This window comes from Blautia glucerasea (assembly GCF_020537505.1).
Lineage (GTDB): Bacteria > Bacillota > Clostridia > Lachnospirales > Lachnospiraceae > Blautia_A.
On record NZ_JAJBMO010000005.1, the window covers coordinates 1 to 57,671 of the forward strand.

56 protein-coding genes, 1 tRNA gene, 1 other RNA gene and 1 pseudogene (1 of these 59 running past the window's edge) are annotated in these 57,671 nt (G+C 43.2%); 11 read left to right on the forward strand and 48 right to left on the reverse strand.

Annotated features, from left to right (window positions below; translation table 11 throughout):
• Positions 1-410 precede the first annotated feature (410 nt).
• From LIQ05_RS05525 to LIQ05_RS05535, 3 genes are read right to left on the reverse strand one after another with little or no spacing between them, the layout of a single operon-like run.
• The gene (locus LIQ05_RS05525) at positions 411-1,124 is read right to left on the reverse strand and encodes a CvpA family protein (protein WP_226819273.1); all 714 of its coding nucleotides are present in this window, start codon (positions 1,122-1,124) and stop codon (positions 411-413) included.
• Between the two features lie 10 nt (positions 1,125-1,134).
• Positions 1,135-2,379 (reverse strand): DUF5711 family protein, encoded by a 1,245-nt coding sequence (locus tag LIQ05_RS05530; RefSeq protein ID WP_226819274.1) that lies wholly within the window; start codon positions 2,377-2,379, stop codon positions 1,135-1,137.
• A 60-nt stretch (positions 2,380-2,439) separates the two neighbouring features.
• A complete protein-coding gene (locus LIQ05_RS05535; protein WP_226819276.1) occupies positions 2,440-3,840 on the reverse strand; it encodes a LysM peptidoglycan-binding domain-containing protein in 1,401 nt (466 codons plus the stop codon).
• Between the two features lie 281 nt (positions 3,841-4,121).
• On the opposite strand from LIQ05_RS05535, the gene yyaC reads away from it, so the two are divergent.
• A complete protein-coding gene (gene yyaC / locus LIQ05_RS05540) occupies positions 4,122-4,655 on the forward strand; it encodes a spore protease YyaC (RefSeq protein ID WP_226819278.1) in 534 nt (177 codons plus the stop codon).
• A 238-nt stretch (positions 4,656-4,893) separates the two neighbouring features.
• Here yyaC and LIQ05_RS05545 read toward each other — a convergent pair whose 3' ends face one another.
• The 8 genes from LIQ05_RS05545 to LIQ05_RS05580 all read right to left on the reverse strand — a co-directional run bounded on the left by LIQ05_RS05545 (position 4,894) and on the right by LIQ05_RS05580 (position 12,710).
• Positions 4,894-5,832 (reverse strand): transketolase family protein, encoded by a 939-nt coding sequence (locus LIQ05_RS05545; protein ID WP_226819280.1) that lies wholly within the window; start codon positions 5,830-5,832, stop codon positions 4,894-4,896.
• Positions 5,820-6,659, reverse strand: a complete 840-nt coding sequence (locus tag LIQ05_RS05550; protein WP_226819282.1) for a transketolase — start codon at positions 6,657-6,659, stop codon at positions 5,820-5,822. Before LIQ05_RS05550 ends, LIQ05_RS05545 begins: the two co-directional genes overlap by 13 nt.
• Before the next feature lie 37 nt (positions 6,660-6,696).
• Complete coding sequence (gene fsa, locus LIQ05_RS05555; protein ID WP_226819283.1) at positions 6,697-7,350, reverse strand: fructose-6-phosphate aldolase; 654 nt, start codon at positions 7,348-7,350, stop codon at positions 6,697-6,699.
• 341 nt (positions 7,351-7,691) lie between these two features.
• On the reverse strand, positions 7,692-8,792 hold the full coding sequence (locus tag LIQ05_RS05560) for a LacI family DNA-binding transcriptional regulator (RefSeq protein ID WP_226819285.1): 1,101 nt from the start codon (positions 8,790-8,792) through the stop codon (positions 7,692-7,694).
• A 35-nt stretch (positions 8,793-8,827) separates the two neighbouring features.
• Complete coding sequence (gene recR, locus LIQ05_RS05565) at positions 8,828-9,424, reverse strand: recombination mediator RecR (RefSeq protein WP_226819287.1); 597 nt, start codon at positions 9,422-9,424, stop codon at positions 8,828-8,830.
• Positions 9,424-9,780: a YbaB/EbfC family nucleoid-associated protein gene (locus LIQ05_RS05570; RefSeq protein ID WP_021924790.1), complete on the reverse strand. Its 357-nt coding sequence runs from the start codon at positions 9,778-9,780 to the stop codon at positions 9,424-9,426. The genes recR and LIQ05_RS05570 overlap by 1 nt, the downstream gene beginning before the upstream one ends.
• Positions 9,781-9,968: 188 nt before the next feature.
• Positions 9,969-11,597 (reverse strand): DNA polymerase III subunit gamma/tau, encoded by a 1,629-nt coding sequence (dnaX, locus tag LIQ05_RS05575; protein WP_226819289.1) that lies wholly within the window; start codon positions 11,595-11,597, stop codon positions 9,969-9,971.
• 30 nt (positions 11,598-11,627) lie between these two features.
• Positions 11,628-12,710 carry a 6-phosphofructokinase gene (locus tag LIQ05_RS05580; RefSeq protein ID WP_226819290.1) on the reverse strand — a complete coding sequence of 361 codons (1,083 nt, stop codon included), beginning with the start codon at positions 12,708-12,710 and terminating at the stop codon, positions 11,628-11,630.
• Between the two features lie 319 nt (positions 12,711-13,029).
• On the opposite strand from LIQ05_RS05580, the gene ffs reads away from it, so the two are divergent.
• Positions 13,030-13,291: signal recognition particle sRNA large type (ffs, locus tag LIQ05_RS05585), an RNA gene on the forward strand.
• Positions 13,292-13,465: 174 nt separating this feature from the next.
• Here the strand turns inward: ffs and LIQ05_RS05590 are convergent.
• From LIQ05_RS05590 to LIQ05_RS05605, 4 genes and pseudogenes are all read right to left on the reverse strand, one after another.
• On the reverse strand, positions 13,466-13,903 hold the full coding sequence (locus LIQ05_RS05590; RefSeq protein ID WP_226819292.1) for a GatB/YqeY domain-containing protein: 438 nt from the start codon (positions 13,901-13,903) through the stop codon (positions 13,466-13,468).
• Between the two features lie 101 nt (positions 13,904-14,004).
• Positions 14,005-14,514, reverse strand: coding sequence for a tRNA adenosine(34) deaminase TadA (gene tadA, locus LIQ05_RS05595; protein WP_226819294.1), 510 nt, complete (start codon positions 14,512-14,514; stop codon positions 14,005-14,007).
• Positions 14,515-14,598: 84 nt separating this feature from the next.
• Positions 14,599-15,135: pseudogene (locus LIQ05_RS05600) on the reverse strand (MATE family efflux transporter); the annotation flags it as partial.
• A gap of 148 nt (positions 15,136-15,283) precedes the next feature.
• The gene (locus LIQ05_RS05605) at positions 15,284-16,540 is read right to left on the reverse strand and encodes a DUF6128 domain-containing protein (RefSeq protein WP_226819295.1); all 1,257 of its coding nucleotides are present in this window, start codon (positions 16,538-16,540) and stop codon (positions 15,284-15,286) included.
• A gap of 192 nt (positions 16,541-16,732) precedes the next feature.
• Between LIQ05_RS05605 and LIQ05_RS05610 the strand changes: the two genes are divergently transcribed.
• Positions 16,733-16,806 (forward strand) — tRNA-Pro (locus LIQ05_RS05610).
• A 93-nt stretch (positions 16,807-16,899) separates the two neighbouring features.
• On the opposite strand, the gene LIQ05_RS05615 is transcribed toward LIQ05_RS05610, so the two are convergent.
• Complete coding sequence (locus LIQ05_RS05615; RefSeq protein WP_226819296.1) at positions 16,900-17,316, reverse strand: DUF1284 domain-containing protein; 417 nt, start codon at positions 17,314-17,316, stop codon at positions 16,900-16,902.
• Positions 17,300-17,857: a biotin transporter BioY gene (locus LIQ05_RS05620; RefSeq protein ID WP_226819298.1), complete on the reverse strand. Its 558-nt coding sequence runs from the start codon at positions 17,855-17,857 to the stop codon at positions 17,300-17,302. The genes LIQ05_RS05615 and LIQ05_RS05620 overlap by 17 nt, the downstream gene beginning before the upstream one ends.
• Positions 17,858-18,240: 383 nt before the next feature.
• Here LIQ05_RS05620 and pduB point away from each other — a divergent pair, with 383 nt between their 5' ends.
• Positions 18,241-18,954 (forward strand): microcompartment protein PduB, encoded by a 714-nt coding sequence (pduB, locus tag LIQ05_RS05625; protein WP_226819300.1) that lies wholly within the window; start codon positions 18,241-18,243, stop codon positions 18,952-18,954.
• A gap of 96 nt (positions 18,955-19,050) precedes the next feature.
• Here pduB and LIQ05_RS05630 read toward each other — a convergent pair whose 3' ends face one another.
• From LIQ05_RS05630 to LIQ05_RS05645, 4 genes are all read right to left on the reverse strand, one after another.
• Positions 19,051-20,277, reverse strand: coding sequence for a hypothetical protein (locus LIQ05_RS05630; RefSeq protein ID WP_226819302.1), 1,227 nt, complete (start codon positions 20,275-20,277; stop codon positions 19,051-19,053).
• Positions 20,278-20,578: 301 nt separating this feature from the next.
• Positions 20,579-20,854 (reverse strand): septation regulator SpoVG, encoded by a 276-nt coding sequence (gene spoVG, locus LIQ05_RS05635; protein ID WP_226819305.1) that lies wholly within the window; start codon positions 20,852-20,854, stop codon positions 20,579-20,581.
• A 121-nt stretch (positions 20,855-20,975) separates the two neighbouring features.
• Positions 20,976-22,094 carry a glucose-1-phosphate adenylyltransferase subunit GlgD gene (gene glgD, locus LIQ05_RS05640; RefSeq protein ID WP_226819307.1) on the reverse strand — a complete coding sequence of 373 codons (1,119 nt, stop codon included), beginning with the start codon at positions 22,092-22,094 and terminating at the stop codon, positions 20,976-20,978.
• Positions 22,091-23,368 carry a glucose-1-phosphate adenylyltransferase gene (locus LIQ05_RS05645; protein ID WP_226819309.1) on the reverse strand — a complete coding sequence of 426 codons (1,278 nt, stop codon included), beginning with the start codon at positions 23,366-23,368 and terminating at the stop codon, positions 22,091-22,093. Before LIQ05_RS05645 ends, glgD begins: the two co-directional genes overlap by 4 nt.
• Positions 23,369-23,666: 298 nt before the next feature.
• Here LIQ05_RS05645 and murC point away from each other — a divergent pair, with 298 nt between their 5' ends.
• From murC to LIQ05_RS05665, 4 genes are all read left to right on the forward strand, one after another.
• Positions 23,667-25,046, forward strand: a complete 1,380-nt coding sequence (gene murC, locus LIQ05_RS05650) for a UDP-N-acetylmuramate--L-alanine ligase (protein ID WP_226819311.1) — start codon at positions 23,667-23,669, stop codon at positions 25,044-25,046.
• Between the two features lie 509 nt (positions 25,047-25,555).
• The gene (locus LIQ05_RS05655) at positions 25,556-26,743 is read left to right on the forward strand and encodes a DnaD domain protein (RefSeq protein ID WP_264292724.1); all 1,188 of its coding nucleotides are present in this window, start codon (positions 25,556-25,558) and stop codon (positions 26,741-26,743) included.
• 35 nt (positions 26,744-26,778) lie between these two features.
• Positions 26,779-27,765, forward strand: coding sequence for an ATP-binding protein (locus LIQ05_RS05660; RefSeq protein WP_226819313.1), 987 nt, complete (start codon positions 26,779-26,781; stop codon positions 27,763-27,765).
• 3 nt (positions 27,766-27,768) lie between these two features.
• Positions 27,769-28,947, forward strand: coding sequence for a ribose-phosphate pyrophosphokinase (locus LIQ05_RS05665; protein ID WP_226819315.1), 1,179 nt, complete (start codon positions 27,769-27,771; stop codon positions 28,945-28,947).
• A 159-nt stretch (positions 28,948-29,106) separates the two neighbouring features.
• Here the strand turns inward: LIQ05_RS05665 and LIQ05_RS05670 are convergent, their stop codons facing one another.
• The 9 genes from LIQ05_RS05670 to LIQ05_RS05710 form a co-directional block, all read right to left on the reverse strand.
• On the reverse strand, positions 29,107-30,627 hold the full coding sequence (locus LIQ05_RS05670; RefSeq protein ID WP_226819317.1) for an AAA family ATPase: 1,521 nt from the start codon (positions 30,625-30,627) through the stop codon (positions 29,107-29,109).
• A gap of 77 nt (positions 30,628-30,704) precedes the next feature.
• Positions 30,705-31,763, reverse strand: a complete 1,059-nt coding sequence (locus LIQ05_RS05675; protein ID WP_226819319.1) for a metallophosphoesterase family protein — start codon at positions 31,761-31,763, stop codon at positions 30,705-30,707.
• A 14-nt stretch (positions 31,764-31,777) separates the two neighbouring features.
• On the reverse strand, positions 31,778-33,169 hold the full coding sequence (asnS, locus tag LIQ05_RS05680; protein ID WP_226819321.1) for an asparagine--tRNA ligase: 1,392 nt from the start codon (positions 33,167-33,169) through the stop codon (positions 31,778-31,780).
• Between the two features lie 220 nt (positions 33,170-33,389).
• Positions 33,390-34,889, reverse strand: a complete 1,500-nt coding sequence (locus tag LIQ05_RS05685; protein ID WP_226819323.1) for an InlB B-repeat-containing protein — start codon at positions 34,887-34,889, stop codon at positions 33,390-33,392.
• Between the two features lie 184 nt (positions 34,890-35,073).
• Positions 35,074-36,564 (reverse strand): UDP-glucose--hexose-1-phosphate uridylyltransferase, encoded by a 1,491-nt coding sequence (gene galT / locus LIQ05_RS05690; protein ID WP_226819325.1) that lies wholly within the window; start codon positions 36,562-36,564, stop codon positions 35,074-35,076.
• Positions 36,565-36,589: 25 nt separating this feature from the next.
• Entirely contained in the window at positions 36,590-39,040 is a 2,451-nt protein-coding gene (locus LIQ05_RS05695; protein ID WP_226819327.1) for a C39 family peptidase, read from the reverse strand.
• Positions 39,041-39,051: 11 nt separating this feature from the next.
• A complete protein-coding gene (locus LIQ05_RS05700) occupies positions 39,052-40,263 on the reverse strand; it encodes a methyltransferase (protein ID WP_226819329.1) in 1,212 nt (403 codons plus the stop codon).
• A gap of 55 nt (positions 40,264-40,318) precedes the next feature.
• On the reverse strand, positions 40,319-40,693 hold the full coding sequence (locus tag LIQ05_RS05705) for a hypothetical protein (RefSeq protein ID WP_226819331.1): 375 nt from the start codon (positions 40,691-40,693) through the stop codon (positions 40,319-40,321).
• Positions 40,694-40,757: 64 nt separating this feature from the next.
• A complete protein-coding gene (locus tag LIQ05_RS05710) occupies positions 40,758-41,459 on the reverse strand; it encodes a 5'-methylthioadenosine/adenosylhomocysteine nucleosidase (protein ID WP_226819333.1) in 702 nt (233 codons plus the stop codon).
• A 188-nt stretch (positions 41,460-41,647) separates the two neighbouring features.
• On the opposite strand from LIQ05_RS05710, the gene LIQ05_RS05715 reads away from it, so the two are divergent.
• A complete protein-coding gene (locus LIQ05_RS05715) occupies positions 41,648-41,890 on the forward strand; it encodes a TIGR03905 family TSCPD domain-containing protein (protein WP_021925966.1) in 243 nt (80 codons plus the stop codon).
• Positions 41,891-41,984: 94 nt separating this feature from the next.
• Here LIQ05_RS05715 and LIQ05_RS05720 read toward each other — a convergent pair whose 3' ends face one another.
• The gene (locus LIQ05_RS05720) at positions 41,985-43,601 is read right to left on the reverse strand and encodes an MBL fold metallo-hydrolase RNA specificity domain-containing protein (RefSeq protein ID WP_226819335.1); all 1,617 of its coding nucleotides are present in this window, start codon (positions 43,599-43,601) and stop codon (positions 41,985-41,987) included.
• Between the two features lie 59 nt (positions 43,602-43,660).
• Positions 43,661-44,215, reverse strand: a complete 555-nt coding sequence (locus tag LIQ05_RS05725) for a hypothetical protein (protein ID WP_226819337.1) — start codon at positions 44,213-44,215, stop codon at positions 43,661-43,663.
• Between the two features lie 119 nt (positions 44,216-44,334).
• Between LIQ05_RS05725 and LIQ05_RS05730 the strand changes: the two genes are divergently transcribed.
• Positions 44,335-45,399: an undecaprenyldiphospho-muramoylpentapeptide beta-N-acetylglucosaminyltransferase gene (locus tag LIQ05_RS05730; RefSeq protein WP_226819339.1), complete on the forward strand. Its 1,065-nt coding sequence runs from the start codon at positions 44,335-44,337 to the stop codon at positions 45,397-45,399.
• A 96-nt stretch (positions 45,400-45,495) separates the two neighbouring features.
• Here LIQ05_RS05730 and LIQ05_RS05735 read toward each other — a convergent pair whose 3' ends face one another.
• Positions 45,496-46,023: an RNA polymerase sigma factor gene (locus tag LIQ05_RS05735; RefSeq protein WP_226819341.1), complete on the reverse strand. Its 528-nt coding sequence runs from the start codon at positions 46,021-46,023 to the stop codon at positions 45,496-45,498.
• Between the two features lie 20 nt (positions 46,024-46,043).
• Positions 46,044-46,448 (reverse strand): HIT family protein, encoded by a 405-nt coding sequence (locus tag LIQ05_RS05740; protein WP_226819342.1) that lies wholly within the window; start codon positions 46,446-46,448, stop codon positions 46,044-46,046.
• A 195-nt stretch (positions 46,449-46,643) separates the two neighbouring features.
• Here LIQ05_RS05740 and LIQ05_RS05745 point away from each other — a divergent pair, with 195 nt between their 5' ends.
• Positions 46,644-47,333 (forward strand): sensor histidine kinase, encoded by a 690-nt coding sequence (locus LIQ05_RS05745; protein ID WP_226819344.1) that lies wholly within the window; start codon positions 46,644-46,646, stop codon positions 47,331-47,333.
• Here the strand turns inward: LIQ05_RS05745 and LIQ05_RS05750 are convergent.
• The 14 genes from LIQ05_RS05750 to LIQ05_RS05815 all read right to left on the reverse strand — a co-directional run.
• Positions 47,264-47,893 carry a rhomboid family intramembrane serine protease gene (locus LIQ05_RS05750; protein ID WP_416385979.1) on the reverse strand — a complete coding sequence of 210 codons (630 nt, stop codon included), beginning with the start codon at positions 47,891-47,893 and terminating at the stop codon, positions 47,264-47,266. The two genes, LIQ05_RS05745 and LIQ05_RS05750, sit on opposite strands and share 70 nt — an antisense overlap.
• Positions 47,894-48,008: 115 nt before the next feature.
• Entirely contained in the window at positions 48,009-49,454 is a 1,446-nt protein-coding gene (locus tag LIQ05_RS05755) for a DUF6382 domain-containing protein (protein WP_226819346.1), read from the reverse strand.
• Positions 49,455-49,464: 10 nt separating this feature from the next.
• Positions 49,465-49,890, reverse strand: coding sequence for a TadE family protein (locus LIQ05_RS05760; protein ID WP_226819347.1), 426 nt, complete (start codon positions 49,888-49,890; stop codon positions 49,465-49,467).
• On the reverse strand, positions 49,887-50,297 hold the full coding sequence (locus LIQ05_RS05765) for a prepilin peptidase (protein ID WP_226819349.1): 411 nt from the start codon (positions 50,295-50,297) through the stop codon (positions 49,887-49,889). Before LIQ05_RS05765 ends, LIQ05_RS05760 begins: the two co-directional genes overlap by 4 nt.
• Before the next feature lie 73 nt (positions 50,298-50,370).
• On the reverse strand, positions 50,371-51,246 hold the full coding sequence (locus LIQ05_RS05770) for a TadE/TadG family type IV pilus assembly protein (RefSeq protein WP_226819351.1): 876 nt from the start codon (positions 51,244-51,246) through the stop codon (positions 50,371-50,373).
• A gap of 7 nt (positions 51,247-51,253) precedes the next feature.
• Positions 51,254-52,753 (reverse strand): DUF5702 domain-containing protein, encoded by a 1,500-nt coding sequence (locus LIQ05_RS05775; protein ID WP_226819353.1) that lies wholly within the window; start codon positions 52,751-52,753, stop codon positions 51,254-51,256.
• 44 nt (positions 52,754-52,797) lie between these two features.
• On the reverse strand, positions 52,798-52,977 hold the full coding sequence (locus LIQ05_RS05780) for a Flp1 family type IVb pilin (RefSeq protein ID WP_226819355.1): 180 nt from the start codon (positions 52,975-52,977) through the stop codon (positions 52,798-52,800).
• Between the two features lie 84 nt (positions 52,978-53,061).
• Complete coding sequence (locus LIQ05_RS05785; protein WP_226819357.1) at positions 53,062-54,078, reverse strand: type II secretion system F family protein; 1,017 nt, start codon at positions 54,076-54,078, stop codon at positions 53,062-53,064.
• 3 nt (positions 54,079-54,081) lie between these two features.
• Positions 54,082-54,834 (reverse strand): type II secretion system F family protein, encoded by a 753-nt coding sequence (locus tag LIQ05_RS05790; RefSeq protein WP_226819359.1) that lies wholly within the window; start codon positions 54,832-54,834, stop codon positions 54,082-54,084.
• Positions 54,831-55,175, reverse strand: a complete 345-nt coding sequence (locus LIQ05_RS05795; protein ID WP_318289500.1) for an ATPase, T2SS/T4P/T4SS family — start codon at positions 55,173-55,175, stop codon at positions 54,831-54,833. The genes LIQ05_RS05790 and LIQ05_RS05795 overlap by 4 nt, the downstream gene beginning before the upstream one ends.
• 139 nt (positions 55,176-55,314) lie before the next feature.
• Positions 55,315-55,611: a hypothetical protein gene (locus tag LIQ05_RS05800; protein ID WP_055151996.1), complete on the reverse strand. Its 297-nt coding sequence runs from the start codon at positions 55,609-55,611 to the stop codon at positions 55,315-55,317.
• Between the two features lie 131 nt (positions 55,612-55,742).
• Positions 55,743-56,123, reverse strand: coding sequence for a TnpV protein (locus LIQ05_RS05805; RefSeq protein ID WP_055151993.1), 381 nt, complete (start codon positions 56,121-56,123; stop codon positions 55,743-55,745).
• 20 nt (positions 56,124-56,143) lie between these two features.
• Entirely contained in the window at positions 56,144-56,551 is a 408-nt protein-coding gene (locus LIQ05_RS05810; RefSeq protein WP_008374214.1) for a DUF6262 family protein, read from the reverse strand.
• Positions 56,535-57,671, reverse strand: the 3' portion of a protein-coding gene (locus LIQ05_RS05815) for a tyrosine-type recombinase/integrase (protein ID WP_226819361.1). Its footprint extends 372 nt past the window's final position; 1,137 of the gene's 1,509 nt are visible here — the last part of the coding sequence; its start codon lies beyond the right edge, outside the window; it ends in the stop codon at positions 56,535-56,537. The genes LIQ05_RS05810 and LIQ05_RS05815 overlap by 17 nt, the downstream gene beginning before the upstream one ends.

Here is a 57,671-nt window from a genome sequence, read left to right on the forward strand (position 1 = left end):
TAAGCACGCCGCCAGCGTTCATCCTGAGCCAGGATCAAACTCTCTGATAAAATGTTTGATTCACTCAAGACAACCAACTAGCTTAGTTATCTCTCGTCATTACTGTTATAAAAAGTTCATTCTTTTGAATGATGATTCGTTAAGAATTTTCGAGAATCGTATGTGTTTCACTGTTTAGTTATCAAGGTTGTTTATCTGCCGTTGTCTGTCCGACAGCTTGTTTATATTACCACAAGCGTTTTCGTTTGTCAACAACTTTTTTTATTTTCTTTCAAAAAACTTTTGAAGCTTTTCAAAAAGAAATCCCGCTTCCTCAGAAGCGAGATTCAGTATAACATCGGTGTTGCTATTCGTCAACCCCTTTTTTCAATTTTTTTGATTTTTTTACACGATTTAACAAATTTCCTTTTTTATTTTCCATAGAATACACTCATAAACACCTTTACAAATACGTTCTGGCTATACAGAAAATTCATGAATGTATCCTTCTGTACCAGTTCCATTCCCTGTTTTCCCACCGAAGTGTCGCATAGTAAAGTCAGCACCAGAAGAGCAATCCAGATAAAGATCACGCACTTTATCCCTCCCACTGCTCCTCCAGCCAGCTTGTTGATTCCATTGATGACTGGCAGTTTTGTCAGAACATTCAGTATATATCCCAGCAGCTTAATCACAACTGCAGAAATGATATAAGAAAGAAGGAACGAAATACCATTCACTGCCATTACTGCAAGGGAATCTGAAATATATTCAGAAAAAGTGCTTACAGCAAGATAGCGGTAGGTCTCTACGGTATTATTTTCCACCAGCGTATTCTTCAAAAGGTCTGGGAGCTCCATGCTTTCTACCACCTGTGCCTGTTCTTCCTTGTCCAGGACCTTCCTATTATCCGTCTGTTCCATTACCATGTCCTGGCATTTTTCCTGAATCACGGTATATACAGGGGTATACTCCTTTACAAATGTATTTACATATGGATTGATCACCCAGACAAGAAGAAAGGAAATGATCATAAAAAAGGCGGATACAACTTCTTTTACAAATCCTTTTCGGAATCCCAGAATACAGGCTGAAAGGATCAGAACAATTCCAACAATTCCAAACCATGTCCAGCTTATGTCCATTTTTTTCTCCTTAGCTGAGTTTTATCACATTTACACCTGTATCAAGAACAAGCAGATATTTGTTCCATCCAAGTTTAAAGAAATCCTTTACTGTCCCATCAATGCTTCCAAAATATTTTTCTTTGCCATTCTCATTCATGACGCACAGCTGGGAACTATTATACATGATAATATAACCGTCACTCATTCTGATGGTAGAGTATGGAATATTAAAATCCTTGCTGAATTTCATTTTTCCATCAGCAGAATATACCTGCATGGTGTATTGTTTGTCTTTGCTGTCATTTTTAAATACCAGGCCGATATTGTTCTCGTCATAGAATGTGCTGACGATCTCGCTTTCCACCTGGACGGTCTTAAGTTCCTTGGGGATCTGACGTCCAGAATATAAAGTAAATCCGTCATCACGCAGAGCTACTGCATTGCTTCCAAGATACTGAATTTGGGGAACCACCACGCCGTCATAGGTATAGCCGCTTACAATACGGTCATCTTCATTCTGTCCAACTTCTCCGAAATTATAAAAAGCTATATAGCTTGTGGTCTGACTGCTATCTACATACTGATAGGCCACCATCATTACCACGCCATTATCTGCCAGTGTTACATCCATAGGATATCCAGGATCCTGAATGTTCGTCTGATTCTCTGCGATCAGACTTCCGTCCAGATTATAGAAGTTGATCCATGTATGATCGTCTCCGTCCAGAATCGCTGCAGCCATTCCGGTCTTGGAGACTTTTGCTTTCACAATACTGTATGAAGTGGTTACGGTACCGGTAATTCCATTTTTGTTCAGGAAAACCATGGAGGTGCCATCTTTGTCTGCGATAACCGCACAGTCTCCCCACACATCCGCCACAGGATTCTGCATATCGTACGTCTGAGACCATACCGTTTCCAGCTTATCATTTACAAGAGACACCTCATTCGAGCTGTAGCGCAGGATCTTTCCTGCCAGGTTCATGTACTGTGTGGATACTGTGTCTTCCTGCTCGCTGGAAGCCTGTACTTTATAGCTTCGGTAGGTCCGCATCTCCAGGAAAAGGAAGCCTGCTAAAGCCACGATTACCACAGCTAATATAACAGCAATAGGCTTCAGCACAGCTTTCCTTTTACGCATGGCTGCTTTGAACTTTTTCCTTGCAGCTTCGCCTCCCTGTGCCCCTGCCTGGACTTTTTCCAGACGGCGTTTCTCAGCAAGCAGACGCTTCCGCCGCAATTTCTTTTTGATATTCTTAAATGTGTTTGCCATAATTTACCCTTGCCTTATGTTTTCTGTTTAACATCATTTGTTCGATTATACCACATTCCATCATGGTAATACAATCATTTGGCCAGGATAAATCACCTGGTTTTCCGTGAGATTGTTCAGCCGGCAGATTTCTGCAATGGCATCTGTACTTCCATAATGGGAAATGCTGATCTGATACAAGGTGTCACCAGGCTTGATCATATAGTTTTCATAAACCCTGCCGGAAGAAGCAGCCGACTCCTGTTTTTTTATTTTTCTTTCATCTGCTTCCTGGGAAAACTGCTGTTCTTCCAGCGCCTGGGCATTATCTGCCGTCTGGGTGTTCTCCGCTTCCGCAGTTCCGGCAGAATATTCCGCATTTGAATTTTCCTTCTGCCCGGAATTCTCTGTGTCGTGGTTTGCAGCACCAGCAGCTTCTACGTCTGTTGAAACCGTTTTTTCTTCCCGGGGTGCTTCTGTTATATCATTTATTCCTTCATTTTCAGCTTCTGATATTTGCGGCGTTGACGTTGGCTGGCTTTCTGCTGTTTCATCCTGGATCTGGTTTTCCTCTTTCCAGGTGATCGGCGGAGTCACTTTCTCCTCTTCCTGCTCAATTTCATCTGAAGTCACCGTTACCGTGGCTTCTCTTCGTGAAAAATCAGTAAGTCCCATATAGTTCCTGTAAAAGCCCGCCCCTACTGCCAGTACTGCAAGCACCAGACAGGCCGTGGCTGCATATGAAAAAACAGAGGTATGCTCCAATTCCTCCTGGGGCTTTTCCTCTGTCTTTTCTTCCTTCTTTGTTTTCTTGTTTTTAATGATCTTCCGGAATGACACCACTGCCTCATCCGGCACCGTTTCCGTGATTTCCGGTGCAAATTCTTTATTTTTTTCAATCATGTACTCCTGCATGAGAGGATTTTTCTCATAATAGATGTAATATCCCCTCTGCCGGATCATCAGACCATTTTCATAAAAGAAAAAGGCTTCTTCCTTTTCTGCAGGTTCCATGAGCATCAGCACTTTTTCGCCTCCAAAATACCGAAGATGGATCCTTGTCAGCAATTCGTCTGTTTCCATATACATCTGAGGACGCGAAAAAAACCAGCCTGTTATTTCCTGTCCCGGAAAATATCTGGCCTGGTCTTCCTGTATTTTCACCCATACTTTTTCAGAGAAATCAATATGATCTGCTGCAGCTTCCATATCTTCCACCACCAATGCTCCCCGGATGAAAAGATAGGTTATTCCATCGTTCCACTTGGTTTCTCCTGTAAAAACAGCTACGCTGCCTTGTTCTTTTTGGGAGCTGATCTCGTTTCTGGCAAGCCGTGTAAGAAAGGTGTACACATAATCTTCAATATAGATTCTCATGTTTCCCGTTGTCAGCCCTACCTGACGTATATTTCTCGGCAAATTAAAAAGATTTTCCCCATTTTTTGCCTCCTGTTTCTCCTCTTTGTAAATAACTTCTATCATACTCACATCACCCCTTCGGATATGAGGATAGCACATGGGAAATGCAGATTTTAGCGTAATATAAGACCTGTTCCACAGAATTTTACGACAGTTTTTGCAATGAAAAGCCTGGCAGTTTTTTCCAACGTCCTGCGAAAAAGAATGATGGAAAACAGCATTTTCCAAGGTGCATATTTTTACCGGATATGGGATAAGATGGATTATAGAAAACAGTGCGCAAGTGCTTTGCAGAAAAAATTTAATGAAATCAGCTGGCACAGCTATATAACAGGAGAAATTTTATGCCTTTTTATATTAACACGCAAAATCCGGATTCTTCCAGAGAGATTGCCCATCTTCTGGAAAAATGTATTAAACGTCATAAACGGGACTGGACGGAAATCGTATTTCTGTGTATTGGAAGTGACCGGGTAACCGGGGACTGCCTGGGGCCTTATGTGGGATACCGGCTAAGCCAGCACCAGATTCCCGGCATTTACGTGTACGGTACCTTAAACCAGCCTGTCCACGCGGTCAATCTGCCCCATATAACGGACTTTATTGCCAAGGAGCATCCATTTTCCCTTGTGATTGCAATCGACGCTTCATTGGGTGATAAAAAGCACTTAGGGTATGTGACTATTGGGAATGGTTCTCTTTACCCAGGTGCGGCAGTGCAGAAGAATCTGCCGCCTGTGGGGGATATTTATATTACAGGGATTGTAAATATTGGAGGGGTCCTGGAATATCTCACTTTACAGACAACAAGACTTTCCACTGTAATCTCCCTGGCAGACACCATTGCGCAGGGGATCCTGGGGAATTTTACTGCATAAACAGATAATACCCAGAACTACATGCCAGCGTGGATTTCAGCTCATGGTCTGTATCATTGCATGCTTAGCTTTTAAAGTTATTATCATACACCGAGTCAGCCGCCAGTTTCTCTGCAGGTGCAAGCTTCAATGACTTGCCTTGTAAAGCACAATACGGCAAATAGAAGCTTTCGCCTCCATTTGCCGTATTACATACGCTTCCATTACAGAAATGAACTTTCTGCAAATCACATTCTAATTAGATAAACGCTTTGATCTGTTTGTAGATGCCAGCTGCATCAAGTCCATATTTCTCAAGAAGAGCTACAGCCGGGCCAGACTCACCGTAAACATCATTGATACCAATACGTTTTACCGGTACAGGAGCCTGCTCTGCAAGGCACTCGCATACAGCACCGCCAAGACCGCCGATGATGGAATGTTCTTCCACTGTAACAACCTTGCCTGTTTCTTTTGCAGCTGCTACAACAAGTTCCTCATCCAGAGGTTTGATGGTGTGGATGTTGATAACCTTTGCTTCGATTCCTTCTTCAGCAAGCTTAGCAGCTGCCTCAAGAGACGGAGCTACGCAAAGTCCGTTTGCAATAATGGTAAGGTCTTTTCCCTCACGAAGAACGATACCTTTACCAAGCTCAAATTTATAATCCGGGTTATCGTTGATAACTGGAACAGCAAGACGGCCAAATCTCATGTAAACAGGGCCTACATGCTCATAAGCAGCCTCTACCATTGCCTTTGCCTCGATGTCGTCAGATGGGCATGCAACAACCATTCCCGGGATTGTACGCATAAGTGCGAAATCCTCGCAGCACTGGTGGGTAGCACCATCCTCACCAACGGAAATTCCACCGTGGGTAGCACCGATCTTAACGTTCAGTTTCGGATAGCCTACAGAGTTGCGGACCTGCTCAAATGCACGTCCAGCTGCAAACATAGCGAAAGTACTTGCAAATGGTACCTTGCCTGTTGTAGCGATTCCGGCAGCGATTCCCATCATGTTGCACTCTGCGATACCGCAGTCGATGTGACGCTCCGGGAATGCTTTCTTAAAGATTCCGGTCTGTGTAGCTGCAGCAAGGTCAGCGTCCAGAACAACCAGATCATCATGTTTCTTTCCAAGTTCTACAAGAGCGTTACCGTAGCTTGCTCTGGTGGCAATCTTCTTTACTTCTGACATAATGCTTCACCTACCTTTTCCAAATCTGCCATAGCCTGTGCGTACTCTTCGTCGTTCGGAGCTTTTCCATGCCAGCCAACCTGGTTCTCCATGAAGGATACACCTTTGCCTTTTACTGTCTTCATAACGATTGCAGTCGGCATTCCTTTGGTAGCCTTTGCTTCATCAAAAGCAGCACGTAACTGTGCCATGTCATTTCCATCTGTTACATTGATCACATGGAAATTAAATGCTTCAAATTTCTTGTCGATTGGGTATGGAGAGCATACATCCTCAACTTTACCGTCAATCTGAAGGCCGTTGTTATCTACGATCACTACAAGGTTGTCCAGTTTTCTTGCGCCTGCAAACATAGCAGCTTCCCAAACCTGGCCCTCCTGGATCTCACCGTCACCAAGAAGTGTGTATACACGATAGCTGTCGTTAGATAATTTTGCAGAAAGTGCCATTCCAACTGCAGCGGAGATTCCCTGTCCAAGAGATCCGCTTGACATATCAACTCCTGGGATATGTTTCATATCCGGATGTCCCTGAAGATAAGATCCAAGATGGCGAAGTGTGACCAGATCCTCTTTCGGGAAATAGCCTCTCTGTGCAAGCACAGAGTAAAGGCCTGGTGCAGTGTGACCTTTTGAAAGGACAAAACGGTCGCGGTCTGCTTTCTTCGGATCCTTAGGATCAATGTTCATTTCCTCAAAATAAAGATATGTAAATACATCTGCTGCAGATAAAGATCCGCCCGGATGGCCGGCTTTAGCAGCGTGCAGTGCTGTTACGATGCCCTTGCGGACTTCGTTTGCAGTTTTCTGAAGCTCTAAATTCTCCATTATCAATTCTCCTTATATGAGTCATTTACTCTATCAATTATTCACCAAATACAGCTTTGTAATCGTTCTGGAATTTTATGATACCAGCGTCTGTCAGAGGATGATGTGTCATCTGCTCAAGTACTTTAAATGGTACAGTAGCGATGTCAGCACCAGCAAGTGCACACTGTGTTACATGCATTGGATGACGAACGCTTGCTGCAATGATCTCTGTGTCGATTCCGGCAACAGCGAACATGTCTGCAATCTGGCGGATCAGCTCAACACCGTCTGTAGAGATGTCATCAAGTCTTCCAAGGAATGGAGATACATAGGTAGCACCTGCTCTTGCAGCAAGAAGTGCCTGGTTAGCGCTGAAGATCAGAGTTACATTTGTCTTGATTCCTTCTTTGGAAAGAACTTTAACTGCTTTCAGGCCTTCGCATGTCATAGGGATCTTAACTACCATGTTTGGATGGATCTTAGCGATCTCACGTCCCTCACGGATCATTCCCTCAGCGTCTGTTGTGGTAGCTTTTACCTCACCGCTGATTGGTCCGTCAACAATCTCTGTGATCTCTTTGATAACTTCGTTGAAATCTCTTCCCTCTTTTGCGATCAAGGATGGGTTTGTAGTTACACCACAGATGATTCCCATATCGTTAGCTGCTTTAATATCCTCTACTTTTGCTGTGTCAATAAAAAATTTCATGATTTTTCCTCCTGAATGAATAAAATAAACTGCGGATGGACTCTCTTGTCCCCGCCTGGTTTGCGGTGCTGCAACACTCCTTTTGCCTTGCACCCGTTCACATGCTTTCATTATAGCAGACTTCCCTTACAGGTCAAGGCAGGGTATAAATTATTAATAAATTTTCAATTAATAATTTTTATTTTTATTAATCATTCCAAAGTTTGTTACTTGGTTATCAATCAATTTTCCACTGTATCAATCAGCTTTTTCAATATTTTTACAAGCTGTTGCGCCAGAATTTATTATTAATAATTTCAAGTAAATCATTTATTTAATCTTATTTTCGTCTGATTTTTCGTTCACAGGCCCGGTCGGTCCATGCGGGCGTAACCAGTGGTTTTGCGCACAATGATCTTGGGACTGTACTCAATATTATATACACTGGTAGGACGGATTCCCTCCCCGAAGCGAAGGCCTGTGTCGATCTTACGGATAATGATGTCGCAGGCATCCCTGCCCTTCAGATCTACGAAGTGATCAATAGTGGTCAGCGATACCCGGCGGATTCCGGAATAAAAAATGTTATCGCATCCGATCACAGACACATCCTTAGGCACCCTGAGACGGGCATCCTGAAGCGCATCCACGGCGCCAATGGCCATCATATCATTCTGTCCTGCAATGGCGGTAAACCTTCTGCCATCCTCCAAAAGGGATCTGGTCAGGGCATATCCCATAGAATACTCCGAATCGGTCTTGGGATTGCGGCGGTCAACAGATTCATCTGCCGCCTTGATGATCACATGTCCGGAAAGACCTGCCTTCTCAAATTCACGGACAAAACCGTCCACACGTTTGGAGCGCTGCCACTGTCTTCTGGTAAGGGGTGGCGTAATAAATGCCACATCCCTATGTCCCAGATCCAGCAGGTGCCTTGCCATCAGTCTTCCCACTTCCGTATTATCCTGGTTAATGGCGTCTACAGTGCTGATCTTCTCCTTATTGCTGATAATGACCAGCGGAATGGTTCTTGCCATTTCTTCCACCTGGCTGATATAGTCCGGGTGGGGATTGCAGGCATAAATGATTCCCTGAGGGGACAGTGCACGGATCATCCGCAGGTATTTCTCTTCCAGTCTTGCATCACGCTGGGTATTACAGATAAAGACTCCATATCCCCGTTCATTTGCTACCGCTTCAATTCCCTGAAGGAGAAGCACATAATAGGGGCTGGTAATGGTGGGGCAAAAGACAACAATCAGCTTTTCTTTTTTGTTCTCTTTTTTGTTTTTGTGGCCGGGCAGACGATAGCCAAGCTCTCTGGCTGCGTTTTCTACTTTCTCCACGGTTTCCCTGGAAAAAGACACATTATACTTGTGATTCAGAACCATGGAAACAGTTGCCTGGGACACGCCTGCTTTCTTTGCTACATCCGAAGATGTTATCTTTTTTCGTGCCACAAAAAATCACCTCCTGCCATTTTCGTCTTTTTTTCTTACAGCTCCACCCTGCCCTCCAGCGCACGCAGAAGGGTAACCTCATCAATGTATTCCAGGTCACCGCCCACCGGCACACCGCTGGCAATACGGCTTACCTTGATTCCGGTAGGTTTGATCAGCTTGCTGATGTACATAGCCGTTGTTTCCCCCTCCAGACTGGAGTTGGTAGCAATGATCACTTCTTTTACATCTCCCTGAAGCCGCATGATCAGCTCCTTCAGCTTAATGTCATCCGGTCCGATCCCCAGCATAGGGGAAATGGCACCGTGAAGTACATGGTAAACACCGTCAAATTTACCTGTTTTTTCATAGGCAGCAAGATCCCTGGTATTCTCCACTACCATAATAGTGCTGTGATCACGCTTGGGATTGCTGCAGATCGGGCACATTTCCTTATCCGTAAGAGTGTAACAGCACTTGCAGTACTGTACGTTCATTCTGGCATTGGTGATGGCATTGGTAAGCTGCTGCACCTGGTCCTTTGGCATATTCATAATATGAAAGGCCAGACGCTGGGCAGACTTCGCCCCAATCCCGGGAAGATGTGAAAACTGCTCGATCAGTTTGTTAATATAACTGCTGTAGTATTCCATCAGAATGGAAGACCTCCGCCAAGTCCGCCAAGACCGCCTGTAAGTTTGGACATTACAGCCTGGTTCTCCTGCTCTACCTTGCGAAGTGCTTCGTTGGTTGCTGCGACGATAAGGTCTTCAAGCATCTCAATGTCATCTGGATCTACAACTTCCTCTGCAAGCTTTACTTTGGTCACTTCTCTTTTACCGGAGATCGTTACCTCTACTGCTCCGCCGCCGGCTGCTGCAGTAAACTCTTTCTCCTCCAGAGCCTTCTGGTTTTCTTCCATCTGGCGCTGCATCTTCTGCGCCTGCTTCATAAGGTTATTCATGTTTCCTGGCATACCCATGCCTGGAAATCCTCCACGCTTTGCCATTACAAAGTCCTCCTTTGATCATAATTTTGGTTTCATAACAATATTCACATTTTAGAAAATATTGCCAACAGAATTAAGTTTGCGCAGCAAACGCTGCTTCTTGTGCTTATCACAAGAAGGCTCGTCTTTCTGTGCATCGCGAAGCGGTTACTGTTCACAAAGTGAGCAGTAACCACTCTGATCATTTCTTATTCTTCTGTATCGTCAGGATCTTCCTCCACGACCACATCCATATGGATGTTCTCACGAAGTGCCTGATCTACAGTAACCTGGGCAAGATTGGTATGGTTGTGCTCTTTGGCTACGACCATTTTAAGTTCTACACTCTTGCCAGTCTGGGCCAGGATAATATTCTTCAGCTCCTCTTCTGCTTCCGGATTGTCTACATAAGTTTTTCCCAGAAAATCCTGGAACTCTATATAGAGGATCGGTTCACCAGTCTGACCATTGTATTTCGGAATGGACTTCTGAAGCATCTGCTTGAAAATACCGCTGGTCTGACCTACAATCACCTTCCAGCTGGCTACGATCTTCTGCAGATCCTCAGGAGCTGCTTTCTCTGGCTTCTCTGCTGCCATGGTTTCTGTTCCTTTACCAGCCGCAGTTCCCATGACGCCAGCTGCCCCTGGTGCGCCCTGTTGGACGATCACCTGCTGCACAGGTCTTTCATCCATGCGCTGCTCCAGAATGCGGAGACGGTCCAGAACAGAATCCAGATTGGTCTCCATAGCCGGACGGCACAATTTGATCAGGGCAATCTCAACCAGGACACGCTTCTGTGTGGAATAACGGATCTGGCTGGATAGATCAGAAAAAATACGGATGTAGCGCATTAAAGTCTCTACATCCACCATCTCACTTTCTTCCTTAAGAAGCTTCAGATTCTCTGAGGATACATCGATGGCCTCTTCCGGATTCCCGGAGGTTTTTACAAGAAGGAGATTACGCATGTACCAGGTAAAATCTCCTACAAACTGTCCCAGTTCTCTTCCTCCTACGATCAGATCCTCCAAAGTGCGGATCGCACCTGTCACATCTCCCTGGAGCACTTTGCGGAGAAGCCTGCTGAATACCTCTGTATCCACGGCTCCCAATACTTCCAGGACTTTGTCGTAGGTCAATGTCTGCCCCAGGTAAAAGGCGATACACTGATCCAGAAGACTGAGGGCATCTCGCATGGAACCATCTCCGGCTTTCGCCACATAGCGGACAGCTTTTTCTTCTGCTTCTACGCCTTCAATCTTCAAAAGTTCATCCAGGCGCGCCGCAATGGTGTCAATGGTAATACGGTGAAAATCGTATCGCTGGCATCTGGATAAAATGGTGATTGGTATCTTGTGTGCCTCTGTGGTAGCAAGAATGAAGATAACATAAGACGGAGGTTCCTCCAGTGTTTTCAGAAGAGCATTGAATGCTCCTGTCGAAAGCATGTGAACCTCGTCAATAATGTATACCTTATAGTTTCCTTCTGTAGGGCGGTAGGCCACCTCCTCGCGGATCTCACGGATGTTGTCAACACCGTTGTTGGACGCTGCATCGATCTCGATCACGTTCATGGAGGTACCGGCCTGTATCGCCTTACACATTTCACATTCACCACAGGGGCTTCCATTTACCGGGTGCTGGCAGTTTACTGCTTTTGCCAGTATTTTTGCAACGGTTGTCTTACCGGTTCCACGGGTGCCGCAAAACAGATAAGCATGGCCAATACGGTTATGCCTGATCTGATTAGTCAGGGTAGTCACAATGTGATCCTGGCCCTTAACATCGCCGAAATTATCCGGTCTGAACTTCCGGTATAGAGCGGTATAGCTCATTTATGGAAACTCCTTTCTAACAGCAGTGTATCAATCGCCGAAGCTGATTCCGATCTGCTTTGCAGCCTTGACAGTCTGGTCTTTTGGAGAAACCATCTTCAGCTTGCCTGCACATTCTTCAAGAGGCACTCTCTTGATCTTGCCGTTTACAACACCGATCATGATGCCATATTCTCCGTCCAGAATAGCCTCTGCTGCACCTGCTCCGATTCTTGTGGAAAGCACGCGGTCATATGCACAGGGTGCTCCGCCCCGCTGTGTGTGTCCCGGAACAGTGATACGAACCTCGGAGCCAAGCTTCTGGGTAATCTTGTCTGCAATTTCATAAGATACGGAAGGATACTTCTTCGCGCGGTCCTCCAGTTTCTTCTTATAGTCTTTCTTGGAAAGAAGGGCGTCTTCTTTGGAAATCGCGCCTTCTGCTACTGCAAGAATGGTAAAGCGCTTGCCAGCCTTGGATCTCTTCTGGATTGCGGCAACTACCTTCTCGATGTCGTATGGAATCTCAGGGATCAGGATAATGTCCGCTCCGCCTGCAATTCCAGCGTGTAAAGTAAGGCTTCCGACTTTATGTCCCATAACTTCTACAATAAAGACACGGCCATGGGATGCTGCGGTTGTATGGATGCAGTCGATTGCGTTTGTAGCAATGTTTACTGCACTCTGGAAACCAAATGTCATGTCAGTGCCCCAGATATCATTGTCAATGGTCTTCGGCAGATGAATGATATTCAGACCTTCTTCCCTTAAAAGATTGGCTGTCTTCTGGGTTCCGTTTCCGCCAAGGATCACAAGGCAGTCAAGACAAAGCTTGTAATAGGTCTGTTTCATGGCTTCAACCTTGTCCAGTCCATTGGTATCTGGTACGCGCATAAGCTTAAACGGCTGTCTGGATGTACCCAGAATGGTTCCGCCCTGTGTAAGGATTCCGGAAAAATCCTTGGAGGTAAGCATACGGTATTTGCCGTAGATCAGTCCCTTATATCCATCATCAAAGCCATAAACTTCCAGGTCATCAATACTGTTGGTAAGCCCTTTTACAACGCCTCGCATGGTGGCATTCAGAGCCTGGCAGTCACCGCCGCTTGTCAATAAGCCGATTCTTTTAATCATAGTACCCTCCATTTCTGTGTCTTTTGCAAAAAAGTCCACATTTTGAAATTTGATCCGCGAAGCTCTGCCTGCTGCTGGCTCCAAAGTGAGCAGCAACTGCTGTTCCGTTACATTTAGGCAGCACAAAAATCGCGGGGCAATCTTGTTTACATTATATAATATTTCCCAGTCTGACACAACAAGGAATTTGCATCCATGAAGTCATCCATGGATGCAACGCTAAAGCCTGGTGCTGAAGCCGGAAAATATGATAGAAAAATATTTTCCAGTTTTGCGGCAGCAGCTTGACAAATTCACCGTCTTCCTTTATAATTAAATTCCGCGCAGCCGGGGAGATAGCGGTGCCCTGTACCTGCAATCCGCTACAGCAGGGGTGATGCCAATCTGAGGCTTGTATCTTGTGGAGCTGCCCTTTATAAGTGGCGTTGACGTTTGGGTCTTACGCAACAGGACTCTATGAACCGTGTCAGGACAGGAATGTAGCAGCACTAAGTAGAATCTCCTGTGTGCCGTGAGGGTGCCTGGGCTGAGTTAACTGTAGAGGTAACGTCTGTGAGACCATTCCGAGGTGCGGCGCGCGTAATAAGATGATTATGGAACGTCTGGTGAGGACGTTCTTTTTTATACTTTGGCTCGTTGCCCACGTAAGGAAAAAGGACCCATAATGCGCGATGGCTGCAAATACATTTCGTATGCCATTTTGCAATATGCGTCCCACTTTGCAGAAAGCCTTTTTCAGACACGCTCCAGGGAATTTATTTGCAAAGCTCTGCCACAACCTGGTTGATCACCTTACCGTCTGCTTTGCCTTTCAGCTCTGGCATAATGGTCTTCATGATCTGGCCTTTGTTTCCAGAAGCAAGCAGTTCCGCGTGTTTCTCGGTAAGGTAAGCCTTGATTTCAGAAGCATCCATCAGCTTCGGTGCATATTTAGCGATCACATCATATCTGGCCTGATACTCATCCTTCAGATCCTGTCGGGATTCCGGACAGGTGTCGATCTGCTCCTTTACAGATTTCAGCTCTTTCAGGATCACACGGTCAACCAGCTCGCTGCTGATGTCGTCACGGCATCCTTCGTCGATTGCAACCTTCTTCACTGCGGAGATCAGGGAAGAAACTGCGTCCTTTGTTACTTTATCCTTTGCCTTCATGGCTGCTACCATGTCTTTTCTTAATGCTTCAAATTCCATTATATCTTCCTCCTGTCAATTTACCATTTGCTCTGCTGCCGCTCAATCGGTTCTGGCAGAAGCTTCCATGGCATTTTCTTACTTTGTTTTTTATCATACCACTAATTTTCTGTTTTTCCAACCTGCTCTGCCAAAGATTTTTTCAGCATTTTTTTCTTTTCCCGAAGCTCACGGAAGAAATCAGAAAGCATAGTGGAGCACTCTTCCTGGAGAACACCGCGGATCACTTCCACCTTATGATTGAAGCCGTCCATCTCCAGAAGATTCAGCACAGAACCGGCGCATCCAGCTTTTGGATTCATGCTGCCGATCACCACCCGGTCAATGCGGGACTGCATTAAGGCTCCAGCACACATCTGGCAGGGTTCCAGGGTCACGTACATGGTACAGCCCTCCAGCCGCCAATCGCCTAACTTTTTGCTTGCTTTTTTGATGGCATTTAATTCTGCGTGGGAAAGAGTATTCCTGTCTGTGTTTCTCCTATTGTAACCCCGGGCAATAATCTGCCCGTCGCAGACGATCACACAGCCGATTGGTACCTCTTCCAGGTTCCTGGCTTTTTTCGCCTGACGGATAGCTTCTTTCATATAATGTTCCTGATCTGTTAGCATTTTTTATCCTTTTACTTTCTACTATAAAACTTTATGGTTAATCGTTCTTATTCGCAAAGTATTTCCACAAAAATTTAGAACCTCTCAATTACCTGCAATCATCTGCGCTTTCCGCATCTTTTTCCAGTAATAAACCACTCCCACCATGTCAGCCAGTGCCCATCCGATTGGAACGGATACCCAGATTCCGGTAACACCAACAGCTGGAATAGCGGACAGAATATAGGCCAGTACCACTCGTGTTCCAAGGGAAAGAATGGTAAGGATCACGGACATTCCAGGCATTTTCACAGCGCGGTAATATCCGTACAGCAGAAAAAGGAGTCCAATTCCGAAATAAAATGCACCTTCGATCCGCAGATAGCCCACTCCGATGGATATAGTTTCCTTTTCAGATGCTTTCACAAAAATTCCCATGAGCGGCGCGGCGAAAGCACACACGGCGGCACTGATCACCAGGCAGAATGCAAAAGCGGCTGTTACAGCACTTTTGATTCCCTGAGAAATCCGCTTTTCTTTTCCAGCTCCATAATTTGGGGCAATAAATGTGGAAAAAGCATTTCCAAAATCCTGCACAGGCATGTATGCAAAGGAATCAATTTTCACAGCAGCTGCAAAAGCAGGTTTCCCGTAATACCGCCTTCTGTCAGATCTCTTTGTTTCATTTTTCTTTTTCCACCTCTGTAGCACATGTGTTTCGCGCGCTTTTACGTAAGTCGCTGCGCAGCTGTATTTCTATTATAGGCAGTTGGGGAAGGGATGTCAATTTTTAGGATTCATCCCTTCCCCAGCATGCAGGTGGATCAATGGCACGGTACCAGTATCCGCCTCTGCCTTTCTTTACTTTTATCTGGTTGCTTTCCTTGAAGCAGGAAAAGCCGAACATACCTGCCATAAACTGCTCCTGCTGGTCATAGCTTCCGGGCACACCTAATATGCAACGACCGTTTGATCTGCGGCACAGAAGAAGATGCCCAAAGTTGTAGTATCCGTATTGCAGAAAGCGGTTGTTGCGAAGCGCGCACTGCCTTCTTGGAAAATGGACCAGATCCTGAGGCGTGATTCTCCAACACTGGTTCAGGTCACCATCTGTAAAGGGGCAGAATGGCTGACCGAAGGGAAGAGAGAAAGAGGCAGCTTTTACCGGTGCGGATTGGATACGGACCTCCTGGGATAGTTTCTGCTCTTCTCTGTTTTCTACGGCTGATTCAGTGTCTGTTAAATCAAAATCAGATAAACTATCCTTTTCAGATTTCACCATCTTCTTATTGGTCTCCAATACATTTTCTTTTTCATTTTGAGGTTCAGAGAAATCTTTCCCAGCCTCTGTGAGTTCCAGTTCTAATTTTCCGGATTCTGTTTCGGCGATTTCACTTTTCCTTTCCACTTTTCTGTATTCTGGTTCTGATTTTGCCTCCTCTTGTTGCATAACTTCAGGCCCGGCAAGGCTCCTTTCTTCCTGCACTATTGGGATTTCTCCCATTAGTAAATTTTCCTGGGCTGTCTCTTCTTTTTGTTCTACGATAGTTTCTTCTTTAGGCATTTCTTCTTTAGACGCTTCTTTTATTTCGATAGTTTCTGACGGATGTGTTTTCTGTGCAGTTCTGATTTCTGCATCCTCCTTGAAATTCTCCGGGCGGATTGCGTGATCATCCCACTCTGTTCCATAGAAACCGCCAGACGGCGTAGTCAGAATCATTCCACCTATTTTGGCTAATGGAAGTCCCGAACCACCTATGCTCGTTCCGTCTGTTTCCAGTACACATTCGATCCAGTCTTTTTTTGTATTGCAGTTTCCGATCAAAATTCCATGCAGCAAACCTTCCTTTCGAACAAAGCAATAAACCTTGCACGTTTCCCCTTCTGCCAGTCCTTCCACATGAAGATGGATTTCCATTGTGCACTCATTGCCCCGGGCTTCTACTTTTATAAATCCGCAGTTGTTCTGCTTTTTCCCTTTCCGGTACTCATATACATATGCGATAAAGCGCCGATATCCAGCCAACAGACTTCCTCCCTGTTTCATATACATTCACTTCATTAATGTATATGAAATACAAAGATTTTCATTCATAAAAACGCATTCCCGCACTTCTGGAAATTTGCATCCAATGAATAGATCAGTAGAAATTTTTGACTTACCAGTTTATTTTTAATTTTTTTTAATTTTACTGTTGACAATTCGGTTGTATATATGTATAATATTACTTGTCGTTGACGAAGTGTGGCTCAGTTTGGTAGAGCGCTGCGTTCGGGACGCAGAGGTCGTGGGTTCGAATCCCGTCACTTCGACTACTTGGCAGGGGCGCCGAAAGCCTTGAGAAATCAAGGGTTTCGGTGTTTTTTTATATCGGCATTGCACATAGGCTAAATACCTAACACTCTTTATTTTTTCCACCGGCTGGGCTGGGCTTCGCAGATCCGGTTCCATTGGCAGTCGCCACAGATTTCCAGTCTTTTTCCAGTCTGGATAACGTTCTGCTGCACAGCTTCTGTAAATTCCGAAAATGCAAGTTTCTGATTCTCTTTTAAGCCACATTCCTCCAACACTGCGTTGTCATACCATTTCACTTTCTCTGCAGCCTCACAGACACCCTCACAATTGTTGGGACAGGCTGAGCAAATCTCATCTGCCTTTACCGTGAGACAGACATCCGCGCCTTTTCCAAAAAGCTCCAGCATTTCCTGCATATGGGCTGTAAATCCGTTGCTGTAGCCTTTTCCGATAAAAAACGCCAGGCACATCCCGTGATGAGGGCGAATGGGATATGTCTGACGTTCTTTTTTACTGCATTGGTACAATCTTACGCACCCTTCTGGACAAAACAAATGCCAGAGCGATTTTTACAAGATCAGGAATGATGAACGGGATTACGCACCAGCCCAGTACGGTTCCAAGTCCAATGGCTCCTGTTGTACGTGTGTATACAGCCATAAACCAGATGGTTCCCATTGCGTAGCAGACGATCAGGCCCACAACCATGGAAAGGATCTGAATCACAGGCTTCTTGCCCCAGAGGGATTCCATTGCCCACATTACCAGGGCAGAGAAAAGAAAGCCGATGATGTAACCGCCGGTATTATTAAGAAGGATTCCAAATCCTCCAGAAAATCCTGCAAATACAGGAACGCCAATAGCTCCAAGTAAAATGTAAACCAGTACAGCCAGGCTTCCTCTCTTTCCACCAAGCACGCCAACAGCCATAAATACACCAAATGTCTGTAAAGTAAACGGCACTGTCATTGGAATGGAAATCCAGGAACAGATTGCGATCAGTACGGCAAAAATAGCTATGTAAGCCAGGTCGTATGTTTTTGTCTTTGTTGCAGTTGCGGTACTCATATTCTCCTCCTCAGATAAATATTATTTTTGTCAGATACAATCTAACACAATCCGGTGCGAATTGTCAACCAGTTATTTTATTTTAGTTTACAATTATTTTCAGGTTTACGAAAGACAGCTATTGCTTTTCATCTGCCCGGGTTACTGTTCACAGATAATATTCCGCGAGGTGTTTTTTGTGAACATAGTTCACAGAAGACCCGAGAACATCGACGCGAAATCATGCGAACGCATGATTTCTGTGCATCGCGAAGCGTGTTGCTGTGAACGCAGCGAACAGTATCCTGCCCGGAAATTATTGCGCAGAAATTTCTCTGGAAAACTTTCCAAATTACTGGAATCATGCTAAACTAAAGGAAATGAATGTTACGGAGGTTTTTCCCATGGACGTGCACAGTATCAGTACCAAATGCACCCGCACAGAATTTGTGGGGACTGCAGTTCTGGATACCATTGGACTTGTAATTTCAGGAGTTGACGATACTCTTTTAAAAGAAATGAATATAGGAACCTGCTATCACACTTTAGGACTTTTTAGTTCCCGCACAGGTGCTGCTGGTCAGATTACAGCTGTAGATGATGCTGTAAAGGCCACGGGCACAGAAGTTCTTTCCATTGAATTCCCCCGTGATACCAAAGGATGGGGCGGACATGGCAACTATATTGTAATCGGTGGAAATGATGTTTCCGATGTGCGGCACGCCATTTCCCTTGCGTTGGAACTGACCAATAAATATGCCGGAGAATTGTATATCAGCGAATCCGGTCACCTGGAGTTTGCCTTTTCTGCAAACGCAGGCGGCGCACTTTCCATGGCTTTCAACGCAGTTCCCGGTGAGGCATTCGGTTTCATGGCAGGTTCTCCTGCTGCTATCGGACTGGTGATGGCCGATACTGCAATGAAGGCTTCTGCCGTTCATATTACACGGTATATGACTCCAAGTGTGGGGACAAGCCACTCCAATGAAGTGATTCTCGCCATTTCCGGTGATGCCAGTGCAGTGAAAGAAGCGGTATTACAGGCAAGACAGATCGGGCTAGAGTTGCTGATCGGAATGGGCAGCTATCCAGAAATCCCGGGAGAACCCTATTTATAAAAAATACACGTAAGTGTAAAAGAGAATTACAAAAACGCCCTGACAGGGAAAATGTTTTCCACATTTTCAAACCTGCCAGGGCGTTTCTCATTCCGCTTAATTCAATCTATAAACCTCAGCACTCTGTAATCCAAATGCAAGTGCTTCAGAATGGCTGCTGCAATAGATATCAACATGTCCATAAGGTGTTCCAAGGTCTTCCACGGTATAAACAGTTCCGTTGATCAGAAGCTGTGTGCCAAATGGTACTCCTGCCATGGCAACGGTCCTGCCTGCTGTAGGAACCGTTCCGCTGGCGGTAAGATTTCCGGCAGTCCCACAGCACTGTGCACAGTTGCAGTATGCAGTCAGGGTGAAGGTTCCAAGATAGGTTCCCTGTGAAGAGGAACTGCTCTCGCTCTCAGAGGTCTGGGAGCTGTCGCTGCTTTCAGAATCTTCTGTATAAGACTGGTCAGAACTTTCAGATTCCTCAGTATCCTCATAAGAGTCCTCGCTATAGTCATCTGACTCACTGTAGTCAGATGCATCCTCTGCGGAAGCACTTGCCTCCTGTGCAGCAGCCTCTTCTGCTGCTTTCTCAGCCTCAGCAGCCTGCAGAAGACTGTAAATACTGCTGTCTGCATTGTCAATCTGTGTATTTAATGCGCTGATCTCCTCCTGGCTTGCACTGATCTGATAAATGTAAGCCTGGATATCTTCGCTGGTGCTTGCAGTCAGAGCCTGCACCTCCTGCTGTTTGGCGGACTTCTCAGCCAGAAGCAGGTCAATATTCTGCGCATCTTCTTCTGCCTGCTCTTCCTGTGCCTTAATATCCGCCTGGAGCGCCTTATAGTTCGCAAGCATATCTCTGTCATACTGGGAAATCTGTGCAATGTTCTCTGCACGGTTCAGGAACTGTGCAAGATCCTCTGAGGATAAAAGCAGCTCCAGCATAGAAGCACTTCCATTCTCATACATATAAACGATACGTTTCTTCATATCTTCATACTGTTTGTCTGATGTAGCCTTCGCTTCCTCAAGCTGTGCCTTTAAGGTTTTCAGCTCGTCCTCTTTCTCGGCAGCCTGGATTCCAAGCTCAGAGACACTATTGGTAAGGTCTGTATACTGGGCATTCAATTCTTCCAGATAGCTCTCAAGCTCCTGTTTCTTACTCTCCAGAGAAGCCATATTTGCCTGCTCCTGGGCAAGTTCTGCCTGGGCCGCGTCCTTCTGGGCCTGAACATCTGCGATCTGTTCCTCTGTGGAGGAGGCAAATACAGCTGTCGGGGCAGATACCGTCATCATACCAGTTAACAGTAACGCAAAAACTTTCTTCATTCTCATATATGTAAACACCTCATTATCTTTTTCGTAGGTCAAGTATAACACATTTCGTAATTTTTTCAACACTTTTATTTAATTTTTGTAATATTTACGTAATATTTCACAATATTTTCGCCATACATTTCAAACACGCTCAAGATTTGGAGGAAACGAGCAAAGCATTCGCTGCTCGTTTTGCTCGTTTCCACGGCAGTCGCCAAGGACTTATGCAATCATGGACTTTAGCTCGTTGCCCGAAAAAAATACCCCGCATTTCGTAGATTTCTCCACAAAATGCGGGGTGTAAAAACCTCGTCTGTTCTTAGACAGCTGCTGCTTCCTCAGCTGCTGCTTCCTGGTATTTTTCGAGAATGATCGTCTGGATCTTGTCACGAGTGGAAGAATTGATGGGATGTGCAATATCCCGGTATTCTCCATCGGTTGCTTTTCGGCTTGGCATTGCGATAAAAAGCCCTTTCTCGCCCTCGATCACCTTGATATCATGTACCACAAATTCTTCGTCAATGGTGATGGAGACTACGGCTTTCATCTTTCCCTCCTTCGCAACCTTTCTCACCCGTACGTCTGTAATGTTCATTTTTGCTGCCCCTTTCCTCTTAATCGCATTTGCTGCGCTTTAAGTCTTTTTTATATAATTGCTTTACTCTATTCCTGCTTCAAGTGCACAGCCAGCACCCATCCAAGAAGCTCACAGGGTATTACAAACTATATCTCTCATTTTTCTCCACAACGATCTTCACTTCTCCGTCGCCGCTGTAGTAAGAATTTGCCCGGATGGTATCCCGGCTTTCAACGATACAATTCTCGATATGTGTATTATCCCCCAGATATACATCATTCAGAATTACTGAATTTTTAATTACACAGTTATTTCCAACATAAACGTCTTTAAACAGAACCGAATTCTCCACAACGCCGTTTATGATACAACCGCTGGAGATCAGACTGTTCTTCACTTCTGCGCCAGGATTATATTTTGCAGGCGGAAGATCGTCGATCTTGGTCTTCACGGCTGGCTCCTGTTTAAAGAAGTAGTTTCGGATCTCCGGTTTCAGGAAATCCATATTGGTCTTATAATAAGATTCTACTGTGGAAATATTGCTCCAGTAGCTGTCGATCTTATATCCATAGATTCTCTTAAGGTTCTTATAACGGATCAGAATATCCTTAACGAAATCATTGCGGCCTTCCTGCGCAGCTTTTTCGATCAGCTCGATCAGCTGTCTTCTTCGGATCACATAAATACCGGTAGAAATCGTATTGTACGGGGAAACCATAGGCTTCTCCTCAAATTCCTCGATCCTGCAGTCCTCATTCATTCGAAGGACACCGAAACGCTCTACCTCGGATGGATCCGGGCAAGTGGTGCATACAACGGTAATGTCTGCACGTTTCGCAATGTGATATTCCAGAACCTTGTTGTAGTCCATTTTGTAAATGCAGTCACCGGATGCGATGACAACATATGGCTCATGACTGTTCTTCAGGAAATTCAGATTCTGATAAATAGCATCTGCTGTTCCCTGATACCAGAAACCATTTTCTTTGGTGATAGTAGGAGTAAATACGAAAAGACCGCCCTGCTTTCTTCCAAAATCCCACCATTTGGAGGAGCTTAAATGCTCATTCAGGGAACGTGCATTGTACTGGGTCAGTACCGCCACCTTCTGGATCCTGGAGTTTGCCATATTGCTCAGGGAAAAATCGATACTTCTGTAGCTTCCGGCAATAGGCATTGCTGCAATTGCCCTCTTGTCTGATAATTCTCTCATGCGGTTATTGTTACCGCCGGCTAAAATAATTCCAATTGCTCTCATGCTTTGTCACCGTCCTTTGCTGCAATTACCTGTCCGCTTTCCAGAATGCCGTCCGGATAATCTGCCAGAGTGGTCACGCCGGAAATCGCCGTGTTCTTTCCAATCTTAACGTTGTCCGGAATCACGGAACCTTCTCCTATGGTCGCAATGCCAAATGCATATACAGCAGGCTTCTTTACATTCGGTGCTTCCTCGCCGCAGCCAAGAACCACGTCATTTCCAATGGTTACATCCTCTGCCACGATTGCTTTTTCCATATCTACATTTTCACCGATAGTCGTATTTCGCATGATAATAGAATCCCTGATCACACTGCCCTTGCCGATCACAACATTCGGTCCGATTACAGAATTATGTACCTCGCCATAGATTTCAGAGCCCTCACCGATCAGACATCTGTCCAGAACGGCTTCTTCTGAAATATACTGCGGCTGGATGATATCGCCCTTGGTGTAAATCTTCCAAAATTCCTCGTAAAGATTAAACTCCGGAATAATATCAATAAGCTCCATATTTGCTTCCCAGTAGGAGCCCAGAGTTCCAACATCTTTCCAGTAGCCATTGTATTCGTAAGCGAAAAGACGCTGACCCTTGTCCTTGCAATACGGAAGAATATGTTTACCAAAGTCACAGCTCTGCTGATTCTTCAATGCATAAAGAGCTTCTTTTAGAACCGGCCAGCTGAAAATATAGATTCCCATAGAAGCAAGATTGCTGCTTGGGTGCTCTGGTTTCTCCTCAAATTCGGTTACACGGAAGGTCTCGTCCGTTACCATAATACCGAAACGGCTGGCCTCCTCAATGGGTACAGGCATACAGGCGATGGTCACGTCTGCCTTGTTTGCTTTATGGAAGTCAAGCATAACTTCGTAATCCATCTTATATATATGATCTCCGGAAAGGATAAGTACATAATCAGGATTGTACTGCTCCATATACGCCATATTCTGGAAAATGGCATTGGCTGTTCCTGTGTACCACTCGCTGTTTGTGCTCTTCTCGTAAGGTGGAAGTACGGTTACGCCGCCTTCATTTCTGTCCAGGTCCCACGGAACACCGATACCGATATGGGTATTCAGTCTCAGAGGCTGATACTGTGTCAGGACTCCCACTGTGTCAATACCGGAATTGATACAGTTACTTAACGGGAAGTCGATAATGCGGTATTTTCCTCCAAAAGCTACTGCTGGTTTGGCCACTTTTTCTGTCAGTACCCCAAGTCTGCTGCCTTGGCCGCCGGCTAAGAGCATGGCAATCATTTCTTTTTTAATCATGCTATCACCTCTTATTGTAGTTATGATTTATCATTATACCATACTTCTCATATTTAGTGAACATATTTTACAAAATATTTGGCGTCCTTTTACTTTTTTTATCGTTATTGTACATGTTTTTTCGACAATCACGGAAAAAGAGTTATTGTTTTTTATTTATTTTATACAATAATAACCAAAATTCTTTGTCTTACTTCAAAGCTGGCTAAAGAAATCCTTTGCATTTTCGCTGGTTCGGGGTATAATAAATGAAAAATAATTATTTTAGCAAATCATTACTTTTAATAAGGAGATTATTATGTATCAGATAGACTTCCATAAACCGCTTCACATTCACTTTATCGGTATTGGTGGAATCAGCATGAGTGGCCTGGCTGAAATCCTTCTTGGCGAGGATTTTAAGGTTTCCGGTTCTGATTCCAAGGAGAGCCCGCTTACCGATTCCCTGACCCAAAAGGGCGCACGCATTTTCTACGGACAGCGTGCTTCTAATATTACAGACGATGTTGAGCTTGTGGTTTACACAGCTGCTATCCATCCGGATAATCCGGAATATGCCTGTGCTGTGGAAAAAGGCATTCCAATGCTGACCAGGGCCCAGCTTCTCGGACAGATCATGCGCAACTATGACACACCTATCGCCGTTTCCGGTACTCATGGCAAAACCACTACCACTTCCATGATCTCCCAGATCCTTCTGGCGGCAGATGCAGACCCGACCATCAGTGTCGGCGGTATCCTTCCTTCCATCGGCGGAAATATCCGTGTAGGCCAGTCTGAGACCTTTGTCACAGAAGCCTGCGAGTATACCAACAGTTTTTTAAGCTTTTTCCCGAAGATCAGCATTATCCTGAATATTGATGCGGATCACCTGGACTTTTTCAAGGATATTGATGACATCCGTCATTCCTTTCGCAAATTTGCCCAGCTGCTTCCCACTGACGGAGCACTGATCATCAATGCAGATACCCCTCATTATGAAGAGATCATCAAAGATCTTCCCTGTAAGGTAATTACATATGGTCTGGAGCACGATGCACAGTACCAGGCTGCCGGTATTACCTATGATAAGTATGGTCATGCTTCCTTTACTGTCCTAAAGGATGGCAAAAAGGCCGGCAGTTTTTATCTGAAGGTTCCGGGCAGCCATAACGTATCCAACGCACTGGCAGCAATCGCACTGGCCCAGCTTCTTCAGGTCCCGGATGAGGTAACCATCAAAGGGCTTGGAAGCTTTACTGGCACAGACCGCCGTTTCCAGTACAAAGGTGAAGTAGCAGGCGTTACCATCGTGGACGATTACGCACATCACCCAACTGAGATCCAGGCCACCTTAAATGCAGCACACAATTATCCGCACAAGAAACTGTGGTGCGTATTCCAGCCTCATACTTACACCCGTACCAAAGCTCTTCTTCCAGAGTTTGCACAGGCGCTTAAGCTGGCAGATCATGTAGTTCTGGCTGATATCTATGCAGCGAGAGAGACCGATACTCTGGGAATTTCTTCCCAGGATCTTCAGGCAAAAATCCAGAAGCTTGGCACACCATGTGAGTATTTCCCTACCTTTGACGAGATCGAGACCTTCCTTTTGAACAACTGTGAGGCCGGAGATCTGCTGATCACAATGGGCGCTGGAGATGTGGTAAAGATTGGGGAGCAGTTACTTGGAAAGTAATTGATTTTGAATTTGTTTTATAAATAATTGCGCTTCAGGCGGCTATCATGACTTTTAAGTTCTGACAGCCGCTGTTTTTATTTACGCGGTGCAAAAAAATTTATCCACATCAAAAAAAGCTTGGAAATTCAATCAATTTAGGAGTTATCCACATTATCCACAGGCTTATGCACATTTTCACACTGGTGTACATGTGGATTCTTATGTGTATAAAGTGCTTAACATAATATTACGTAACAAATCGACAAAAATCACAGTTTTTCTTTTATTTTCCGCATTTATCGGGTTTCCCATAAACATTATGTGCAACTTACTTTCCACATTATCCACATTATCCACATTGTAATCCACACACATCTTGGAAAAGGTCTGGCAGAAAATCTCCTATTCTCATTTAAAAAGGGGTGTGCTATAATGCAGACAACAAGATAAATAGGAACGTAAGTTTGTCCCAGACAGCCACACGACTGTTCCACGCAGATTCCGAATTCCAGACAAGGAGCATTTTCATGATCAAGTTACATAGCACAGGACTTCATGAGACCACTGTTTTATCCAATCTTTTTATTGACCGTTATATGCCAAAGGCCAACGGCGAATTTGTAAAAGTCTATATTTATCTGCTCCGTATGCTGGGCAGACCAGAGGAAGCCTTCGGGCTTTCCCAAATGGCAGACTCCCTGTTCTGTACAGAGGGGGATATTCTCCGCGCGTTAAAATACTGGGAGAACGAGAAGCTGGTTTCTCTTTTATATGAAGGAACAGAATTAACCGGAATTACATTGCTTGCGCCAAGGAATGAGACAGATATGCAGACTGCGATAAGCCCGAAGAAGCATTATAATGCCAGTTTTCTCAGGGAAGAGTCTGCCCCGTACCATACAGGTTTCCCTGAACCAGCAGACACTGGCGCTGCGGACAACACAGGTGATACACCATTCCCAGATGATGGTCTCGCCATTTATGGCACAGATACGCCTCTCCCCGCAGTTTCCTCCCAGCCCGTTTCCGAACGTAAGACGCTCACACCGGACCGGGTAAAGGAGCTGAAGCAGAACGAAGATATTATCCAGCTTCTTTATATTGCAGAACAGTACCTGGGGAAGACACTTACCCCTACTGAGACACGTAAGATTTTGTTTTTCTATGACGAACTGCATATGTCTGTAGATCTGATCGACTATCTGATCGAATACTGCGTAGGACGTGACCACCGCAGCATCCGCTATATAGAGACCGTTGCCATGGCCTGGAAGGAAGAGGGGATTACCACGGTGGAAATGGCTAAGGATTCCACTTCCCGCTACAGCAAAGAATATTTTTCAGTTCTGAAAGCTATGGGGATCACCAACCGAAATCCTTCCGACGTGGAGATTTCTTTGATCAACACCTGGACGAAGGACTACGGATTCACTATGGATTTAATCCAGGAAGCCTGTTCCCGGACTGTCCTACAGACCGGCCAGCCAAGCTTTCCCTATGCTGACAAGATTCTGCAGCGCTGGAAGGATAAGAGTATCCGAACTTTAGAGGATGTTCGTGTTCAGGATGCCCAGCACCAGAAGCGCAAACTGGAAAAGGCCGCAGTCAAGCCACCCCACCCCAAGGCTTCTGCACCCAACCGTTTTAACAATTTCCATCAGCGGAATTATGACTTTGCCGAATACGAGAAGAAATTACTGAACAAGCCCAATTAACCCCCTATGTTCCATACCCTGGAAGGAGAATTTACATGCCCTTACAGAATTACCAATACGATACCATAATGCGGGAATACAACCGCCGCCAGGCCCGTAACCGCCGTGTGCAGGAGGAGCATCTTGCAGAAGCATATGGGAAGATTCCCCGCCTGCGTGAAATTGACGAGGAAGTAGCTACTCTAAGTGCCCGGAAAGCACGTGCCCTGATCAGCCGACAGGAGACCGGCATAGAAGATCTGCGCAATGACATTGCACTGCTTTCCCAAGAGCGCACTGCGCTTCTGCTCTCTTCCGGTTATCCGGCAGATTATCTGGAGATGAGCTACACCTGTCCTCTTTGTCAGGATACCGGCTATATCGGTAGCCAGAAATGCACCTGTTTCAGGAAGGCAGAGATCGAACTGCTTTATACACAGTCAAATTTGAAAGAAATTCTTGAAAAAGAGAACTTTGACCACTTTTCATTTGACTTTTATTCTGATACAATAACAAATGATTCAACGGGACTGACCGAACGTGAGACAGCCCGCCGTGCTTACAATCTGGCCAGGGAATTTATCGCGGACTTTGATAACTCCTTCCAGAACCTGTTTTTCTACGGTGACACCGGTGTGGGGAAAACCTTTCTTTCCCACTGTATTGCCCACGATCTTCTGGACAGCGCACACTGTGTACTGTATTTTTCCGCATTTGAGCTGTTTGATTTTCTTGCCAGCTCTGCTTTTTCCAGAAGCAGCGATGCCCCCGATGATGAACCGATTTTTGACTGTGACCTGCTGATCATTGATGACCTGGGAACCGAGCTGACTAACAGCTTTGTATCCTCACAGCTTTTCCTGTGTATCAATGAACGGATCATGCGCAAAAAATCTACAATTATTTCCACAAACCTGAAGCTGGAAGATTTCTCAGCGACTTATTCTGAGAGAACCTTTTCCCGTATTGCCAGCAACTATCAGATGACCAAGCTTGTGGGAAAGGATATCCGCATTCAGAAAATTTTTTTAGGAGGAAAGTAAAGAATGGCACAAGAAGAATTGACTACCCTTCCCGTTGGAAGACTGGGATTAGTTCCTTTGGAAAGCTGCAAGAGCCTTGGACAGAAGGTCGATGAATGGCTCGTTCAGTGGCGTAAGGAGCGTGAACATTCAGAATCAGATTCTTTCGCCTTTGAAGGATACAAGAGAGATTCCTATACCATCAAAGTTCAGAACCCGCGTTTTGGTTCCGGTGAGGGTAAATGCGTCATCACCGAATCTGTACGAGGTGACGATATTTATATCCTTGTAGATGTATGCAACTACAATATTTCTTATCCAATCGGCAGATTTACCAACCTGATGTCTCCGGATGATCATTACCAGGATCTGAAGCGTGTAATTGCAGCAATCGGAGGCAAGGCCCGCCGTGTGAATGTAATTATGCCATATCTTTATGAAGGCCGTCAGAGTAAACGTATCGGAAGAGAATCTCTTGACTGCGCTACTTCCCTTCATGAACTGATCAATATGGGTGTTGAGAATATCATCACCTTTGATGCACATGATCCCCAGATTCAGAATGCAACACCACTTCATGGTTTTGAGACAGTACAGCCTTCTTATCAATTTATCAAGGCTCTTCTGAAAAATGAGCAGGGACTTCACATTGACAACGAGCATTTCATGATCATCAGCCCGGATGAAGGCAGCATGAGCCGTGCGATTTATCTTGCCAATATCCTTGGTGTTGATATGGGTATGTATTATAAGCGTCTGGATTACTCCAAGAATATAGGAGGCAGACACCCGATTGCAGCTTATGAGTTCCTGGGACCAAATGTGGCTGGTAAGGACATGATCCTGATCGATGACATGATTTCTTCTGGAGATACCATTCTGAAGATTGCTTCTCTTCTGAAAGAGAGAGGTGCTGGCAGAATTTATCTCTGCTCTACTTTTGGACTGTTTACAGATAACCTTAAGAAATTTGATGAGGCATATGCCGCTGGTGTATTTGACAAACTTCTCACCACCAACATGGTATACCAGTCTGAAGAGCTTCTTGCAAAACCGTATTACATTTCCTGTGATATGAGCAAGTACATTGCACTGATCATTGACACGCTGAACCACGATATGTCCGTAAGCCATCTGCTGAACCCTGTTGACAGGATCAAGCGCTGTGTAAACAATTATATGGCTCAGTATGACCAGAAATAGGCATTCTGCATTTCATTTGTTTTATTACAACTAAAATCCGAATAATCATTTGAGGCTGACACAGTTTTGTGCCAGCCTCTTGTTCGTCACTACAATAATTACTTTTATTTATCTTTATTTTATTCTATGGTTTTTTCAGATTTTCTCAATGTAGCTAATTTACTGCTTTCCAGAAAATATACTCTTTACGTTTTCGTTCTTTGTAAGAAGTATGATCTGCCGTGGCTGCTTTTTCATCCACCGAGAAATTGCCATAAGACTCTCTTTTCTTTTTCCATGAAAAACATCATCCAGAACCACTGGGAGTATTTTTTCATCCGCTAGCAGTTCGCTGGCCGCCATGCGAATGGAAAAGTACAAAACTTCAATTTCTCCCCTCTCCAGCTCTTCTACTCCAACAGTGCCATCTTCCATGCTCAGTTCAATGCGCTGTCCTTCATCTCCGTAGAATTCCATAAATTTGCCATTTGTAAGCTCCCGTAAGATTCTGGAAGCCCGGATACGTATTTTTCTGCCCTTTTGCAGATAAATATTTCTGGACAGTTCCCCAATGGTATCCATAGCCAGATTCAACGCCTGTGTTTCCAGTTCTTCCGAAGTAGGAAGAGAAGTCTCGTTCTCATACTCCTGATACTCACTCTGCAAATTGGTAAACGCAGTCAGTTTTTCTTCATAGGTTCCGTCAATATCTTCTTGGCTGGATTTCAATTTCTCCTGCCGGGACTGCAGATACGCCTTTTTCTTCTTTTGTTTCACAAATTCCATGCGCAGTTTTCTTCGGGCGGTAAGTGTATAGATTACCGTTGCGATTGCCGCAAGAATACATACATCCATTCCCAACTTCGACATTTCATCTGTTAACTGGAAACTTCCTACAATTCCTACAATTCCAACAATGATTGCCAGTGCTCCTGCAATTACCATTCCCAGATTCTTTTTCTCGATTGCCTGCAATTGTTCCTCAATAACTGCTGCCTCTTCTTTTCCCTCTGCGGAATACATCCTTGCCTGGGCCTGAGCTACCTGCCCTTTCTGACCACGAAGGCCATTTAATTCATTCTCCAGATTTTCCAGCTCTGTGGCCAGCTTTTCCTTTTCTCTTAAAACAGCCTTCTGCCCGCGTTCTTTTTGGGAAAGATAACCCTTTCGCCACATTTTCAGCATCTGCTCTGATCTTCCAAGATCAAGCAGGCCATCGCCGCTCTTGCTGAGAATGCTAAGCTTATTTTGAATCTCTCTTGCCATTTCTGCGGGAGAATTTCCAGAAAGAGCCTCTGTCAAAACGGCATTATCAAAGATAGTTTCACTGATTCCTCCCAGAAGCTTCTCTAACGTTTCATTTTCTCCATCCAGCATTTTACCGGTGTCTTCACAGAACAGCTGACAATCATCTGTTTCTGCCCCAAATTCCCGTGTTAAACGGTAATTTCTTTGTCCAGACCGGAACCAGATTGTTCCGCCCTCTTTTTCTACAGATTCCTGGGCGTTTTTTTCTGTATAAAATTCATTCTTTCTCACACCTTCTTCCGGCATCCCAAAGAACATATCTTTCATAAAAATAAACACAATATTTTTTTCAGCCTCATTCACACCATAAAACATATTTACTCCTGATGAGAATTCTATGGTTTTATCTTGAAGTCCGCCAAAATTTTTAATGAATATGCGTTTTAAAATCATATAATCTTGTTACCTCGCACCACAACTCATGCATTCACCTAATATCCTGCTTCCTATTTCCTGCAGACAAAAACAGATCAGCTGGAGCGTCTGGTTTCCAGCAATGCCTGCAGCCCATAATAGAGAGCCTTATCCTCCACTGTATTTCTGTTTTTCTCCTGAAAGAAGCGGATGTAATCTCCAATCAGCGTTCCTGCATACCTCTTCTGCAGACTTTCCAGATCATAAGCAGGCCTTGTTTCATCCAGTACTTCTGTAATATTTCCAAAAGATTTCAATTTCTCCGGGATCAGAAACAGTTCCGGTTTTCTTTTTCCCTGAAGGATCACACGGTATATGTTCAGTCCGCCTCTTCTGAAGATTTCATCTTTCAAGGTATCTTCTACGGAAAGCTGTGTACTTCCCTCATTTACGTTAATCAGAAGCTGATTGTAGGTGCGCATGGAAAATGGTACAAATCGGGTTCTCACCTTGCCATTTTCTATTCTGCCTTCTATATAGCCGTGTTCTCCAAAGTCATTGCTGCAAACAGGCTCCAGAGTCCCGCTGTAAGCCGCCACATCCCGGATCAGACTCTGCGGCGTATGTAAATGTCCAAGCGCAATATAATCAAAACCAGTCTCCGCAAGCGCAGCCACATTTACAGGGCAATGACTTCCATCTCCTCCATGAGCCAGTAGAATATGAACCCCTTCTCTTCCTGCCAGTCTTACACTGTCATAGACAGGAGCTTCGATCTTGGGATGCTCATAGCTCATTCCATATACATAGACGTCAGATTTTGTATCTTTCACGCAGGTAATTTTTTCTTCCTGAAAAAAGGTTACATTTGGCGCCCAGGAAAACTCTCGGTAAAAGGAATCCCCTTTCAGATAATCGCTGTCACCCGCCATCAGATAGACACTGGTATTCGGAATACTGGAAAATAAATTATTTACTTCATTCAATTCGTATGGAAGAGGCTGACGGTGGAACAAATCTCCAGCTATAAATAACAAATCCACCGGATTTTCGCGGATGCCCGCAATAACCCGGCGGAATGTTTCCCAGATTTCATTCTCCCGCTTCTCACTCCATGGGCAGCCCCTGTCTGGAACCGCCCCAAGATGTACATCTGCAAGATGAATAAATCTCATTCTTTTACCTCATTTTATAAATCGCAGTTGTTAACTGTTCTCGGGAATGGGATTACGTCACGGATGTTGCCCATTCCGGTAAGATACATAACGCAACGCTCAAATCCCAGGCCAAATCCAGAATGACGTGTAGAACCGTACTTACGCAGGTCAAGATAGAAGTCATAATCTTCTTCCTTCAGTCCCAGCTCAGCCATACGCGCTTTCAGCTTGCCATAGTCATCCTCTCTCTGGCTTCCGCCGATGATCTCACCAATTCCAGGAACCAGGCAGTCCATAGCTGCAACTGTCTTACCATCCTCATTTGCCTTCATATAGAAAGCTTTGATTTCCTTCGGATAGTCTGTAACAAAAATAGGTTTCTTGAAGATCTGCTCTGTCAGATAACGCTCATGCTCTGTTTGCAGGTCGCATCCCCAGGATACCTTGTAATCAAATTTATCATTGTTCTTCTCAAGAAGTTCAATGGCCTCTGTGTAGGTAACACGGCCAAACTCAGAGTTCGCAACATGGTTCAATCTGTCCAGAAGTCCCTTGTCCACGAAGGAATTGAAGAAATTCATCTCCTCCGGAGCATTCTCCAGAACATAGCTTATCACATATTTCAGCATAGACTCTGCAAGATTCATGTTATCCTCAAGATCTGCAAACGCACACTCCGGCTCAATCATCCAGAACTCAGCAGCATGACGTGTGGTGTTAGAGTTCTCTGCACGGAAGGTCGGTCCGAATGTATATACGTTACGGAATGCCTGTGCAAAAGTCTCACAGTTCAGCTGGCCGCTTACTGTCAGGTTGGTCTCCTTGCCAAAGAAATCCTGAGTGTAATCAATATTTCCCTTATCATCAGCAGGAATATTGTTCAGATCCATTGTTGTAACCTGAAACATCTCTCCTGCACCTTCACAGTCGCTTCCAGTGATCAGTGGAGTGTGTACATAAACAAACCCTCTCTCCTGGAAGAATTTATGGATTGCATATGCACAAAGGGAACGTACACGGAATACAGCCTGGAATGTGTTTGTTCTGGAACGAAGATGTGTGATTGTTCTTAAGTACTCAAGGCTGTGACGCTTCTTCTGAAGTGGGTAATCTGGTGCAGAAGCTCCTTCAACAGAAACCTCTGTTGCCTGGATCTCAAATGGCTGTTTTGCCTGGGGAGTCGCTACCAACATTCCTTTTACAATGATTGCTGCTCCTACATTCAGTTTGGAAATCTCAGCAAAATTATCCATTGTATCATGGTAAACCACCTGAAGCGTCTCAAAATAGGTTCCGTCATGGAGCACAATAAATCCAAAGGTCTTAGAATCACGAACGCTTCGTACCCAGCCGCCTACTGTAACTTCTTTGTCCAGGTATTTCTCCCGTTCTCTATAAATCTCTTTTACCGTTGTAAGTTTCATAATTAGTTCCTCTTTCTCCTCATTTTTCCAAACACTCGTTTCTCTATAGTATAGACTATTCCGGTTATTCGCGCAAGGCTATTTAGATTTTATTTTGTCGGATAAAAACAATGAATAAACGCAAAAGAAGACCGCAGCTTATAAAGTTAAGCCTTAGCCTTCTCTTTGGTAAATTTAATATTCTGTATTTATTTTAAATTTCATTCTGAAACTGTTCTTCTTACCAGGCCGTCAGATAATCAAGGCAATATTTGAATATCCGCTTGTAGGTCTTCGTGGTGTAGTGCAAGCCATCGTCTATCGCCACATCCTGACCGCCGCCACCAAGATTAGTTCCATAACCATTTTTAAGAAGATAGGAATAGGTGTCAATATATCCATATGTGCTGCCAAGTCCACTCTTTAAAACGGAATTGAACTTGCGGATCACTTCTTCTTTTCGTATGGCATTTCTTCCCAGGTATTCAATTGTTTTACTGTTGACCGGGTTCACCGACATAATAAACAATTTACAGTTTTTCTTCTGAAGAGTTCCAGCAATCTCCTGTAAATACTCTACATAATTGTACATATTTCCAGGATCGTTCACTCCCAGGTTGAAAATTACAGCCGTCGGTCTCTGCACAGAATAATTTGCTTCTGCCAGCTTGAGAATGGAACTGAATCCATCTTCTTTCAGCCAGTCAAGGCCTTTTCCCTCCTGGCACACAAAATCAATATCCCTGGTAATGCCAGAATCTGAACCGAACTGTCTCTGTAGAGTAAGTTCCATACGGACGGTTCTGGAATCTCCCACAAAAATAATGTGGCTGTAACCTCTGCTGCCGCTTCCATTTCCAATTCTCCAACCGCTGGACGCCAAGAGATCGGAAGCCGTTAAATCTTCCTCATAAGAACGGTTAAATACCACCGCATATAACTTCAGGTTTCCATTAACTGTAATGGTATCTCCCGCTTCATAACGCGGTGATGTACTCTTGCCCGGCTGAACATCCCATCCCATAAAGGTATATCCAGAAGCATTTCTTACAGATGGAAGAGTATAGGTAGCTCCAGATGAAACACTCTCTGTCTTATAGATAGTTCCATTATTTTTACAAAGAGTTACCGTATAGGCCTTGCTGGTCTTATATACTGCATAAAGCTTCTGTGACTTTTTGATCCGGACTTTCTGTCCCTGGGTATAGGTAGCTTTGGTAGCATTCTTGCTTGTGCTCCAGCCAAGTGCTTCATATCCACTCTTTGTCGGAACAGACGGTAAAGTGAGATAAGCCTTGCGCGTGACAGATTTATTTAGTGCTTTAAATGTACTGTTTGCACTTCCGTTGGTATTATAGAAATAAACCTTATATACACCAACTTTCTTCCTGACCGCATACAAACTTATATTCTTTTTCAGCTGGATTTTTTTACCTGCTGCGTATGTAGCCTTAGTAGCATTTTTCTTCGTAGACCATCCAAGATTCTGATAACCGGTTACAGATGGAACAGCCGGAAGCCGAATCTTAGAACCTGACTTTACTTTGATCCTGAGACTGTTGTAAGAAGGCTTGCCACTTGTATTCCTAAATCTGGCCACCACATACTTAGCCGCTGCCTGTACAGTCTGTGCTCCGCCAAGGGAAATTCCTTGTTTCTCCCCGCTAGGCCCCCCGGATATAACCAGCATTACAGCCAGCAATACCCAGAAAATCATGTTCTTTCTTGTTTTATTTTTCATAGACACTCCTCTGCTTTTAAATGCCTTTCCTGTTCCCTTTACAACTATAACAAAAATAAACTTTTTATGCTACTTTTAGTATAATAGAAATTTGTTTTTCTTTCAACCTCGTAACAGGTATTTTTATAATTTTGTTACATTTTTGTTACTGGCATGTTGCAAAGAAGCTGTTTTTTTGCATATTTTACAATGTCTGAATAAAGCGCATGAAGGCTGCTCTGCCTTCTTCTGTACACTTGTAAACTCCAGCATCCTCCAGAACGTGAACAAATACATTTCCAACTTCTTTGTGCAACACTTCTTCAATATTATCACGATCAAGATAATCATATCTCGGCAGGAATTCTTTTACCCAGTCTGCATGCTTCTCGATCTTTTCATTGGATGCAATATCCTTACCTTCCAAAATATAATCAGCCAGAAGCTCCAGTTCCTCTTTCAGTCTTGCAGGAAGTACGGCAAGTCCCATAACCTCGATCAGACCAATATTCTCTTTCTTAATGTGATGATACTGTGCATGAGGATGATATACACCAAGAGGATTCTCCTCGGTAGTAATATTATTTCTCAGAGTCAGATCCAGTTCGTACATATCTCCTTTTTTACGTGCGATCGGAGTGATGGTATTATGTGGTTCACCGTCAGTTTCTGCAAAAATAAATGCAGCTTCATCGGTATATCCTCTCCATACCTCCAACACATGTGTAGCAAGGTCGATCAGTCTCTTCTCATCTTTGTGACGGATACGAAGTACAGACAAAGGCCATTTTACAATACCCGCTTCCACATCCTCATAGCCTGGGATGATTACATGCTTCTCAATTTCAGCCTTCGCCATGGCAAAAGTATAATGTCCGCCCTGGAAGTGATCGTGGCTGAGAATAGAGCCGCCAACAATCGGCAGATCCGCATTGGAGCCCAGGAAATAATGAGGAAACAGTTTCACAAAATCAAACAGCTTAATAAAAGTATTTCTCTCGATTTTCATTGGTGTATGCTGGAAATTGAACACAATACAGTGCTCATTGTAATACACATATGGAGAATACTGCATGCCCCACGGACTATCATTTATGGTAATTGGGATGATCCTGTGATTCTCTCTCGCTGGATGATTTGCACGTCCTGCGTATCCTTCATTCTCCGGGCAGAGAAGACATTTCGGATAACTGCTCGATTTTATAAGTTTTGCAGCGGCAATTGCTTTTGGATCTTTCTCAGGCTTGGAAAGATTGATGGTAATATCAATCTCTCCATAAGGAGAATCTACTGTCCATTTCTGATCCTTTTTTACGCGGTAACGACGGATATAATCACTATCCTGGCTTAATTTGTAGAAATAATCGGTTGCTTCTTCCGGAGATTTTTCGTATTTTTCCCAAAAGGTTTTCTGTACCTGAGCCGGACGAGGCATAAGACAGTTCATCAGTCTGGTATCAAATAAATCCCGGTATACTACGCTGTCCTGGATCAGACCTCTCGCTACAGCTTCATCCAGCAGTTCCTTCAGAACCAGCTCCAGATTAATGTTGGAATATTCTTCTGCCGGTTCTGTGTACTCATCTTCTTTAAAAACATCAAGAAGAAGATTAGTTGTGTAATTTTTCTCGCAGGCAGGAGTCATCCCTGTCTCAATCCCATACTGCACCAGTTTTTTAATACTTTCGCTTAACATTTTTCTGTCCTTTCCTGTTGCTTTATTAATAATTTAATTTCTCAACATAACTGATAAAAATATTGCCTGCTTTGTCAAACAGATCCTTACTATCATTCATACCATACGGATAAGTTTCACCCTTGACCGGATCATATAAATAGGTGTTGTATTCATCATACCCGATAATTACCACACTTGTATTATCACCGGTCTTTGCAATAACAGGTCTCTGGGCACTGATCTCATACAATACACTATCCAGTGTACATCCAGAAAGGTCAATAATTGCTCCTTCATCCCCCAGTGCCTCCTGCAAAGCATTTGTATCAAGGGATGCGCTCTTTATGGCCTCTGGTACATCCTCCAGATTAAGGATTAGCTTGGTCTTTTTGTTTCCACGCTCCCATACATACTGCTGAGCACGATTCAATACCACGCCTGTCTGGTCATCTGCACGCAAAACAGCGAGTGCCGGATCTGTGTAAATACCATCCAGACCGCCTTTTGCATAAACATAATAAATATCATCTTCCGGAATCTGGGTATCCAGAATAATACTGTCATCGTTTGCATTTTTCATCTTGGCATATACTACAAGCGCATCCTGTATCTCCGGTGCCTCATCCAGTGCCAGCCTAATCTGTGTTCCCGTTCTGTTATTGCTTGCCAGTTCAATAGAAGCAATACTAGCTGCAGCTTTTACATTATTCAGAATATTATCTTTGCTTACCGCTTCATAACCTTTCTTTGTCTTCTTTGACAATTCAAACTCCATCATGGTATTTCCCATGGTCACATCGGTTATATACAACCCATCCTGATGATATTCTTTTTTTACAGTTCCATCAAACCCTTCAATACGGATCGTATGGATTCCGGTGGTCTCATGTCCGTTGCTGTCTGAAATGATATCTCCATCCACCACAATCCCGTAAACAAGATCTTCATTCATAAATCCGTTTAAGGTAAGCTTCTGTCCACTGGATGGTGCAAGAGTCCTTGTCTCTAGTGTTTCGAAATCAATTTCCTTTATATAGCCTGCACTTTCACCGCTCTGGATCAACCACGCCGCATGAGCGCCTGTGTCAGAGACTGTAAAAGCATCTGTTTGGATATCCTGATCCAGGACTTCACTTTTTCCATCTGTAATATGAATCTGATAAAGTTTCTGTGCAAACAGCAGGAACAGAGAATTATCTGTACTTACATAGGATAAGGTTCCAAGATCCTTCTTCAAAAATTCATAGGATTCTGTAGATGGAATAAATGCCTTTTCTTCCACCACATTCTGGTCATTGCTGTAATGATATACGCAGACACCGCTGTATCCCTCGCGGATTCCCCGGTTCATATATCCGTACAGAACAAAATCCACATCTCCGTTATCTTCCACCCGAATGATCTTTATATCATGCTGCCATCTGGAATCCCGGAAGTCTCCATCTGTTTCCTTACGAAAGCTGAAAATCCTGGAAAACTTTCCATCGTTTGGTGAATAGGACCACAGATCCCCTTCCTGAACAAAAGCAATGACTCCGGCAGTTTCATTCATCATATACTCCACATTTTTATCCCGCACTCCCAGAAGAAGTCCTTTATCTGAAATGCTAATGGAATTCTCGGAGAATACTTGTGATGCGCTTCTCTTGAAATCCAGAAGCATGATCCTGGTCTCTGTATAACGCATCCGGTAAAATTCTGTTACGTCATAAATTTCCTGATTTCCATCTGTATTTGTTGCCGCAATCTGATATTCCAGGGAAAAGCTGGCGGTTGTTTCATTTATGTCTTTTACAACCGGAATCCCCTTTCGGTAAATCTGCGGACTTAAGTTTCCCCAGCTGATCTCTGCAAATGTGGAATTAATACCAACATCTGTATAATTAGTAGTTGTATTGGAGGTATCTGGTTCCAGATAACTGGTCAGATCTTCTGCCGTTGCCTTGTCCATGCATTTCTCATAAAAACTCTTTACAAACTTTACATACTGAACGGTATTTACATTGGATCGTGAAACCACTCTGGTATAATAATAAGCAGTTCCTTTATTTGTCTCAAGAGATATCTGCAGGGAATATTCCTGATTCATAAGAAGGTCACTGTTTATCTGGATCTTTGTTGCCAGATAGCTGTCGTTTTTATCCAGGCTTTTCACTTTTCGGTTCTCAAGAACCTTGCTTCCATCTGAAGTACGGATTTCATAGGAAAGACTTTTTACCTTTGTAGCATAGGGATTTATAACAAGAGACAATTCTCTGGAAGTGTCCAAAGGTGTCACACTGTCTCTGGTAAAATCCGACTGCATAGGCTGTGCATAGCCATACATTCGATTGGCATATTCCCCATCAAAATCAACCATTACTTCCGGAAAAACCGGATCATTCATATCAGAGCGGTCATCCGTGGTCTCACTGTTCAGCAGAAAAGAACTTCCTGCCACACCAAGAACAAAAACAAACAGGAGGATCACTGCTCTGCGTAAAAATTTAATCATTTTTTCTCCCCTTAATTTTCTGCGTTTACCTCCCCCTGCGGGTACAGAAGTCTTTCTAATGTAGGACTGATATTCAGCACCTCCATAAGATTTGCTGCTTTTTCCATGTCTTTCTTATTGCCAGTTTTTACTGCACGTATAAGAAGATTCTTGGGCGTATGCTCCATGTCTATAAATTCCAGGATCTGTGTTTCATATCCCATACTTTCTAACAGGTTTGCCCGAATTCCATCTGTGAAAAGTGCTGACATTCTCTCTTTCAGAATCCCATACTTCAATATAGGCTCTAACATTTCATTTTTAATCTGGCGATTTATCTCATGCTGGCAGCATGGCACAGACAAAATAACTTTTGCTCCCCATTCCACAGCCTTTGCAAGTGCATAATCCGTAGCTGTATCACAGGCATGAAGTGTAACCACCATATCTACAGCAGAAACGCCTTCATAATCCGCAATATCTCCCTGATAAAAACGAAGCTTTTCATAGCCATATTTTTCAGCAAGATGATTACATTTCTGAATTACATCTGTTTTCAGATCCAGGCCTATGATATTTACATCATATCTCTTCAGCTCTCTAAGATAATAGTACATGGCAAATGTAAGATATGATTTGCCGCATCCAAAATCCAATATGGTTACTTCCTTCTGCTGATCCAGCTTTGGCAAAATGTCCTGGATAAATTCCAAAAATCTGTTGATCTGCCGGAATTTATCGTACTTTTGGGTAATAATCCTGCCGTCTTTGTTCATAACTCCAAGGTCAACCAGAAACGGAACCGGAATATTTTCCTTAAGAATGTACTGTTTCACACGGTTATGTGCCAATATCTGTGGCATTTCTCCCGATAGTCCCAGCTTATCCCTCCCTGACACCAGTTTTTTCCCCTGGCTGTTTCCGGGATGACGTCTGGTCTTTATAGTTATCTTGCCTTTTTTACTTACCAGAACAGTTCCGTCCAACGCCATCCCACTGGCCTGAAGCTGTGAAAAACCATGCAGAAGTTCTGTTTTCAAATACCTTATCAGTTCTTCTCTTGGATAGTTTTTGTGGAGTACTTTCGTTCCCACTGTCTCAGAAGCCTGATAAACCACCTGCCCCTTTATTTCAACCGGGCGTATCTTAACCTTCGATGGCCCATCACCTCTGCCTCCGCTTAAAACAGCCTGACACAGCCGCTCATTAATCTGTTCCTCTAAATATTCGTCTATTGTTTTCATAGTTATTATAATTGTTTTCTTCTAAATTCTGTAATCACTTATTGCAGGTTCCACATCATCTGTAAAAAGCTCCCCGGCACCTTCTTCTCCGGCAACGCCTTCTGGATATCTCGTGAAAAAGAAGTACTTCCGCCAGATCACCCAAAAGACTGTCAGACATGGTTTCCAGCTCCGACTCCTTTTTCACTTCATCCACGATTTTCTTTCCAAGATGATACAGCATATATCGGTCCGGATATTCATCATACATTCTGCTGCCTTCGTAATCCAGAAGATCACATTCTTCTTCCACCTTCTCCTGGATTTTTCTGGCTGTTTCTGGATAGTATGATTTCATCAGAGAAAATTCTTTCTCCAGTTCCATTTCCCCTCTGTAAAGCATCGGGTTTGCGAAGCTGGCGTAAAATGGATAAAAATCTTTATATATCATATCAGCAATCTGATTCCTTTTCCATTTCACTTCCAGTATATGCAGCACCCCAGTTTCCGGTTCATTATGCCATTTTTGCCAGCATATTAAGAGTAAGCTTCACGCTATGCTCTACAGCTGCCTTCTCAAATTCACTGTAATCCATCTGGGCACTGCCGTCCGCTTTGTCAGAAATAGCGCGAACAACCAGGAATGGAATTTCATTCAGATAAGCAGCCTGTCCAATTGCAGCCCCCTCCATTTCTGTAGCATATGCAGAAAATTCCGATACGATTCTATCCTTCACATCCTGGTCACAGACAAACTGGTCTCCAGAAGCAATTCTTCCTTCAAACACCTGGATCTCCGGATTTACTTCCTGGCACACCCCTTTTGCAAGCTTACGAAGCTTCTCGTCTGCCTCAAAGAAGAATACCGGCATCTGCGGAATCTGTCCCTTGCGGTACCCAAATCCAGTAGCATCCATATCATGCTGTACCACATCTGTAGAAAGAACAATATCTCCAATATTAATGTCTTTATTCAAGCTGCCTGCAATTCCTGTATTAATGATCGCATCTACAGAAAATACATCCGCCAGGATCTGGGCACAGATACCCGCATTTACTTTACCGATTCCAGAACGGACTACTACAGCCTTTTTACCAGCCAGTGTTCCTTCATAAAAATCCATGGAAGCTTTTTTGATAATTCGCACATCTTCCATTTTTTCTTTTAAAATCGCAACTTCCACTTCCATTGCGCCAATAATACCGATTGTTTTCATTTGTTATTCTCCTCTATTTTATTCCTTATTAAAAAGTAAACAAATTCTTCAACTGACATTATACCAAAACTTCTTCCTATGTCCAACTTAAATTTGGCATGGAAACTTATATTGTGTTCTGTTATAATTAAGAATGCTATGAGAGAAGGATTTATCCAACTCCCGAAAAAATAATGGAGGAAAAAACGATGGAATATAAAACAAAAGGTGTTTGCTCTATGGCAATCCAATATGATCTTGATGATGAACAGAAAGTTCACAACGTGAAATTTATCGGGGGATGCTCTGGCAATACACAGGGTGTTGCCAAACTTGTAGAGGGTATGCCAGCGAAAGAAGTCATCGCACGCCTGGAGGGAATCCAGTGCGGACGCAGACCAACTTCATGTCCAGACCAGCTTGCTACCGCTTTAAAAGAAGCGCTTTCATGATTATTTCGCCCCGGGATAAAATCCCGGGGACTTTTTTATTATGTTCCAGCAGTTTCCCACTTTTTGGCTTTTAGCTGGAACTATTTCTTATTTTCTAAATGTCATTCCGGTCCCATTTGTCACACAGGGACTGCACTTCTCTGGAAAACTTCTCCAGATCCTTATTCGGACAGCCTTCATTCTTCCGGATAACAGACAGCAGACGATGTCCGAGAGCAAGAAGCTTCTCGTATGCCCTGGCTGCTTTGGAAGCCTTCCGAACAGCAGATGGCTTCTGAATTTTGATTCCCTCTGCTTCATAAACAAACTCACCTGTGGCAAGATCGAATTCTGTTCCACTAAATGGAGCATACGTGTTATAGCCCAATTCATCATGCAGTCTGGATGCAAACAGCTCCGTCACGCTGTCCTCACCATGTGTCACAAACACTTTCTTTGGCTTTTCCTCAAAGGCCCTGATCCAGTCTATCAGTCCATTTACATCCGCATGTCCGCTGATTCCCGGCATACGGCAGATCTTTGCAGCTACATGCACAGGTTCACCAAACAGCTTGATTTCCTGGGCACCTTCTATGAGTGCACGGCCGGCAGTTCCGACAGCCTGATATCCCACAAAAAGAATAGTACTGTCCTCTCTCCACAGATTATGTTTCAAATGATGCTTGATTCTTCCAGCATCACACATTCCACTTGCAGAGATGATAACTTTAGGTTCCCCATCAAAATTAATTGCCCGTGAATCTTCGCTGGTTACTGATATTTTCAGACCAGGGAAGCTGATGGGGTTGATTCCCTTTCGGATGAGTTCCAGCGCTTCCTCATCAAAGCAATCATATTTGTGATTGCCAAAAATAGTCGTTGCCTCAATTGCAAGAGGGCTATCCACAAACACTTTAAAATTGTCATGTCCATGAACTAACCCCTCGGCTTTGATCTGTCGAATAAAATACAACATTTCCTGCGTTCTTCCAACTGCAAAGGATGGAATGACCACATTGCCTCCTCTGTCAAAGGTTTCCTGAATAATATCTGCAAGAAGGCGCTCATAATCTGGTCTCTCACCATGACTTCGGTCTCCATACGTAGATTCCATCACCACATAATCTGCCTTTTTCAGATAGACAGGATCTTTTATCAAAGGCTGATTGGTATTTCCAATATCTCCGGAAAATACAATTGTCTTTTCTACTCCATCTTCACAGATGTTTACTTCAATGCTACTGGAACCCAGGAGATGTCCTGCATCAATAAATCTTACCCGGATGCCTTCGCCAGGAATAATGCCAGTTTCATATGGGCAGCCCACAAAATTATGGATTACCCCCAAGGCATCTTCCATGGTATACGCCGGTACAAATTCCGGCTTGCCCTGCCGTTTTGCCTTACGGTTACGCCATTCAGCCTCAAACATCTGGATATGGGCACTGTCACGAAGCATGATATCACACAAATTGCAGGTAGCTTCTGTAGCATATATAGGACCTTTGAAGCCTTTTGCATATAGCGCAGGCAGATTTCCGGAATGATCCATGTGCGCATGGGTTAACAGCACAAAGTCCAGATCTCCCGCTGGCACAGGAATATCTTTGTTTTCATAATAATTTGGTCCCTGCTCCATTCCACAGTCTACAAGGAATTTTTTTCCGGCGGCTTCCAGATAGTAGCAGCTTCCGGTAACCTCATGTGTTGCTCCAATAAAAGTGATCTTCATACAGATTCCCCCTTTTACCCAGAACTTGTTACTGTTACTAAAAAACAGTACGCTAAGCTTTAATTTTGATTGTATATAATATGCTGGATCGTACTGACAAATTTAGCAGAATCCGCCTGGCCAGCCATACTTCCTGCCAAAATTCCCACAGCAGCAAGCAAAGCAATTCCTGCCGTCACCCCATACCGGTACCATGGTTTTTTCTCTTCTTTTTCAAGTGCCAGAAGCTTGTCAGAAAATTCAACAATCATATCAATATCACTTTTCTGAATGGATTCTTCGGTTTTTTCAATTATTTCTTCAGTTGCTTTTTCAGTTCTCTCTTCAGGACTCTCTGAAATTTCCTCGGCTTTTTCTTCTTCCCAGCTTCCTGGAAATCTTACAATCTCTGCAGTTTTCAGTGCAGCCTCTGCCCCATCTCCATTCTCTTCAAGCATTCCCTCTGCTTTCAGACGCTTCAGAAAACGCTGATAGGATTTATCAATTTCTTCTGCTGGAATAGGAGTATCGTCTTTCCGATCTCCAAGAAGGCTGTCCTCTATCATTTTCGCCTCCTTGATCATCTCCTCTTCCAGCAGTTTATCCGCCTTTTCATCACTTATTTCTTTGTTCATTTTTCTCTCCCGGATTTTTATTTTCTTGACAATTCCCCTCCAGGGGTTCATATTTATAAAATAAACCGTTACTGCTCACAATGTGACCAATAACAAAAACAATTATTCAGGAGGATCCTATGAAACATATTATCCTTACCGGCGGTGGTACTGCCGGACATGTTACCCCGAATATTGCCCTGATTCCTGCATTAAAGGAAAAAGGTTATGAAATTTCTTATATTGGCTCCTACGATGGCATTGAGAAAAAGCTGATCGAAGAGCTTGGAATTCCTTATTACGGAATCGCTTCCGGTAAATTACGCCGCTATTTCGATTGGAAAAACTTCTCAGATCCATTCCGTGTTCTGAAAGGTTATTTCCAGGCAAAAAAACTCATGAAACAGCTGAAACCCGATGTTGTGTTTTCCAAGGGTGGTTTCGTAACCGTACCAGTTGTAATCGCAGCGGGAAAACGTCATATTCCTGCAATCATCCATGAATCTGATATGACTCCTGGCCTTGCAAACAAATTATGTCTTTCTTCTGCTGCTAAAATTTGCTGTAATTTTCCTGAAACTGTCAACAGTCTTCCAAAAGAAAAAGCAGTTCTCACTGGCACTCCGATCCGTCAGGAGCTTCTCCATGGGGACAAAGAACGTGCCCGCACCTATTGCGGTTTCACTTCTGAGAAACCAGTTCTGCTGGTTATCGGAGGAAGCCTTGGTGCTGCTTCTGTAAATGAAAATGTTCGGAAAATCCTTCCTGAACTGCTGAAAGAATTTCAGGTGATCCATATTTGTGGTAAAGGAAAAATGGATGAAAGCATCCAGATGACAGGTTATGTTCAATACGAATATGTTCAGGAACAGCTTCCTGACATGTTTGCACTTGCAGATGTGGTAATCTCCCGTGCAGGAGCTAATGCAATCTGCGAACTTGCCGCGCTTTCCAAGCCCAATCTCCTGATCCCATTATCTGCAAAAGCAAGCCGCGGTGACCAGATCCTTAACGCTCGTTCCTTTGAGCGCCAGGGGTACAGTGTAGTGCTGGAAGAAGAAGAGATTACAGAATCCACTCTTCTGGAAGCAATCCGTAAGCTCTATCAGGAGCGTGATAAATACATTGCGGCTATGTCTGCAGGTAAAAACTTAAATTCCATTCAACATATCGTTAAATTGATTGACGAGTGTGCCCGTTCATAACTTTTTATGTCAACTCACCCCGGGCAGCAAAGAAAGTCAGACCTGTAGTCTTGCATACCTCTGTAAAATACAGAGGTATGCTTTTTTCAGTTAAAGTTATTCTTTTTCCAATCTTTCCAGTTCTTCCAAGAGCCAGTTTCTTGCCCTAAGGACTCTGTTATTCACATTATTTCTGGTATAGCCAAATTCCCGCGCTACCTCTTCTGTGGAAACGCCTTCCATTACAACTCTCATGAAAATCATGTAGTTTACAGGATTTTTCCTGTGGAGATTCTCGAACGCCATTGATAAATACTGTCTTTTCTCCATTCCAAGTAATGCAGCTTCTGCGCTTTCTGTAGTACGATACTGCAATTCTGCCACATCATTGTCATACATTACTTCACGCTTTACATATGATTTTCTCAGATAATCTCTTCCCTTGTTGGTTGTTTTCCACACTACCAGTGCATGAAGCCTCGCTTCACATGAAACATCCAGTCTTTCCCTGATTCCATAGAAGTACATGAATACTTCCTGTGTTACATCTTCTGCGGTAAAACGGCTTTGTACAATTGCACTTGCAACTTTAACTGAGACATCATAGTAGCGATCATAAAACGCTTTAAATTCTTCACTATTCATCTCTTGTACCCCGTTTTTTCTCAGTTTTTCAGTTTCTCCAGGATCTCCTTCTTCACTTCGTCGGTCAAAGTTCCAGGTTCCCAGGTAATTCCCACTTTATCCCCTTTATATCTTGGGATCAGGTGCATATGGAAATGGAAAACAGTCTGACCTGCCGGCTCTCCATTGTTCTGTACAATGTTGAAGCCATCGCACTTCAGTGCATCTGTCATCTTAGTTGCCATTTTCTTTGCCAGGATCATGGCCTTTGCAGCCATCTCATCAGAGATTTCATAGATGTTTGCAGCATGTGCCTTAGGCAAGATCAAAGCATGTCCCTTACTTGCCGGACCAAGATCCAGAATCACTCTGAAATCATCATCCTCATACAATGTTGCAGCTGGAATTTCTCCATTGGCGATTTTACAAAAAATACAATTATCCATAGTCTTATTCCTCCCAAAAGAATATATAAATTATACGTTTGTCAGCAATGAAAATCACACTTTTTTTCAAAAAATTTTAAAAAAATTTTTTCGAAGAACAAATCAGGCTATTTCGTCGAATAATCTCGATTTTTTAAGTACGATTTTATTTGTCATTTTCTGCACCAGATGTTACACTTCACATGAGGTGAGCTTATGCAAAATAGTAATATTTTAAATAAAAAACAGGACGAATTTCATTTGATACTTTCCAGATTTTCTCATGAGATCCGTAATCCTATAGCATTGATCGGAAGTGAGCTTCAGCTGATCGAAGATACACATCCGGAAGTTTCTGCATACGATTACTGGAATGACATCACTGCAAATCTGGAATATACAAAGGAACTCCTGAATAATCTTTCGGATTATAATAATGCTTATAAACTTTCACCGAAAAAAACAGAGCTTTTCCCGTATCTGAAAGCAATCATTTCCAGTATACATCCCACCTATGAATATCTTGGGATCTCACTGGCGGAACAAATTTCACCTGCTCTTCCGGCACTATATATTGACCGGATCAAACTGAAACAGGCACTTTTGAATCTGTTCCGAAATGCAGCAGAAGCTGTCCCTGCTTCAGACGGAAAAGTAAAATTCTGTGCATTTTCTTCCGAAAAGGCAGTCCATATTTCCATAACCGACAATGGCTGCGGCATACCGGAAGATCAGCTGGAACAGATTTTTACCCCCTTTGTAACCTTTAAGAAAAATGGAACGGGGCTTGGTCTTTCGATCACCAGCCAGATCATTCAGGCACATGGCGGAAAAATTTATGCTGAGAATGAACCGGATTCCGGTGCCTCCTTCCACATGCTTCTTCCAGAAGATTTCCGTGGATGATAAAGGAGTGCTGCCAGTATAAATCCGCAGACCATTCCGCCAACGTGCGCAGCATTATCAACACCTGTGCTTGTAAATCCAAAATACAGGGAAAAACCTGCCATGATCATCATCTGCCTTACGGAAAGATCCTGGATTTTCCCACGATGCCGGATCACTACATAGATCATAGCACCCATTACTGCAAATATGGCACCTGATGCACCGGCGGATACTGCATATTCTGATTTCTTCATCTCCATTGCAATGGAAAAAATATTCCCTCCAAGGCCTCCAAGGAGATAGATCAGAACAAACTTGAGCTTACCAACTACCGGTTCCAGCCGTTGGCCCAGAACAAAAAGGACCAGCATATTATTTGCAATATGGTAAATTCCAAAATGGAGAAACATACAGGTAAACAATCTGTATACCTCACCATTTTCAAGGATCAGTGGCGGATAAGCCGCTCCGCATTCTATCATGTGAACCGTATTCTCTGATCCGCCAGTAAAATCTACAACAAGAAATATCAGTATATTCAGAAGTATAAAAAGAACCGTCATGGGTTCTTTTTTTATTTCTTCCACTCAACCACCTCAATATATTAATACCGCCAGAAAACGGCATGTCTGTTTTGTTTTAAACTTTCTGATAATAGCGTAAGTATAGCACAATTTCTCTGATACCTCAATATTATTTCAAAAATACATATCTGGCCTGAGCAAAATCCACCTCGTCCTGGTCCTGAAGACAGTATTCCTCATCTCCCTTTAACATCTTTCCATTTACGGAAGTACCATTGCGGGAATTAAGATCTGTAAGGTAATACTCCCCTTCTCGCTTTCGGATTTTTGCATGGATTCTGCTTACAGTAGGAAGATCGACTACCGCATCTGCTGCTGTCTCCATTTTTCCAATTACCGTCAACTCCTCCTGTAAATAAATGGTAGCCAGTTCCCCAGGCTCCCTGCTCACAAGAGTCGCCGGTCCATTGACAATATTTGCAGATAATACCACTGTTTCACCGCAATTCTTTTGTAATATTGACATTTTTCTTTTCTCATCTGGTTTTTCTGCTTTATTTTCCTTTATTTCTTTACTTTTTTTCTCAGATATCCCGTTCTCAATTTCCATGCTAAAATTTTCTTTTCCACTTGAAGCAGGCTCTGGTATATTTGTTCCTGCATTCCCTTGATTTTCCTCTGCAGCCTCTTCTTTTTTCTTTCTAAGAGACAGGAGCCAGCTGCACAGCATTCCAATTCCCATAAAAGCTATAATCACTCCCAGAATTACTGCTACCGATACCCTGGGAAGATATCCAAAAGTCTCCGCTGCCACAACCAGAAGGGAAAGCAGCGCAGCTACTGCACACCATATTATAATTCCGTGTCTGGTGCTGCCAGAAGCTTTCGCTCTTTTTGCCTCTTCTTCATCCTGCCACATAAGCGTTTCTATATTTTCTTCCCTTTGCAGTCCTGCTTTCTCATCTCCCTCCGTATAAATGGCCTCAGCTTTACTATCCTGCTGCTGATTCATTCCATAATACCCCTTTGTTACCTGTATATCGGATGAACGCTCTGTCCTTTCAATCTCATTTCTTTCCTGATATAGTTCTTTTTTTATATACTCAAGATGGAAACTATCTTCCAACGCTCTTCGATAAATTCCATATCCAAGCATTACTGCTCTTTGATTTTCATGATCCAATATGGGAAGAATGTATTCCGTCAGCTCCTGAAATTTCTGGCGGACATCCTGATCATAACCAGGAAGATAGCAGAAATACAGCTGTCTTTTTTCAATATCCACATACATATATTCCGGTTTCAGTAGCAGGCAGCAGGGGTTCAAAAGATACTCCGACATTTCCTCCATAACCTGTACGAAACCTCCGAGGATCATCTGCAGATCTTCATATCCCATCTTTTTCTCTTCATACAAAGATAACAGGGACTGTTTCGAGGTTATGTCATAGCACACCATAAACTGGCCATCAACACCCTGTATCCTGCATTTCAAGATCGATGGAATCGTATTTCCCACTAACATTCTCATCTGATAGGATGAGGTATCTGGCTCTTCCTTCTCATATAGCACCAAATAATTTCCATTTATATCTCTTTTATATTCTGATTTCATTTTTTCCCCTTTAATTTTTTATGGCATCTGCAGCACCTTTTATTTTTCGGATCCAGGATACCGGTTTGATCACTTTTACCTTTCCCTGAACCTGCAAATGACTATTAAATCCTCCATAAACAGAAAACATGTCAAGATCATAAATGACTTGAACCTGTTTCCCTTCACTTGCCTGCAATTTCAGATTTTTGCTTCCGAAAAATCCTGTGTTTCCAAGCTCTTTTCCCTTTTTCAGGGCTTTGTCCCTGCTTTTTCCTTCGGGTCTTAACGGTTCCATGGCTCCGTCAAGAGCAGCCTCATATGCAGCCGCTGTAAGCCATGCACGATTATGTATGTAAAAAAACAAGTACAAAGTTACCATCAGCACCAATAAGATCACAGGCATTAAAAGTGCAGCCTCCATGGTCATGCTTCCCCTTTTCGCAACCTTTTTCAATAGATCAATCCTCCAATATATCCAAGCAAAAGAAATGGAACAAAAGGTACCTCTTTCTTTTTTCTGTTTCCGGGTAAAAACAGTAAAGTGATTCCCCAGAAGCTACAGCACAAAAGCCCCAGTAAAAAAGAGGTTAAAAGTTCTCCAAAGGACAAAACCGTTCCAAGTGCCAGCAGCAAAAATCCATCTCCCATTCCCACCGCGCCTTTTGAAAATATACTGAGCAGGATCACAGCCCCTCCGACACTTGCTGTAGCAATCCATTCTATACTGACAGATCCACAAAAACAGGCTCTCACAAATCCAGCAATTCCAAATATCCAGATTGTCAAAAGAGAAACTTCTCTGGTTTCTATATCTTTCCAGCTGTTAATTCCAAGGAAAGTAAGAATACATAATTGCTCCATATTTTTCACCTCAAACACTTTCTTTTCTTGCTGCGCAGATATTTGTTTTCCGCTAAAGATCTATATTTTCTTATCAGCCACATCGCTTACATGCATGCAGATTTCCCACATCAGACTCTTTCACCAATCTCACAGACCTTTTCAACCCGCTGCAGCTCTTGCTGTTGTGATATCGGTTCCCTGATTTTGTAATATACACTGTATTTCCAGGCTTTTGCCCTCTGCTACAGCTTTCACAGGCATGATATTTCTCTCCGCAGTCATTTCGCAGGGAAGAAATATCTGTTCCTGCAGCCTTAGAAACAGACAGATTCAGATGACTGCAGTTCAGCTTCTTATGATAAACAGAACCAGAAACCGTAACGTATACCATTTTCTCGGTGGTACCAGCGCTTCCGCTTCCTCCATTTCCCCTGTCCGCCCCTGTCCAGGCATGTACTTTCACGGTATTGTGCATCCAGATTGCCGGAAGTGGTATAAGCCCGCTGATGGGTTTATACTTGTATAGATCAGGCAGCGTAATGTCTTCCACCTCACTTCCGCCTGCAGCGTAAGCATACATTCCAGCGGTTTTTGCATTCTGGCAAAGTTTGCTTAAATGCTCTGTCTGAACCATGTAAACATCCATAAAGGAAATCATGGATAGCATTCCAAAGAAAAACAAGGGCAGCGCAAAAGCAGCTTCTATTGTCAAGCTGGCTTTTTTCAGTTTTTTTCCTATCTTTCTCCAAAAGGTGCACAAAGACACTTTGCCGAAAAGGGTTCCGCCATAAACCGGGGATGTTCCGGCGGACTGATTCCCCAGAGAACTATTCCTTCTTGTTCTTCTTTTTTCAAAATATATATCTTTTTTCAGTCTTCTTTTGATCAATATTTTCATCACCTCTCCGGAAAAGCATCTTTCTGCACCTTTTGTGCCTACAGCAGCAATCATTTGTTTTTTCGCCATACCAGCTTCAAATATAGTGATACTCACGAGCTACTGTATAAGTTTTCTTTCCATTTGCCTTCACATCCACAGAGGCCTCCAGTGCGGTAATACAGTGATCCAGCTGAAATTCCTCCCAGTTTTCAGTCTCACGGAAGGAACTTTCGATCATATCCATACCCCCTTCGATTTTCTGTGCCTTAGATGAGGTAAGCAAAAAAATCTGCAAATAGTCTTCATAGGACAATCCCTTTTCATCATTTTGCCGGTCTGTATCCAGCTTATCTACAAGTGCCGGCATTCCCTGCAAGGACAACTGCCAGTTTGATGCATTTTTCGTAAGCGGTACTTTTCCACCAGCAAACAATTCTCTTACGTCCAGAATACTTTCTGCAAATGCCCAGCACAGGATCAAAGCCCCTTCGATCACAACTGCGGCAGGCGGAATGAGAAAGCTTGCTGCTATAGCAGCCGCCAATGCCTGCACCTGCGCCATCATAAGAGAATCCGACATTATGTATGCAGCATTGATGCCTTCCCTTACCAGCAATAATTTTTTCGCAATGGATTTCAGATTTGCTTTATCACTGTTATTTCTGCCTATAATGTACTCAATCTGATAACTTAATCCTCCTTTTCCAGGCTCCATATAATTTCCCAGTTTTTCCACCAGATATTGCTGATATAAAACCTGTGAAATAAGGGTACCATCGGTTTTTACCGTATCCTCCATTGCAAGCCCCGTTTCCAGTTTTCGCCCCGATACCAATTCCTTTTTCTTTACTTTTTTATTAGAAACCTCTGCTCCTGCTGGAAGTACAAGATCCAGGATTCCCATCCATCTGATTCTTCGGATTGCCGGAATTGGGTTTTCTACTTTAACAGGAGGGGTTTCTTCTGTAGCAGAGGGCAGCATTTTACCATCTGTAAATCCACTCTGCTCCTGCTGTTCTTCCTGTTTTTTCTTTTCTTCCAGCAAAGCCTGACTTTTCTGCTGGGCAGAATCCATCTCACTTTCATAATTTTCAATGGTTCCTTTACTTTCTATTTCATTTCCCCTTTTCTCTGCAGCTATTGTCTTTTTCTGCATGTTACGAATTTTGTTTAAAAGGAGTTTTGCCCCATGGCTACCAAGAGTTTCTTTCATATACTGGACTGACTGCTGATAGAAAACCTCGCCATCTGAATCTGTCATTAGCAGATAACCGGATATCCCGCCTTGCTGTACTGACAATTTCTGACTATTTTGCTTCATCACAGGCTTCATATAAGATTCCAGATTATCGTACACAGAAGCCAGATCCAATTCCTTTCCCCCACAAGATCCATCAACCGCAAATAGATCAAAGTCCTTTAAAAGGGACTTATTATATTGTCCAAACAATGAGTACAGTCCAATATCCATTCCATTTAGTATCTGTGTTCTGGCCGCAGCCATTCTTGCTGACTCGAGTCCTGAGCTCAGAAGGGACAAAATAAGTCCAAGGATCAACGCCAGAAAAACTGTAATACTTCCTCTTTTTACCATGGAGCACCTCTCCTTTTTGATTCTGTTCGCTATTTTGGATTTCGTTAAATAGAGTTACTTTGTTTTGTGATCTTTGACAGAATATTCTTTACAAGACTGGTTAACTGGTCTTTGAAAATCATGACCAGGCCAATAAGAACTACAAGGATCAGAATGATTTCCACAACACCTACTGCATCTTCCTCCTGCAGAAATTCCCTTGTAAGTCTGCGCAACTCTCTCATACCTTTCACCTCCCTCTGCCTGATAAATTTCTGCGGACATCCTCTGGTACTTTTATCCTGCCAGAGCATCCCCTCAGATTGGATTTATCCATAAAAGGACAGACAGGCTGGCAGCATAACGATTGCCATTACCACCCCAAGCATAAGCATCATTGGCACCAGCAGCTTTGTAGTTGCTGCTTCTCCAAGGACTTTTGCTTTTCTTTTCCTGTCATCCCAGGCTTCCACAGATTCTTTTTCCAGCATTTCTCCCATATGGCGGCTGCCCTTCTGAAGATTCTGGATCAAAAGTGTGGCGAATGTTTTATATTTCACATGTCCGCACCGCTCTCCGAAGCGCCTGTACGCCTCCATCTCGGAAATTCCACTTTCCATTTCATAACAGGCTGTGACGATTTCCTCATATGCGATACGCTTTTCCTTCTTTCTTTTATAATCTGCTGCCATCTTACGAAAGGCATTTCGAACTGTCATACCGGCCTGAACCAACAGGGTAAACTTCATGAGCAGCCCCGGATAGTCCATCATCAGCTCTTCATATCTTTTCGCTCTGGCTTTCTGTTCCTCCCTGGCAGTTATAACAATCACCGCCAGAGCCGCTGCAATGGCCATAGCCGCCAGAAGGTTACCGGTGTTGTCATAGGGTGTTTTCCATTCCAGCTGTTTGCCATCCCAGTTGTCTGGAAGATAATAATAATCTGGATCTTCCAGTTCGCTGTTATAGCTTTCCACATATTTCAAAAGCTGCTGCTCTCTTTTCTCATCTGTGGTCAGCTCCTCCGGTTCCCCGGATTCTTTCTCTTCCAGTTCTTTTTCCGGAATCTGTATGTATACGCTGCCTGTTTCTTCTCCTTCCATGGATACCATAAATTTTTCTTCATAGGGGTCTTCCTCCTTTTTCAGTTCATAACCGTCCTTCAATAGCTGACCGCCGCCCTTGGTATAGGTAAGAAGCATTCCAATCGTATTTCCAGCCAAAACAACCACAAGAAATAATTTTCTTCCCTTTACAGTACCAATCTGCCCCACCTGGATCCAGCCCAGAATGCTCCCTGCGGTCAGGACTAAAACTATAACAAAAATGACAATATGGAGCCACATCCACTACACCTCGATTTCTACAATTCTTTTGCCCATCCAATATGCCGTTCCATACACTGCAAGGCAGACTGTCATGGCACAGATTCCAAATGGATTTCCATAAAGCATGTCCAGAAATCCCGGAGAGGTCAGCTGAAGATACAGAATGATCCCCACTGGCATAATGCTCATGATCATTTGCTCTGACTTTTTCGCCGCTAGTGTAGCTTCGATTTCCTTTTTTACATCAATCTTATCTCCTAACATTCTTGCAACCTTCTGGATCACATTTCCAAGATCACCACCGCTTCTTTTGGCTATATATAAAATAGATGCAAAATTCTCGATATCCTCGATCTGGCATCTTTTTCCCAGGTCCAGGAACAATTCTTCCACAGGTACACTTACTTTCTGCTGGGTTTCTATGTAGCGAAATTCCATTACAATATCTTCGTTTTTCGTATACAGCTGTTCCAGATCCCGTACACAGGCTGAAACGGCATTTTCCACAGAATAGCCAGCCTGAATTGCCACACTCATAGAATTCAAGGCATCCCGGAACTGATAATTAAGACGACGTTTCCGTTCTCTGATCAGCTGCTTCTTTTTCCATTTTAGGTAAAACACCGAAAACGGCAGCATAGCCACAAGAACCCATGGTGTTTTATAAAAAAGATAATCCACTACACAACATAATGCAGCACATTCTGCCACATATCTGACAATCTCCTTTGCAGAATAATGATATATCTCATAATCCGGATTCTTTCCGTTCATAGCTTTACCCCCGCACGTTCCAGTTTTTCTCTATGCATAAGAGGTGCGGCCTGCACCAGTCCTTTTTCCTCCTGCCACTGGTATAATGGCTGTATTTTTATCTCATCATCTTCGTATCCACATACTTCTGAAACCTCCAGAAGCTTTCTGGATTTATCACGCATACGGCCAAGATGGATCAAAATATCTACTCCGGAAGCAATCTGTCTTCGAACCGCTGCAAGAGGCAGCTCCAGTTCGGCCATCAAAGTCATAATCTCCAATCTGGCCAACATATCGCGACAGCTGTTTGCATGTGCAGTTCCAAGGCTTCCTTCATGCCCTGTATTCAGTGCCTTTATATGGACTCCCTATGTTCCCATCATGCAGAAATACAATATCTGTACTTAATATACACTGTATATAACGTTATTATCTTGCCATTCCACAGTTGCAAAAAGAAAAGAGCGCCTTTCACAGCCCTCTTTCATATCGACTTTCTCATTCATTTGTCATACTCAACAGTTTTGCAACCAATGTCTCTAAACTTTTTCCCAAAAATGGGACAAAATCTGGTATTGCACCAAATGCCATCCCAATTATTATCATTCTACCACATTCTCTTGCAGATTCCAATGCAAATCCATAACTCAAAACACCTGTCAGAATAAATATAATTGATAAAAAGTAAAGCAAAATATTTCCCAATATCATCGGAATTTTTAATAACCAGTGAATCAATGTCATTACTGCAAGAATTAAATATAAAAACACTTTTATTATGTACTTAACCAACATTTTTAATCCCTCCCTTTTTTATCTTTCCGGACAGCAAGAATCTTGCCATCCGGACTTCCATTTTTTTGCTATCCGGACTTCCACTTTTTTGCTATCCGGGCTGCAAAATTCTTGCTATCCAATACAGTTCATTATCCTTTCGTGTATATCATTTCCGTCAAAATCATCTCTTCTGCATCATGACAAAGGGTATTCATCCTCCTTGTCCATTCCATGTTGTCTTGCCTTTTTAATTCCTCTGTAATTCCTTCTTTCTCCATCATCTGTTTTACTAATTGTTCTTCTCTATCCCTTGCTTCTGCATCAATCTGATTCAAATGCTCGACAAGTTTTCCTTGTAACAACAATATTTGATATTTTGCCTTTCTGTGTTCCTGTAAATAGCTTTTACGAAGCATCCCATATTTCCCATAAGTTGGTTCGATATCTGTAAGTGCCAATTCTGGCAAATAATAATCACCACATAACATATAAGTAAGTCCATTTTTCTCATCATAAATTTCGTTCTGCATAAAATATTCTCCTTTTCTTCCTATAATTGGTCGTACATCTTCAACAGTGTTCCCTTTTTCATTTGACTATATTTCACCTGTAATTCTTCATATTTTTTCTGAAGACTTTCATATTCGTTTTTCGGAACACTATCGGATAATTTCTGTTCTAAACTCTTAATCCGTGCTTCCTGTGCTTTTGCAATAGCATCACTTTTAGGATTTCGCAATATCATTCCCTGTTGTTTTTCCTTCAATTCCATCATGACCTGTTTCACATTCGGATTATTATAGAAAAAACCTCTGGAAAGTCCTGTTAGTTTTGTAAGTTCAGCAACTGAAATTTTTATATTTTTTCTATACATTGTTTCAATAGCTGTTATTGCTGTTTCCGTCATTTCCGCACTTTTTTCTTTTGCCAGTGCTACCATTTTATCGTGTTTCTGCATTTTCCTTTTCCCTCCTGTATTGTGCTAATAATTCATTCATTTCATCTCGTACAGCCTTTGTGTCCTCCGCTAATGCTTCGTTTCTTAACCGCCGATAATGTGGTATGGTTCGTGTATCCTTATGCCCCAACAGCCTTGCAATGCTATCATCATCTAATTTCATTTCTGTAAGTTTTACTCCAAAAGTATGTCTAAAACGATGTGTACGAAACTCAAAATAATTTCCATTATCATCCCTGATATCATTTTCATAAATCATGATATTTACATGATATTTCAGCATTGAATCTGTATACAATTTTCCATTATCTTGAAGAAAAATATATTCTGAATCTGGATGCTCCTTTTCTGAAACTTCTATTGCTTTTCTAATCAATTCTGCCAGCTGATCGCTAACTGGTCTTTTGTATTTCCTTGTTTTCTGCTGGATAATAGTTATAAAATAATGTCCAGATTTCTCAGATAAGCAATCCCTTCGCAAAGTCAACGTATCCTCTATTCTTGTACCGAGCATCTGATGTATTATTAAACATCTGCCTAACTGGGGCTTTAATTTTGTTAATGCACAATTAAATCTTCTGATTTCTGCATCTGAATACGCTTCTGGTAAAGCGTTGTCATATGCTCTGCAATCACTGGATAGAAAAAGGTTGCATATATTTCCTATTTCCAGTTCACGCCCTATTTCATCCAACAGATTATCCAAAACCGACAGCTCTGTCGTGTAACTGACTGATGTAAGACCGGTATCCGTTTTTATATAAACCAGATAATCTTCTATCATATCCCTGCTAATTTCTGTAAAGTGCTTTACTTCTGGAAATCGATCATACATGAAACTAGCAAACCGACGGAATCCACGCAATTCACCTTTTATACTACCCATTGCTTTTGTCTGGCAGTGGCTATACAATATTTTCTTTATTATCTCTTTAAATTCTTTCTGCCTGATCTCACGAAAATCTAATCTATATCTTCCACGAATCGGATTACTCCTTGGCACAATATCCAACTTTCTCATATCCCATACATCTTTTTCGTTTTCTGGAATACCTGCTGTTTTACACTTCACAACATACTCATAATACATTTTCAGAAAAGAAACCTGAGCGCTACTTTG

Excerpts from the sequence above, each read along its gene's own strand:
- LIQ05_RS05525 (WP_226819273.1), bottom strand. The coding sequence starts at position 1,124 with ATGGACATAAGCTGGACATGGTTTGGAATTGTTGGAATTGTTCTGATC.
- LIQ05_RS05530 (WP_226819274.1), bottom strand. The coding sequence starts at position 2,379 with ATGGCAAACACATTTAAGAATATCAAAAAGAAATTGCGGCGGAAGCGT.
- LIQ05_RS05535 (WP_226819276.1), bottom strand. The coding sequence starts at position 3,840 with ATGATAGAAGTTATTTACAAAGAGGAGAAACAGGAGGCAAAAAATGGG.
- yyaC (WP_226819278.1), top strand. The coding sequence starts at position 4,122 with ATGCCTTTTTATATTAACACGCAAAATCCGGATTCTTCCAGAGAGATT.
- LIQ05_RS05545 (WP_226819280.1), bottom strand. The coding sequence starts at position 5,832 with ATGTCAGAAGTAAAGAAGATTGCCACCAGAGCAAGCTACGGTAACGCT.
- LIQ05_RS05550 (WP_226819282.1), bottom strand. The coding sequence starts at position 6,659 with ATGGAGAATTTAGAGCTTCAGAAAACTGCAAACGAAGTCCGCAAGGGC.
- fsa (WP_226819283.1), bottom strand. The coding sequence starts at position 7,350 with ATGAAATTTTTTATTGACACAGCAAAAGTAGAGGATATTAAAGCAGCT.
- recR (WP_226819287.1), bottom strand. The coding sequence starts at position 9,424 with ATGGAATACTACAGCAGTTATATTAACAAACTGATCGAGCAGTTTTCA.
- LIQ05_RS05570 (WP_021924790.1), bottom strand. The coding sequence starts at position 9,780 with ATGGCAAAGCGTGGAGGATTTCCAGGCATGGGTATGCCAGGAAACATG.
- dnaX (WP_226819289.1), bottom strand. The coding sequence starts at position 11,597 with ATGAGCTATACCGCTCTATACCGGAAGTTCAGACCGGATAATTTCGGC.
- LIQ05_RS05580 (WP_226819290.1), bottom strand. The coding sequence starts at position 12,710 with ATGATTAAAAGAATCGGCTTATTGACAAGCGGCGGTGACTGCCAGGCT.
- LIQ05_RS05590 (WP_226819292.1), bottom strand. The coding sequence starts at position 13,903 with ATGGAATTTGAAGCATTAAGAAAAGACATGGTAGCAGCCATGAAGGCA.
- tadA (WP_226819294.1), bottom strand. The coding sequence starts at position 14,514 with ATGCTAACAGATCAGGAACATTATATGAAAGAAGCTATCCGTCAGGCG.
- LIQ05_RS05605 (WP_226819295.1), bottom strand. The coding sequence starts at position 16,540 with ATGAAACAGGGAGGAAGTCTGTTGGCTGGATATCGGCGCTTTATCGCA.
- LIQ05_RS05620 (WP_226819298.1), bottom strand. The coding sequence starts at position 17,857 with ATGAGTACCGCAACTGCAACAAAGACAAAAACATACGACCTGGCTTAC.
- pduB (WP_226819300.1), top strand. The coding sequence starts at position 18,241 with ATGGACGTGCACAGTATCAGTACCAAATGCACCCGCACAGAATTTGTG.
- LIQ05_RS05630 (WP_226819302.1), bottom strand. The coding sequence starts at position 20,277 with ATGAGAATGAAGAAAGTTTTTGCGTTACTGTTAACTGGTATGATGACG.
- spoVG (WP_226819305.1), bottom strand. The coding sequence starts at position 20,854 with ATGAACATTACAGACGTACGGGTGAGAAAGGTTGCGAAGGAGGGAAAG.
- glgD (WP_226819307.1), bottom strand. The coding sequence starts at position 22,094 with ATGAGAGCAATTGGAATTATTTTAGCCGGCGGTAACAATAACCGCATG.
- LIQ05_RS05645 (WP_226819309.1), bottom strand. The coding sequence starts at position 23,368 with ATGATTAAAAAAGAAATGATTGCCATGCTCTTAGCCGGCGGCCAAGGC.
- murC (WP_226819311.1), top strand. The coding sequence starts at position 23,667 with ATGTATCAGATAGACTTCCATAAACCGCTTCACATTCACTTTATCGGT.
- LIQ05_RS05655 (WP_264292724.1), top strand. The coding sequence starts at position 25,556 with ATGATCAAGTTACATAGCACAGGACTTCATGAGACCACTGTTTTATCC.
- LIQ05_RS05660 (WP_226819313.1), top strand. The coding sequence starts at position 26,779 with ATGCCCTTACAGAATTACCAATACGATACCATAATGCGGGAATACAAC.
- LIQ05_RS05665 (WP_226819315.1), top strand. The coding sequence starts at position 27,769 with ATGGCACAAGAAGAATTGACTACCCTTCCCGTTGGAAGACTGGGATTA.
- LIQ05_RS05670 (WP_226819317.1), bottom strand. The coding sequence starts at position 30,627 with ATGATTTTAAAACGCATATTCATTAAAAATTTTGGCGGACTTCAAGAT.
- LIQ05_RS05675 (WP_226819319.1), bottom strand. The coding sequence starts at position 31,763 with ATGAGATTTATTCATCTTGCAGATGTACATCTTGGGGCGGTTCCAGAC.
- asnS (WP_226819321.1), bottom strand. The coding sequence starts at position 33,169 with ATGAAACTTACAACGGTAAAAGAGATTTATAGAGAACGGGAGAAATAC.
- LIQ05_RS05685 (WP_226819323.1), bottom strand. The coding sequence starts at position 34,889 with ATGAAAAATAAAACAAGAAAGAACATGATTTTCTGGGTATTGCTGGCT.
- galT (WP_226819325.1), bottom strand. The coding sequence starts at position 36,564 with ATGTTAAGCGAAAGTATTAAAAAACTGGTGCAGTATGGGATTGAGACA.
- LIQ05_RS05695 (WP_226819327.1), bottom strand. The coding sequence starts at position 39,040 with ATGATTAAATTTTTACGCAGAGCAGTGATCCTCCTGTTTGTTTTTGTT.
- LIQ05_RS05700 (WP_226819329.1), bottom strand. The coding sequence starts at position 40,263 with ATGAAAACAATAGACGAATATTTAGAGGAACAGATTAATGAGCGGCTG.
- LIQ05_RS05705 (WP_226819331.1), bottom strand. The coding sequence starts at position 40,693 with ATGATATATAAAGATTTTTATCCATTTTACGCCAGCTTCGCAAACCCG.
- LIQ05_RS05710 (WP_226819333.1), bottom strand. The coding sequence starts at position 41,459 with ATGAAAACAATCGGTATTATTGGCGCAATGGAAGTGGAAGTTGCGATT.
- LIQ05_RS05715 (WP_021925966.1), top strand. The coding sequence starts at position 41,648 with ATGGAATATAAAACAAAAGGTGTTTGCTCTATGGCAATCCAATATGAT.
- LIQ05_RS05720 (WP_226819335.1), bottom strand. The coding sequence starts at position 43,601 with ATGAAGATCACTTTTATTGGAGCAACACATGAGGTTACCGGAAGCTGC.
- LIQ05_RS05725 (WP_226819337.1), bottom strand. The coding sequence starts at position 44,215 with ATGAACAAAGAAATAAGTGATGAAAAGGCGGATAAACTGCTGGAAGAG.
- LIQ05_RS05730 (WP_226819339.1), top strand. The coding sequence starts at position 44,335 with ATGAAACATATTATCCTTACCGGCGGTGGTACTGCCGGACATGTTACC.
- LIQ05_RS05735 (WP_226819341.1), bottom strand. The coding sequence starts at position 46,023 with ATGAATAGTGAAGAATTTAAAGCGTTTTATGATCGCTACTATGATGTC.
- LIQ05_RS05740 (WP_226819342.1), bottom strand. The coding sequence starts at position 46,448 with ATGGATAATTGTATTTTTTGTAAAATCGCCAATGGAGAAATTCCAGCT.
- LIQ05_RS05745 (WP_226819344.1), top strand. The coding sequence starts at position 46,644 with ATGCAAAATAGTAATATTTTAAATAAAAAACAGGACGAATTTCATTTG.
- LIQ05_RS05755 (WP_226819346.1), bottom strand. The coding sequence starts at position 49,454 with ATGAAATCAGAATATAAAAGAGATATAAATGGAAATTATTTGGTGCTA.
- LIQ05_RS05765 (WP_226819349.1), bottom strand. The coding sequence starts at position 50,297 with ATGGAGCAATTATGTATTCTTACTTTCCTTGGAATTAACAGCTGGAAA.
- LIQ05_RS05770 (WP_226819351.1), bottom strand. The coding sequence starts at position 51,246 with ATGGCGAAAAAACAAATGATTGCTGCTGTAGGCACAAAAGGTGCAGAA.
- LIQ05_RS05775 (WP_226819353.1), bottom strand. The coding sequence starts at position 52,753 with ATGGTAAAAAGAGGAAGTATTACAGTTTTTCTGGCGTTGATCCTTGGA.
- LIQ05_RS05780 (WP_226819355.1), bottom strand. The coding sequence starts at position 52,977 with ATGAGAGAGTTGCGCAGACTTACAAGGGAATTTCTGCAGGAGGAAGAT.
- LIQ05_RS05785 (WP_226819357.1), bottom strand. The coding sequence starts at position 54,078 with ATGTGGCTCCATATTGTCATTTTTGTTATAGTTTTAGTCCTGACCGCA.
- LIQ05_RS05790 (WP_226819359.1), bottom strand. The coding sequence starts at position 54,834 with ATGAACGGAAAGAATCCGGATTATGAGATATATCATTATTCTGCAAAG.
- LIQ05_RS05800 (WP_055151996.1), bottom strand. The coding sequence starts at position 55,611 with ATGTTGGTTAAGTACATAATAAAAGTGTTTTTATATTTAATTCTTGCA.
- LIQ05_RS05805 (WP_055151993.1), bottom strand. The coding sequence starts at position 56,123 with ATGCAGAACGAAATTTATGATGAGAAAAATGGACTTACTTATATGTTA.
- LIQ05_RS05810 (WP_008374214.1), bottom strand. The coding sequence starts at position 56,551 with ATGCAGAAACACGATAAAATGGTAGCACTGGCAAAAGAAAAAAGTGCG.